The sequence below is a fragment of the Burkholderia sp. FW306-1C-G01B genome, from assembly GCF_058781685.1.
Map to the genome: position 1 here is coordinate 1 of NZ_JBYSWZ010000015.1, position 55666 is coordinate 55666.

At 65.8% G+C, this 55666-nt stretch carries 56 protein-coding genes, 1 tRNA gene and 1 pseudogene (1 of these 58 cut by a window edge); 35 read left to right on the forward strand and 23 right to left on the reverse strand.

What is annotated here, in order from left to right; all coding sequences use genetic code 11:
- Positions 1-286 precede the first annotated feature (286 nt).
- From cueR to AC3WLY_RS26560, 3 genes are all read left to right on the forward strand, one after another.
- Positions 287-691 (forward strand): Cu(I)-responsive transcriptional regulator, encoded by a 405-nt coding sequence (gene cueR, locus AC3WLY_RS26550; RefSeq protein ID WP_072445469.1) that lies wholly within the window; start codon positions 287-289, stop codon positions 689-691.
- A 216-nt stretch (positions 692-907) separates the two neighbouring features.
- A complete protein-coding gene (locus AC3WLY_RS26555) occupies positions 908-1054 on the forward strand; it encodes a DUF3563 family protein (RefSeq protein WP_072445473.1) in 147 nt (48 codons plus the stop codon).
- Positions 1055-1167: 113 nt separating this feature from the next.
- Complete coding sequence (locus tag AC3WLY_RS26560) at positions 1168-1530, forward strand: hypothetical protein (protein ID WP_310141455.1); 363 nt, start codon at positions 1168-1170, stop codon at positions 1528-1530.
- A 21-nt stretch (positions 1531-1551) separates the two neighbouring features.
- Here the strand turns inward: AC3WLY_RS26560 and AC3WLY_RS26565 are convergent, their stop codons facing one another.
- Together AC3WLY_RS26565 and AC3WLY_RS26570 are read right to left on the reverse strand one after the other, a co-directional pair.
- The gene (locus AC3WLY_RS26565; protein ID WP_175964542.1) at positions 1552-2397 is read right to left on the reverse strand and encodes a 23S rRNA (adenine(2030)-N(6))-methyltransferase RlmJ; all 846 of its coding nucleotides are present in this window, start codon (positions 2395-2397) and stop codon (positions 1552-1554) included.
- 111 nt (positions 2398-2508) lie between these two features.
- Entirely contained in the window at positions 2509-3480 is a 972-nt protein-coding gene (locus AC3WLY_RS26570; RefSeq protein WP_492310540.1) for a potassium channel beta subunit family protein, read from the reverse strand.
- Positions 3481-3643: 163 nt separating this feature from the next.
- On the opposite strand from AC3WLY_RS26570, the gene AC3WLY_RS26575 reads away from it, so the two are divergent.
- A complete protein-coding gene (locus AC3WLY_RS26575; protein ID WP_492310539.1) occupies positions 3644-4432 on the forward strand; it encodes a 3-hydroxybutyrate dehydrogenase in 789 nt (262 codons plus the stop codon).
- Positions 4433-4570: 138 nt separating this feature from the next.
- On the opposite strand, the gene AC3WLY_RS26580 is transcribed toward AC3WLY_RS26575, so the two are convergent.
- Complete coding sequence (locus AC3WLY_RS26580) at positions 4571-5770, reverse strand: amino acid aminotransferase (protein WP_175964183.1); 1200 nt, start codon at positions 5768-5770, stop codon at positions 4571-4573.
- A gap of 251 nt (positions 5771-6021) precedes the next feature.
- Between AC3WLY_RS26580 and uvrB the strand changes: the two genes are divergently transcribed.
- The 5 genes from uvrB to AC3WLY_RS26605 all read left to right on the forward strand — a co-directional run bounded on the left by uvrB (position 6022) and on the right by AC3WLY_RS26605 (position 11574).
- Positions 6022-8112 carry an excinuclease ABC subunit UvrB gene (gene uvrB, locus AC3WLY_RS26585; RefSeq protein WP_175964182.1) on the forward strand — a complete coding sequence of 697 codons (2091 nt, stop codon included), beginning with the start codon at positions 6022-6024 and terminating at the stop codon, positions 8110-8112.
- A gap of 227 nt (positions 8113-8339) precedes the next feature.
- Complete coding sequence (locus AC3WLY_RS26590; RefSeq protein ID WP_175964181.1) at positions 8340-8891, forward strand: iron transporter; 552 nt, start codon at positions 8340-8342, stop codon at positions 8889-8891.
- A 55-nt stretch (positions 8892-8946) separates the two neighbouring features.
- Positions 8947-9279: a cupredoxin domain-containing protein gene (locus AC3WLY_RS26595; RefSeq protein WP_072445375.1), complete on the forward strand. Its 333-nt coding sequence runs from the start codon at positions 8947-8949 to the stop codon at positions 9277-9279.
- Positions 9280-9337: 58 nt separating this feature from the next.
- A complete protein-coding gene (locus AC3WLY_RS26600; protein WP_034190352.1) occupies positions 9338-10180 on the forward strand; it encodes an FTR1 family iron permease in 843 nt (280 codons plus the stop codon).
- Positions 10177-11574: a 4Fe-4S binding protein gene (locus tag AC3WLY_RS26605; RefSeq protein ID WP_310141472.1), complete on the forward strand. Its 1398-nt coding sequence runs from the start codon at positions 10177-10179 to the stop codon at positions 11572-11574. The genes AC3WLY_RS26600 and AC3WLY_RS26605 overlap by 4 nt, the downstream gene beginning before the upstream one ends.
- A gap of 312 nt (positions 11575-11886) precedes the next feature.
- Here AC3WLY_RS26605 and hemP read toward each other — a convergent pair whose 3' ends face one another.
- From hemP to AC3WLY_RS26620, 3 genes are all read right to left on the reverse strand, one after another.
- Positions 11887-12132 (reverse strand): hemin uptake protein HemP, encoded by a 246-nt coding sequence (gene hemP, locus AC3WLY_RS26610; protein ID WP_034183487.1) that lies wholly within the window; start codon positions 12130-12132, stop codon positions 11887-11889.
- A gap of 137 nt (positions 12133-12269) precedes the next feature.
- Positions 12270-12752, reverse strand: a complete 483-nt coding sequence (locus tag AC3WLY_RS26615; protein WP_034183488.1) for an SRPBCC family protein — start codon at positions 12750-12752, stop codon at positions 12270-12272.
- Positions 12753-12852: 100 nt separating this feature from the next.
- A complete protein-coding gene (locus tag AC3WLY_RS26620; protein WP_175964178.1) occupies positions 12853-13725 on the reverse strand; it encodes a pirin family protein in 873 nt (290 codons plus the stop codon).
- Between the two features lie 122 nt (positions 13726-13847).
- Between AC3WLY_RS26620 and AC3WLY_RS26625 the strand changes: the two genes are divergently transcribed.
- Positions 13848-14822 (forward strand): LysR family transcriptional regulator, encoded by a 975-nt coding sequence (locus AC3WLY_RS26625; RefSeq protein ID WP_492310538.1) that lies wholly within the window; start codon positions 13848-13850, stop codon positions 14820-14822.
- Between the two features lie 444 nt (positions 14823-15266).
- On the opposite strand, the gene AC3WLY_RS26630 is transcribed toward AC3WLY_RS26625, so the two are convergent.
- The 9 genes from AC3WLY_RS26630 to AC3WLY_RS26670 form a co-directional block, all read right to left on the reverse strand.
- Positions 15267-15695, reverse strand: coding sequence for an ExbD/TolR family protein (locus AC3WLY_RS26630; RefSeq protein WP_006478310.1), 429 nt, complete (start codon positions 15693-15695; stop codon positions 15267-15269).
- Positions 15696-15708: 13 nt separating this feature from the next.
- Entirely contained in the window at positions 15709-16440 is a 732-nt protein-coding gene (locus AC3WLY_RS26635) for a MotA/TolQ/ExbB proton channel family protein (protein WP_131945917.1), read from the reverse strand.
- Positions 16441-16476: 36 nt separating this feature from the next.
- Positions 16477-17211 (reverse strand): energy transducer TonB, encoded by a 735-nt coding sequence (locus tag AC3WLY_RS26640; protein WP_492310537.1) that lies wholly within the window; start codon positions 17209-17211, stop codon positions 16477-16479.
- A 218-nt stretch (positions 17212-17429) separates the two neighbouring features.
- Complete coding sequence (locus AC3WLY_RS26645) at positions 17430-17666, reverse strand: (2Fe-2S)-binding protein (protein ID WP_034183493.1); 237 nt, start codon at positions 17664-17666, stop codon at positions 17430-17432.
- A 150-nt stretch (positions 17667-17816) separates the two neighbouring features.
- On the reverse strand, positions 17817-18677 hold the full coding sequence (gene murI, locus AC3WLY_RS26650) for a glutamate racemase (RefSeq protein ID WP_492310536.1): 861 nt from the start codon (positions 18675-18677) through the stop codon (positions 17817-17819).
- 27 nt (positions 18678-18704) lie between these two features.
- On the reverse strand, positions 18705-19181 hold the full coding sequence (bfr, locus tag AC3WLY_RS26655; RefSeq protein ID WP_174382342.1) for a bacterioferritin: 477 nt from the start codon (positions 19179-19181) through the stop codon (positions 18705-18707).
- A 193-nt stretch (positions 19182-19374) separates the two neighbouring features.
- Complete coding sequence (locus AC3WLY_RS26660) at positions 19375-20898, reverse strand: fumarate hydratase (protein WP_034183495.1); 1524 nt, start codon at positions 20896-20898, stop codon at positions 19375-19377.
- 35 nt (positions 20899-20933) lie between these two features.
- Complete coding sequence (locus tag AC3WLY_RS26665) at positions 20934-21542, reverse strand: TIGR00645 family protein (protein ID WP_492310535.1); 609 nt, start codon at positions 21540-21542, stop codon at positions 20934-20936.
- A 113-nt stretch (positions 21543-21655) separates the two neighbouring features.
- The gene (locus AC3WLY_RS26670) at positions 21656-22564 is read right to left on the reverse strand and encodes a DMT family transporter (protein ID WP_492310534.1); all 909 of its coding nucleotides are present in this window, start codon (positions 22562-22564) and stop codon (positions 21656-21658) included.
- Between the two features lie 303 nt (positions 22565-22867).
- On the opposite strand from AC3WLY_RS26670, the gene acs reads away from it, so the two are divergent.
- The 3 genes from acs to AC3WLY_RS26685 all read left to right on the forward strand — a co-directional run bounded on the left by acs (position 22868) and on the right by AC3WLY_RS26685 (position 27299).
- Complete coding sequence (gene acs / locus AC3WLY_RS26675; protein WP_310141501.1) at positions 22868-24850, forward strand: acetate--CoA ligase; 1983 nt, start codon at positions 22868-22870, stop codon at positions 24848-24850.
- 85 nt (positions 24851-24935) lie between these two features.
- The gene (locus tag AC3WLY_RS26680; RefSeq protein ID WP_175964170.1) at positions 24936-25280 is read left to right on the forward strand and encodes a DUF4212 domain-containing protein; all 345 of its coding nucleotides are present in this window, start codon (positions 24936-24938) and stop codon (positions 25278-25280) included.
- Between the two features lie 3 nt (positions 25281-25283).
- Positions 25284-27299: a sodium:solute symporter family protein gene (locus AC3WLY_RS26685; protein WP_492310533.1), complete on the forward strand. Its 2016-nt coding sequence runs from the start codon at positions 25284-25286 to the stop codon at positions 27297-27299.
- Between the two features lie 97 nt (positions 27300-27396).
- Here the strand turns inward: AC3WLY_RS26685 and AC3WLY_RS26690 are convergent.
- Positions 27397-27487 (reverse strand) — tRNA-Ser (locus AC3WLY_RS26690).
- 301 nt (positions 27488-27788) lie between these two features.
- On the opposite strand from AC3WLY_RS26690, the gene AC3WLY_RS26695 reads away from it, so the two are divergent.
- From AC3WLY_RS26695 to AC3WLY_RS26750, 12 genes and pseudogenes are all read left to right on the forward strand, one after another.
- Positions 27789-28418: a LysE family translocator gene (locus tag AC3WLY_RS26695; protein ID WP_492310532.1), complete on the forward strand. Its 630-nt coding sequence runs from the start codon at positions 27789-27791 to the stop codon at positions 28416-28418.
- A gap of 45 nt (positions 28419-28463) precedes the next feature.
- A complete protein-coding gene (locus AC3WLY_RS26700; protein ID WP_492310531.1) occupies positions 28464-28655 on the forward strand; it encodes a hypothetical protein in 192 nt (63 codons plus the stop codon).
- A gap of 169 nt (positions 28656-28824) precedes the next feature.
- Positions 28825-29154 (forward strand): hypothetical protein, encoded by a 330-nt coding sequence (locus tag AC3WLY_RS26705; protein WP_492310530.1) that lies wholly within the window; start codon positions 28825-28827, stop codon positions 29152-29154.
- Positions 29151-30632, forward strand: coding sequence for a virulence factor (locus tag AC3WLY_RS26710; RefSeq protein WP_492310529.1), 1482 nt, complete (start codon positions 29151-29153; stop codon positions 30630-30632). Before AC3WLY_RS26705 ends, AC3WLY_RS26710 begins: the two co-directional genes overlap by 4 nt.
- A gap of 9 nt (positions 30633-30641) precedes the next feature.
- On the forward strand, positions 30642-30905 hold the full coding sequence (locus AC3WLY_RS26715; protein ID WP_011352637.1) for a PAAR domain-containing protein: 264 nt from the start codon (positions 30642-30644) through the stop codon (positions 30903-30905).
- A gap of 199 nt (positions 30906-31104) precedes the next feature.
- Positions 31105-31386: pseudogene (locus AC3WLY_RS26720) on the forward strand (virulence factor); the annotation flags it as partial.
- A gap of 311 nt (positions 31387-31697) precedes the next feature.
- On the forward strand, positions 31698-32783 hold the full coding sequence (locus tag AC3WLY_RS26725; protein WP_492310528.1) for a toxic anion resistance protein: 1086 nt from the start codon (positions 31698-31700) through the stop codon (positions 32781-32783).
- A 10-nt stretch (positions 32784-32793) separates the two neighbouring features.
- Complete coding sequence (locus AC3WLY_RS26730) at positions 32794-33534, forward strand: VWA domain-containing protein (protein WP_034183503.1); 741 nt, start codon at positions 32794-32796, stop codon at positions 33532-33534.
- 43 nt (positions 33535-33577) lie between these two features.
- Complete coding sequence (locus AC3WLY_RS26735) at positions 33578-34594, forward strand: DUF475 domain-containing protein (RefSeq protein ID WP_072436946.1); 1017 nt, start codon at positions 33578-33580, stop codon at positions 34592-34594.
- Positions 34595-34686: 92 nt separating this feature from the next.
- Positions 34687-35343: a TerD family protein gene (locus AC3WLY_RS26740; protein ID WP_175964164.1), complete on the forward strand. Its 657-nt coding sequence runs from the start codon at positions 34687-34689 to the stop codon at positions 35341-35343.
- 51 nt (positions 35344-35394) lie between these two features.
- Positions 35395-36261 (forward strand): hypothetical protein, encoded by an 867-nt coding sequence (locus AC3WLY_RS26745; protein WP_175964163.1) that lies wholly within the window; start codon positions 35395-35397, stop codon positions 36259-36261.
- Between the two features lie 136 nt (positions 36262-36397).
- Positions 36398-37018, forward strand: a complete 621-nt coding sequence (locus AC3WLY_RS26750; protein ID WP_175964162.1) for an HAD family hydrolase — start codon at positions 36398-36400, stop codon at positions 37016-37018.
- Positions 37019-37042: 24 nt separating this feature from the next.
- On the opposite strand, the gene AC3WLY_RS26755 is transcribed toward AC3WLY_RS26750, so the two are convergent.
- Positions 37043-38152, reverse strand: a complete 1110-nt coding sequence (locus tag AC3WLY_RS26755; protein WP_492310527.1) for a fatty acid desaturase — start codon at positions 38150-38152, stop codon at positions 37043-37045.
- A 226-nt stretch (positions 38153-38378) separates the two neighbouring features.
- Here AC3WLY_RS26755 and AC3WLY_RS26760 point away from each other — a divergent pair, with 226 nt between their 5' ends.
- Positions 38379-39416, forward strand: a complete 1038-nt coding sequence (locus tag AC3WLY_RS26760; RefSeq protein ID WP_425131881.1) for an AraC family transcriptional regulator — start codon at positions 38379-38381, stop codon at positions 39414-39416.
- A 65-nt stretch (positions 39417-39481) separates the two neighbouring features.
- On the opposite strand, the gene AC3WLY_RS26765 is transcribed toward AC3WLY_RS26760, so the two are convergent.
- Positions 39482-40531 (reverse strand): lactonase family protein, encoded by a 1050-nt coding sequence (locus tag AC3WLY_RS26765; protein WP_425131882.1) that lies wholly within the window; start codon positions 40529-40531, stop codon positions 39482-39484.
- On the reverse strand, positions 40518-41885 hold the full coding sequence (locus AC3WLY_RS26770; RefSeq protein WP_175964158.1) for an MFS transporter: 1368 nt from the start codon (positions 41883-41885) through the stop codon (positions 40518-40520). Before AC3WLY_RS26770 ends, AC3WLY_RS26765 begins: the two co-directional genes overlap by 14 nt.
- Positions 41886-42240: 355 nt before the next feature.
- On the opposite strand from AC3WLY_RS26770, the gene AC3WLY_RS26775 reads away from it, so the two are divergent.
- On the forward strand, positions 42241-43221 hold the full coding sequence (locus AC3WLY_RS26775) for an acetyltransferase (protein ID WP_310141536.1): 981 nt from the start codon (positions 42241-42243) through the stop codon (positions 43219-43221).
- Positions 43222-43534: 313 nt separating this feature from the next.
- A complete protein-coding gene (locus AC3WLY_RS26780) occupies positions 43535-45013 on the forward strand; it encodes a cryptochrome/photolyase family protein (protein ID WP_492310526.1) in 1479 nt (492 codons plus the stop codon).
- A gap of 30 nt (positions 45014-45043) precedes the next feature.
- On the opposite strand, the gene AC3WLY_RS26785 is transcribed toward AC3WLY_RS26780, so the two are convergent.
- The 3 genes from AC3WLY_RS26785 to AC3WLY_RS26795 all read right to left on the reverse strand — a co-directional run bounded on the left by AC3WLY_RS26785 (position 45044) and on the right by AC3WLY_RS26795 (position 47509).
- On the reverse strand, positions 45044-45166 hold the full coding sequence (locus AC3WLY_RS26785; RefSeq protein ID WP_275557394.1) for a hypothetical protein: 123 nt from the start codon (positions 45164-45166) through the stop codon (positions 45044-45046).
- On the reverse strand, positions 45157-46389 hold the full coding sequence (locus tag AC3WLY_RS26790; protein ID WP_492310525.1) for an MFS transporter: 1233 nt from the start codon (positions 46387-46389) through the stop codon (positions 45157-45159). Before AC3WLY_RS26790 ends, AC3WLY_RS26785 begins: the two co-directional genes overlap by 10 nt.
- Before the next feature lie 178 nt (positions 46390-46567).
- On the reverse strand, positions 46568-47509 hold the full coding sequence (locus AC3WLY_RS26795; RefSeq protein WP_175964156.1) for a LysR substrate-binding domain-containing protein: 942 nt from the start codon (positions 47507-47509) through the stop codon (positions 46568-46570).
- Positions 47510-47717: 208 nt separating this feature from the next.
- Between AC3WLY_RS26795 and AC3WLY_RS26800 the strand changes: the two genes are divergently transcribed.
- A complete protein-coding gene (locus AC3WLY_RS26800) occupies positions 47718-48758 on the forward strand; it encodes an alpha/beta hydrolase family protein (RefSeq protein ID WP_175964155.1) in 1041 nt (346 codons plus the stop codon).
- A gap of 183 nt (positions 48759-48941) precedes the next feature.
- Complete coding sequence (locus tag AC3WLY_RS26805; protein WP_492310524.1) at positions 48942-49697, forward strand: 4'-phosphopantetheinyl transferase family protein; 756 nt, start codon at positions 48942-48944, stop codon at positions 49695-49697.
- A gap of 21 nt (positions 49698-49718) precedes the next feature.
- Here the strand turns inward: AC3WLY_RS26805 and AC3WLY_RS26810 are convergent, their stop codons facing one another.
- Positions 49719-50639, reverse strand: coding sequence for a glutamate/aspartate ABC transporter substrate-binding protein (locus tag AC3WLY_RS26810; protein WP_492310523.1), 921 nt, complete (start codon positions 50637-50639; stop codon positions 49719-49721).
- Positions 50640-50853: 214 nt separating this feature from the next.
- Between AC3WLY_RS26810 and hutH the strand changes: the two genes are divergently transcribed.
- The 5 genes in view from hutH to hutI are tightly spaced (at most 39 nt apart) and all read left to right on the forward strand, a layout consistent with a single transcriptional unit that may run on beyond the window.
- Positions 50854-52377, forward strand: a complete 1524-nt coding sequence (gene hutH, locus AC3WLY_RS26815) for a histidine ammonia-lyase (protein WP_175964152.1) — start codon at positions 50854-50856, stop codon at positions 52375-52377.
- 4 nt (positions 52378-52381) lie between these two features.
- A complete protein-coding gene (gene hutC, locus AC3WLY_RS26820; protein ID WP_072436960.1) occupies positions 52382-53077 on the forward strand; it encodes a histidine utilization transcriptional repressor HutC in 696 nt (231 codons plus the stop codon).
- Positions 53078-53116: 39 nt separating this feature from the next.
- A complete protein-coding gene (gene hutU / locus AC3WLY_RS26825; RefSeq protein ID WP_492310522.1) occupies positions 53117-54805 on the forward strand; it encodes a urocanate hydratase in 1689 nt (562 codons plus the stop codon).
- Positions 54806-54807: 2 nt separating this feature from the next.
- Positions 54808-55431: a HutD/Ves family protein gene (locus tag AC3WLY_RS26830; RefSeq protein ID WP_492310521.1), complete on the forward strand. Its 624-nt coding sequence runs from the start codon at positions 54808-54810 to the stop codon at positions 55429-55431.
- A 4-nt stretch (positions 55432-55435) separates the two neighbouring features.
- A protein-coding gene (gene hutI / locus AC3WLY_RS26835; protein ID WP_492310520.1) for an imidazolonepropionase crosses the window boundary here: on the forward strand, positions 55436-55666 show its 5' portion. It continues 993 nt past the right edge of the window; only the first 231 of its 1224 coding nucleotides appear in the window; its start codon is at positions 55436-55438; its stop codon lies off the right edge, out of view.

The window sequence follows — 55666 nt, forward strand, 5'->3', positions numbered from 1 at the left end:
TCCCGTGTGAAAGTAGGTAATCGTCAGGCTTCCTCAAGCCAGAAACCCCCGCCCGACAAGGCGGGGGTTTTTGCATTTCGGCGACGGAAATGTGGGCCGCGCCGGGCAAGGGGTAGCGTGCTCCATCATCGCATCCCGTCGGCATCCGCCGGAGATCAGCCGTCTTCCATCTACCTGCGCCCACCGCGGAACGAAGCCGCGTGATTTGGTACGATCGAAATGTCGTCGACGATTGCATACGTCGACGTTCACGTTCGAAACCGGGGCTTGATGGAGAGGGCGGGGAATGAATATCGGTGACGCGTCGCGCGCATCCGGAGTCAGCGCAAAAATGATCCGGTACTACGAGCAGGTCGGCCTTCTTGCGCCGAGCAAGCGTACCGACGCCGGCTACCGGATCTACGGCGCGGACGAAATCCACGTCCTGCGCTTCATCCGTCAGGCGCGACGGCTTGGTTTTCTCGTCGAGGACATCCGCAAGCTGCTGATGCTCTGGCAAGACCGCTCCCGCGCCAGCGCCGAGGTGAAGTCGATCGCCCTCGAGCACGTGGCCGAACTCGACAGGCGCATCGCGGAGCTGAGCGACATGCGCGATACGCTGGCCGACCTGGCCGCGCACTGCCATGGTGACGGACGGCCCGAATGCCCGATTTTGGCGCGCCTGGCCGATCCCGTCAGCGAACCAGATTAGTGCGTGTGCTCAGGGCCCGAAATGGGCACCCGACTCAACCCATATAAAAATCAATGAGTTAGCTTGGGTGGGTGCGCACCCATTCCGAACTGGAATGGTTTCCATGCAAGTATTTCATTAGCATCTTGGTGCGGCGTCGCTATAATTCGGGAATACCCTATACGGGAAATCCCTGAATCTCGATTCGCCAGGGGTCCCCCTTCCTTGGAGAACATCATGATCGCCTACATCGTCGAAAAGCTGAGCAACTGGTTCGAATCCGCAGAACGTGAGCGCCGTGAGGCTTACCTCGCCACGTCGTCGGACATCGTCCAGCTCGAGCACCGCATCCGCTCGCTCGAAACCAATGGCTACTCGCTGTAATCCGAGTCACCGCCAGGTGCCGTACGGCACCGACCGATAAGCGGGCCCCGTGTTGACGGGGCTTTGTTTTTTGTGCGCCGGATCTGGCGCAATCGACGATGCGGCGCTATGGTATGGACCTGCTTTTCACCGTGAAGGACACGATCATGCGTTTGCGTCTCGATGTGCGTCGCAGTGCCCGCGCGCGTCTCGTTCTGGGCGCGGCCATGCTTGTCCATGGCTTCGCGGCCGGTGCCGCGACTTCGTCCAAACCGCTGATTCTCGATACGCAGCGCGGTATCCAGGACGGCAAGGGCGGGCTGGTGCTGCAGACAGCGCCGTTGTCTTCCGAGCCGATCGTCGAGCCGGCGGGCATGCGGGCTCCGGCCGGGCAAGTGCCGAACACGTCGGTGCCGCTGTTCGTCGCACCCTATATCAATGTGCCAGGCTGGGGCGTACCGCCGGCCAACCAACCGAGACTCGCACCGAGGCCGTAGCCGTAACGGCCGGTCGCCCGGTCAGTTTCCGCGGTGCTCGATCTGACAACGGGCGCCGCTATCCTGTCCCAGCACCTCGACCAGATAGGGCAGTGCCTCGTTCATGCTTTGCGCAAGCGTATACGGCGGATTCAGGATGAACATCCCGCTGCCGTAGAGGCCTAGTCCATCGGCAGGCGGATTCGATACCGTCAGCGTCAGATGCAGCCAGTTGTTCGGTTGCAGGCGCTTCAACTGCTCGGGAAAGCGCTGCGATTCCGTCCGCATGACCTGCGGATACCAGATCGCGTAGCAGCCCGTCGCGAAACGCTTCAGGCATTCCGCCACACAGCTTACCGTGCGCGCGTAATCCTTCTTGTCCTCGTACGACGGGTCGATCAGCACGAGTGCGCGTCGCGGCGGCGGCGGCAGCAGCGCCTTGATGCCTTCGAAGCCGTCGCCGGCGAAGATCATCGCGCGTCGCCCGGCGTCGCGGAAGTTGTGGCGCAGCACGTCGATTTCCGTCGTGTGCATTTCAAACAGGCGCATCCGGTCCTGTTCGCGCATCGATCGCCATGCGATATACGGGGAACCAGGGTAGAAGCGCAGTTCACCGTCGTCGTTCAGTGCGCGTACTTCGTCCACATAATCGCCCAGCGCTTCCGGCAGGTTCTTGTCGTTCCACAGCCTGCCGATGCCGGTGTCGAATTCCGCCGTCTTTGCCGCGTAGCCGTCGCGCAGCGAGTACACGCCGGCACCGGCATGCGTGTCGATGTACCAGTACGACTTGTCTTTCTTGTTCAGGTAGCGCAGCAGTTGGACGACGACGGCGTGCTTGAGCACGTCCGCGTGATTGCCTGCGTGAAAACCGTGACGATAACTGAGCATGGCGGGCTGCCTGAAACAGAAGGTGAATCGATGAAAGCGGTCGATCGGGCGCGGCTGTCAGGCCGGGCGCCGATGCGGCCGCGTATTGTACGCGAGTGGCCGTGAGTCGCCTTACTCGTATGCGTTGCCGACCACCTCCTCGATGCGTTGCTTCACATCCGGCGTCAACTTCGCGACGACGTCGAGCGCGCGCATGTTCTCGCCGATCTGCTCGATTCGCGATGCGCCGGTGATCACCGAGCTCACGCGCGGATTCGCGAGCACCCACGCGATCGCGAGCTGGCCCGTGCTGCAGCCGAGGTCGGCCGCGATCCCGCCGAGCCGTTCGACGATGTCGTTGCTGGCCTGATCGGTCAGGCGGTCGCGCATCCAGTCGTAACCCTGCAGCTGCGCGCGGCTGCCCGGCGGCACGCCGTTGCGATACTTGCCGGTGAGCAGGCCCGATGCCAGCGGGCTCCAGGTCGTGAGGCCGAGGCCGTAGTCGTCGTAGAGCCGCGCATATTCCTGTTCGACCCGCGTGCGGTGGAACAGGTTGTACTGGGGTTGCTCGACGACCGGCTTGTGCAGGTGATGCCGTTCGGCGATCTCGCACGCGGCGCGGATCTCGTCGGCGCTCCATTCCGACGTGCCCCAGTACAACGCCTTGCCGCGCACGATCATGTCGCTCATCGCCCAGACGGTTTCCTCGATCGGGGTGTTCGGATCGGGCCGATGGCAATAGACGAGGTCGACATAATCGAGCTGCAGCCGGCGCAGCGAGCCGTCGATCGCGTTCAGCAGGTATTTCCGGTTCAGCGTGTGATACTGGTTCGGTGCTTCCGCGAGCCCCCAGAAGAACTTCGTGGACACGATATAGCTGATGCGCGGCCAGTCGAGCGATTTGAGCGCGTGGCCCATGATTTCCTCGGATTTGCCGCCGGCGTAAACCTCGGCGTTGTCGAAGAAATTGACACCCGCGTCGTGGGCCGCGGCGAGGCATTCCCGCGCGACCCGCTGGTCGACCTGGTTGCCGTACGTGACCCACGAGCCGAGCGAGAGCGCGCTGATCTGCAGGCCGGAACGGCCTAGCCGTCGATAGTGCATGCGAACCTCCTGCGTGACAGAACCGACCTTAAGCTTAGACGTTTTGCACGCGAACGGCGGGGCCGATCGTGCACAATGACGGCTGGCCCGCCGGTACTTCGCGCGATGAAAGCGGATGCGGCCGGCGCGTGTTTTATCGATCCGATAACGGGAGGAGACGGACATGGCAGCAGATCTGAATGGCAAGACCGCAGTCGTCACGGGCGCCGCAAGCGGCATCGGCAAGGAAATTGCGCTGGAACTCGCGAAAGCGGGCGCGGCTGTCGCGATCGCCGACCTGAACCAGGACGGCGCCAATGCGGTCGCCGACGAGATCAACAAGGCAGGCGGCAAGGCGATCGGCATTGCGATGGACGTGACGAACGAGGAAGCCGTGAACAGCGGCATCGACAAGGTCGCTGAAACGTTCGGCTCGGTCGACATCCTCGTGTCGAACGCGGGCATCCAGATCGTCAACCCGATCGAGAACTATGCGTTCTCCGACTGGAAGAAGATGCAGGCGATCCACGTCGACGGCGCATTCCTGACGACGAAGGCCGCGCTCAAGCACATGTACAAGGACGATCGCGGCGGCGTCGTGATCTACATGGGTTCGGTGCACTCGCACGAAGCGTCGCCGCTGAAGTCGGCGTACGTGACGGCCAAGCACGGCCTGCTCGGCCTCGCACGCGTGCTCGCGAAGGAAGGCGCGAAGCACAACGTGCGCTCGCACGTCGTGTGCCCGGGCTTCGTGCGCACGCCGCTGGTCGACAAGCAGATTCCGGAGCAGGCGAAGGAGCTCGGGATCAGCGAAGAGGAAGTGGTGAAGAAGGTGATGCTCGGCAACACGGTAGACGGCGTGTTCACGACGGTGCAGGACGTCGCGCAGACGGTGCTGTTCCTGTCGGCGTTCCCGAGCGCCGCGCTCACCGGCCAGTCGTTCATCGTCAGCCACGGCTGGTTCATGCAGTAACGCACAGTAACGCGGGCGCGAGCGGCGTAGCCGCCCGCTGCGTCGAACGGTACAAAAAAAACGCGCTCCGGGGAGCGCGTTTTTCATTTCGGCGGGGCAGGGCGGGGCCGGCGACGGCTGCCGCCTGCCGGTGCCGGGTTACTTCAGCACGGCTGCGATTGCATTGGCGACCACGTCGAGGTTGCGCGTGTTCAGCGCTGCGACGCAGATCCGGCCCGTGCCGACCGCATAGATGCCGAACTCGTCGCGCAGGCGATCGACTTGCGCCGAGGTCAGGCCCGAATACGAGAACATCCCGCGCTGCGCGTTGATGAAGCTGAAGTCGCGATCGACGCCGCTCGCCTTCAGGCGCTCGACGAGGCCGTTGCGCATCGCGCGGATGCGATCGCGCATTTCACCGAGCTCCTGCACCCACGAAGCGTGCAGTTCCGGCGATGCGAGCACCGCTGCGACGACCGCACCGCCATGGGTCGGCGGGTTCGAGTAGTTCGTGCGGATCACGCGCTTCAGTTGCGACAGCACGCGCGTGGCTTCTTCCTTGCTCGACGTGATGATCGACAGCGCGCCGACGCGCTCGCCGTACAGCGAGAACGACTTCGAGAACGACGACGACACGAACGCGTTCAGGTCGGCCGCAGCAAACAGGCGCACGGCGGCCGCATCGGCCTCGATGTTCTCGCCGAAGCCCTGGTACGCCATGTCGAGGAACGGCACGAGGTTGCGCGCCTTCACGACGTCGACGATCTGTTGCCATTGCGCTTCGGTCAGGTCCACGCCGGTCGGGTTGTGGCAGCACGCGTGCAGCACGACGACCGTGCCTGCCGCATAGCCGTTCAGCGCCGACAGCATGCCTTCGAAGTTCACGCCGTTGGTGGCGGCGTCGTAATACGGGTACGCGATGACTTCGAAGCCGGCCGCTTCGAACAGTGCGCGGTGGTTTTCCCAGCTCGGATCGCTGATTGCGACCTTCACGTTCGGGTTCACGGTGCGCAGGAAATCGGCGCCGATCTTCAGTGCGCCCGTGCCGCCTAGTGCCTGGGCCGTGACCACGCGGCCCGCTGCGATCAGCGGCGAATCGTTGCCGAGCAGCAGCTTCTGCACGGCCGCATCGTAGGCGGCGATCCCGTCGATCGGCAGGTAGCCGCGCGGCAGGCCGGCCTCGACACGCACCTTCTCTGCTTCGCGAACCGCGCGCAGCAGCGGAATCTTGCCTTCTTCGTTCGTGTACACGCCGACGCCGAGGTTGACCTTGGTCGGACGCGCATCGGCGTTGAAGGCTTCGTTCAGGCCCAGGATCGGGTCGCGGGGAGCAAGCTGGACAGCGGAGAAGAGCGACATGATGATTCGGCAGTAGTGAAAAGAGGGTCAGGCTTTCAGCCGGCGGGGCGGGCGCAGCGAACCGCGCGCCAACGGGCGCGGCGCCGGAAAGCGCAGCAGCCTGCCATTGTAGCGAATTCGCGCTGGCGGGGGCGGGCGATTCGGCGGTGAATCGCGATTTCGGGCGGCCGTCGCGCGTCAGGAGCCGACAGCAGTTCGCGCGGCCGCGAAGCGCTAGAATGCTTTCTTTGCCCTCGCTCCGGCCGCATTCCATGTCCGAACATCATGCCGAAGTCGGCGACGCGCTCGACGAATCCAAATTCGTCACCTTCGAAGGGTCGCCGTTCCAGCTGTATCAACCGTATCCGCCCGCAGGCGACCAGCCGACCGCGATCGACACGCTCGTCGAAGGCATCGGCGACGGCCTTGCCTTCCAGACGCTGCTCGGCGTGACGGGTTCGGGCAAGACCTTCACGATGGCGAACACGATCGCGCGGCTCGGCCGCCCGGCGATCGTGTTCGCGCCGAACAAGACGCTCGCGGCACAGCTCTATGCCGAGTTCCGCGAGTTCTTCCCGCGCAACGCGGTCGAGTACTTCGTCTCGTACTACGACTACTATCAGCCTGAGGCCTACGTGCCGCAGCGCGACCTGTTCATCGAGAAGGATTCGTCGATCAACGAGCACATCGAGCAGATGCGGCTGTCGGCGACGAAGAGCCTGATGGAGCGCCGCGACGTGGTGATCGTCGCGACGGTGTCGGCGATCTACGGTATCGGCAACCCGTCCGAATATCACCAGATGATCCTGACGCTGCGCACCGGCGACAAGCTCGGCCAGCGCGACGTGATCGCGCGGCTGATCGCGATGCAATACACGCGCAACGAGCAGGATTTCCAGCGCGGCACATTCCGCGTGCGCGGCGACACGATCGACATCTTCCCGGCCGAACATGCGGAAATGGCCGTGCGCGTCGAGCTGTTCGACGACGAGGTCGAGACACTGCATCTGTTCGACCCGCTGACCGGGCGCGTGCGGCAGAAGATTCCGCGCTTCACCGTGTATCCGTCGTCGCACTACGTGACGCCGCGCGATACCGTGATGCGCGCGGTCGAGACGATCAAGGACGAATTGCGCGAACGCCTCGAATTCTTCCACCGCGACGGCAAGCTCGTCGAGGCGCAGCGCCTCGAGCAGCGCACGCGCTTCGATCTCGAGATGCTGCAGGAGCTCGGCTTCTGCAAGGGCATCGAGAACTACTCGCGGCATTTCTCGGGCGCGGCGCCCGGCGAGCCGCCGCCGACGCTCGTCGACTACCTGCCGCCCGATGCGCTGATGCTGCTCGACGAATCGCACGTGCTGATCGGCCAGTTGAACGGCATGTACAACGGCGACCGCGCGCGCAAGGAAAACCTCGTCAATTACGGGTTTCGCCTGCCGTCGGCGCTCGACAATCGGCCGCTCAAGTTCCCCGAGTTCGAACGCAAGATGCGCCAGGTCGTGTTCGTGTCGGCCACGCCGGCCGACTACGAGAAGCGCGTGACGGGGCAGGTCGCCGAACAGGTCGTGCGGCCGACGGGGCTTGTCGATCCGGAAATCGAAGTGCGGCCGGCGAGCTCGCAGGTCGACGACGTGCTGACCGAGATCAACGCGCGCGTGAAGGCCGGCGAGCGCGTGCTGATCACCGTGCTGACGAAGCGCATGGCCGAACAGCTCACCGAATTTCTGGCCGACCATGGCGTCAAGGTGCGCTACCTGCACAGCGACATCGACACGGTCGAGCGTGTCGAGATCATCCGCGACCTGCGGCTCGGTACGTTCGACGTGCTGGTCGGGATCAACCTGCTGCGCGAGGGCCTCGACATTCCGGAAGTGTCGCTTGTCGCGATCCTCGATGCGGACAAGGAGGGCTTCCTGCGCGCCGAACGCTCGCTGATCCAGACGATCGGCCGCGCCGCGCGGAACGTGAACGGCAAGGCGATTCTCTATGCCGACACGATGACCGAGTCGATGAAGCGCGCAATCGGCGAAACCGAGCGGCGCCGCGCGAAGCAGATCGCGCACAACGAGAAAATGGGCATCACGCCGCGCGGCGTCGTGAAGCGCATCAAGGACATCATCGACGGCGTCTACAACGCGGACGAGGCGCGCGCGGAGCTGAAGGAAGCGCAGCAACGCGCGAAATTCGAGGACATGTCGGAAAAGCAGCTCGCGAAGGAAATCAAGCGTCTCGAGAAGCAGATGGCCGACTACGCGAAGAACCTCGAGTTCGAGAAGGCCGCCGCGACCCGCGACCAGCTTGCGCTGCTGCGCGAGCGCGTGTTCGGCGCAAACGTCGGCGACCACGTCAACGGCGGCCGGTAAGTCTTTCCAAACGTCACCGAAACCTGTCAGTAACAGGTCTGTAAGCCTTGTCGGATCAGGGTTTTACACGGTATCCGGTTTGTTCCGGAACAGGTTCGGTGCTAAACTTCGCAATTATTGAGAATAGTTCGCATTAACGTTCTTCATTGCGTTAGTGTTTCCAGCGAGCCGCCCCGGCGGCAGCTCGCATGTCGTCAAGATAGTCAGACAAATAACAAGGAGTGTCCATGTTGGGTTCTTCGTTCATCCGCACGACGGTTGCGGTGGTAGCGGCGCTTGCCGCGATGTCGGCCTCGGCGGCCGAATATCCGATCGGCAAGCAGCAGATCCAGGGCGGCATGGAAATCGGCGCGGTGTACCTGCAGCCGATCACGATGGACCCGGAAGGGATGATGCGCAAGGCATCGGATTCCGATATCCACCTCGAGGCCGACATCCATGCGGTCAAGAACAACCCGACGGGTTTCGCGGAAGGCGACTGGATGCCGTACCTGCAGGTCGCGTACAAGCTGACGAAGCAGGGCGACACGAAGTGGAAGGCTGAAGGCGACCTGATGGGCATGGTCGCGAGCGACGGTCCGCACTATGGCGACAACGTGAAGCTGAACGGCCCGGGCAAGTACCACCTGACGATGGTCGTCAAGCCGCCGATGCAGTCGGGCCACATGGCGTTCGGCCGTCACGTCGACAAGGAAACGGGCGTGGGCGCATGGTTCAAGCCCATTACGCTCGAGTACGACTTCCCGTTCGCCGGTATCGGCAAGAAGGGCGGATACTGATCGGCGGCATCACGAACGGCGCGCTTCGGCGCGCCGTCGGCGTAGAGAACCCAGAATGAAAATTCCCCAGAAAATCATCGCCGCAGCCGCTGCGTTGTGGCTTGCCGGCGCAGCGCACGCTGCCGATCTGCCGACGTTCAAGCTCGAGATGGCGGACGGCAAGCTGAATCCTGCCCGCATCGAAGTGCCGGCCGGCCAGCGCTTCAAGATCGAGATCAAGAACACCGGCAAGGGCGCGGCCGAATTCGAGAGCGTGCAACTGCGCAAGGAGAAGGTGCTCGCGCCGGGCGCCGATTCGTTCGTGGTCGTCGCTCCGCTGTCGCCGGGCGAATACAAGTTTTTCGACGATTTCCACCAGCAGGCACAGGGCGTGATCGTCGCGAAGTAACGCGTTTTATCTGCGCGCGGGCATGGCAGTCCGTTGCTCCGCGCGTCAGGAGGTATCGATGGGTCAGATCTTGTTCATCGTCTGGCGGGAGAGCGTCGAAGCGCTGCTCGTCGTCGGCATTCTCTATGCATGGCTGAAAAACGGCGACGACGACGCGCGCCGCGGCCTGCCTTTTCTCTGGGCCGGCGTCGGTGTCGGCTTGCTGATGGCGGTCGGCCTTGGTGCCGCGCTGGTCGGTTTCACCGAAGTGCTGTCCGGCGACGCGCAGGACTACTTCCAGACTGCGATGGTGCTGATCGCATGCGTGCTGATCGTGCAGATGGTGCTGTGGATGCGCCGACACGGCCGCACGCTGAAGCGCGACATGGAGCAATCGCTGCAGCAGAGCACGCGCGATTCGAACTGGTGGGGCGTCGCCGTGCTGGTCGCGCTCGCGATCGCACGCGAAGGCAGCGAGACGGTGATCTTCCTGTACGGTCTCGGGTTCGGCCAGTCGGGCCACGTCGACGGCAACCAGATGCTCGCGGTGCTGATCGGCCTCGGTCTCGCGTTCTTCACGTTCTATCTGCTGCAGCTCGGCGGCAAATACTTCTCGTGGCGGCATTTCTTCCGCGTCACCGAAGTGATGCTGCTGTTCCTCGGCGCGGGCCTGTTCCAGACCGGCGTCGACAAGCTGATCGACAAGGAAATCCTGCCGCTCGGCATCTCGCAGGTGTGGGACACGTCCGCGATCCTCGATGATTCGGGCACGTTCGGCTCGCTCGTCGCGACGCTGACCGGTTATCGCGCGCACCCGGCACTGACCAACCTGGTCGCCTATGCGGTGTACTGGGCGGTTGTCTGGCTGCTGATGAAGCGCGCGAGCCGTCGCCCGGCCGTTGCAGCAGGCCGCGCGGCATGAGCGTTGTCGCCGCAGCCAAGCCGGGCTGGCTCGCGCAGGCCGGCCAGTGGATGCAGCGCCACGGTGCGCTGATCCGCGGCATCCAGTGGGGCGTCGTCGCCGTCTACGCGTTCCTGATCATCGTGCCGGCGGTGTTGCCGCTGCCGGACGATTCCGCGCATCTATGGAACAACCTCACGCTGATCGCGCAATTCACGTTCTGGGGCATCTGGTGGCCGTTCGTGCTGCTGTCGATGGTGATGCTCGGCCGCGTCTGGTGCGGCGTGCTGTGCCCGGAAGGTGCACTCACCGAATACGCGAGCAAGTTCGGCCGCGGCGGCCCGATTCCGCGCTGGATACGGTGGGGCGGCTGGCCGTTCGTCGCGTTCGGGATCACGACGATCTACGGGCAGATGGTGAGCGTGTACCAGTACCCGCTCGCGGTGTTGTTCGTGCTCGGCGGTTCGACCGTCGGCGCGATCGTGATCGGCGTGCTGTACGGCCGCGAGAAGCGCGTGTGGTGCAAGTACCTGTGTCCGGTCAACGGCGTATTCGGGCTGCTCGCGCGGCTCGCGCCGATGCGCTACAAGGTCGACGAGGATGCGTGGCGCCGTTCGTACAAGAATGGCGAGCATGGCCATCGCGTGATTCCGATCAACTGCGCACCGCTCGTGCCGTTGCGCAGCATGAAGGGCGCCGCGGCGTGCCATATGTGCGGCCGCTGCAGCGGGCACCGCGATGCGATCTCGCTGTCGTCGCGCTCGCCGTCCGACGAGGTCGTGAACCTTGGCGCGCAGCAGGCGAACCCGTGGGATACCGCGCTGATCCTGTACGGCCTGCTCGGCGTCGCGATCGGCGCGTTCCACTGGACCGTCAGTCCGTGGTTCGTGCAGATCAAGCAATGGCTCGCGGGCTGGCTGATCGACCGTGACATCACCTGGCCGCTCGAAACCAATGCGCCTTGGTTCCTGCTCACGCATTATCCGGATCGCAACGACGTGTTCTCCTGGCTCGACGGCGGACTGATCGTCAGCTATATCGTCGGCACGGGGCTCGTGTACGGCACGGCGCTGCTGGTGCTGCTGGCCGGCGCTACGCTGATGCTCGGCCGCTTCGATCGCGTGCGGCTGCATCACCTCGCGCAGGCGCTGATCCCGATCGCGGGCGCGGGCGTGTTCCTCGGGCTGTCGGCAACGACGTTGTCGTTGCTGCGCGCCGAACACGTGCCGCTCGGCTGGGCGACCGACGTGCGCATCGCGATCCTGGTCGGCGCCAACGCGTGGAGTGCGTGGCTCGCGTGGAAAGTGACCGGGCGTTATGCGGCCTGGCCGCGCCGGCTCGCGGCATTCGCGTGGTTCGCCGTCGGGCTTGCGGTCGTCGACAGCGCATGGTGGTTGATGTTCTGGGGTTTCTGAAGCGGCTTGTGTGCAGCTTCGGCTGCGGTGCGAAGCCGCGAGGAAACAAGCGCGGTTCAGCTTTCAGCATGCATTGAGCGACAACGAACGCGGGCGACCTGCTTCACGCATTGGCTGCTCAAAAAAAAAAGCGACACGTCGAAGGACGTGTCGCTTTTTTCTTCCTTGTGCGAGAACCAAAAAAGTGGCTTGGCTTGCTGCAACGGCTGCTTGAGTGTGTTTGCACGAAGGGGTCTAGATCTCGCGTGCAAGCCGTTACGCTGGCTAATGCCCAACACCTCTCAGGGAGGTGGTCCCCACAATACTCGGTCGCTACTTCGTCAGGATCAGTTTGCCGAGCCGTGTGGCACGCAACTGATAGGTCTCTCCGTTATGCGCGATGCTGATGTGGCTGTGGCCTTGCAGCAGCGCATCGCTGCTGACGACCCGCGTGCCTGCATCGCGGTTGCCGGCGGGCTTCGCCGGCGTTGTGACCGCTGCCGTCTTTTGACGGCTGCTGCCTGCAGTGCCGGTCGTGCGGCGCAAGGTCAGCGTGGTCGGGCGCATGGTGTCGGTCATTCGGTTGATCGGTGACTGTCGATACGATGGAATGAATTCTAAATGATAACTATTCCCATTTACAAAAACTCTTTATCGATCGAAGCGGTGAACTTGATAGCTTGAATCAAAGGGCGGCCCGCAGGCCGCCACCGGGTTCAGTGCAGCGGATCGGGGTCCTTGCGGCCCTGTGCGTATTCACGGATCAGGCGGACCGTGTCGATATCCGACGTGCGGTACGCTTCCTTGACGATTCCGTGCGTCTGCCGAGCTTCTTCGCTGTCGTCCGAGACGGTCAGCGTCGTGCGGTATTCGAAACGCAGGAACAGCTCGTGGTCTTCGCGCTCCTCGATCGTCATCGTCAGCGAGCCGCCGATCTCGCCATCGGCCGCGCGGATGTCGTAGCGGACCTGCTGGTTCGGCGTGAACGTGACGTGGTCGCGTACGGTCGCGTGGCCGTAGTGCAGTTCACGTTCGAGCGTCGTTTCCGTCCGTTCGTGGACGACGCAGCTATCGAGGCCGAGCACGAACAGCTGCGGCTGTTCGGCGCGCAGCACGAGGCCTTCCCAGAGCTGGTCGCGGGTGAGGGTCGGCACGGCCGGATCGTCGGAGTTGATCTGGATCAGGTGTTCGAAGTTCAAGGGTACGAATTCCTTCTGGTGGTGGGCGGCCACATGGTTCAAGAAGTTATTGTGACGCAAAACCATCCGTTTCGCGGCACCTGCCGCCCCCGATCGGGCGTCAGGCTTCGATGCGGCCCATGCGGCCGGTCTGGTAGTCGACGACGGCCTGCCGGATCTCTTCCTCGGTATTCATCACGAACGGGCCGTAGCGGACGATCGGCTCGTTGAGCGGCACGCCGCCGATCAGCAGCAGGTCGAGCGGCGTACCGCCGGCGGCGAACGTGACCGTGTCGCCGTCGTCGCCGTACACGATCATGTGCCGCGCATCGACAGCCTGCCTGTCGGGCCCGTAGAGGCCCGTTCCGTCGATTGGATAGGCAAACACGCGATAGCCGGCCGGCACGGGCTGCGTGACCGTCGCACCCGGTTCCAGCGTGAAATGCTGGTAGAGGATCGGCGTGCGCGTCTCGATCGCGGCCCGGACGCCGAACGCTTCGCCGGCGATGACGCGCACGCACGCGCGGCCGTCCGGCGACGTCGCGCTCGGAATGCGGTCGGCCGGAATCTCCTGATAGCGCGGCGCGATCATCTTGTCGCGGCGCGGCAGGTTGACCCATAGCTGGAAGCCGTGGGAGCGGCCGCCCGCCTGCGCGAACGCCGGATCGGGCATCTCGCTGTGCACGACGCCCGAGCCGGCCGTCATCCACTGCACGTCGCCGGGGCCGAGCGTGCCGGCATGGCCGGACGAGTCGCGATGGCGGAAGCGCCCGTCGAGTGCGTAGGTCACGGTTTCGAAGCCGCGATGCGGATGGTCGGGCGCGCCCACGGCTTCGCCGGGGGCGTAGTCGACGGGGCCCATTTCGTCGAGCAGCAGGAACGGATCGAAATCCATCAGCAGCCGGGTCGGGAACGGGCGGTGAACCACGAAGCCGCCGCCTTCGGTCGTGCGAAGCGCGGGGTATGTGCGGTCAAGCGAGCGAGCGGTCGTCATACGGAAGCCCTCGAAATCATCGGAATAGCGTTATTTTTGAAACATAGCGCTATTATATTGGGCGTTTAACCGTTCGATTTGCGGCGGTTCGCAATGGATTGTTCTGAAATTGGAACGATGACATGAATATCGATGCGCATAACCTGAACGACCTGATGTACTTTTCGCAGGTCGTCGAACATGGCGGTTTTTCGGCTGCGGAGCGCGTGCTGGGCATCTCGAAATCGCGCCTGTCGCGGCGCCTAACCGAGCTCGAGGCGGCGCTCGGCGTGCGCCTGCTGCAGCGCTCGACGCGCAAGCTCGCGCTGACCGAGGCGGGAGAGCTGTTCTACCAGCATTGCCAGGCGATGCTCGCCGAAGCGCAGGCCGCGATGAACGCAGTGCAGCAGTTGCGCTCGTCGCCGCGCGGCTCGGTGCGGGTCAGCGTGCCCGTCACGCTGTCGCAGACGATGTTGTCGCGCATCCTGCCCGAATTCCTGCGTCGTTATCCGGAGGTGAAGGTGCACGTCCGCGTGACAAACCGCGTGATCGACCTGTTCGAGGATTCGGTCGACGTCGCGCTGCGAGTTCGCTCGGAACCGCCGCAGAACGCCAACATCGTCGTGCGGCCGCTGTGGCGCACCGAGCAGATGCTGGTCGGCGCGCCGAGCCTGCTGAGCCAGAATGCGCCGCCGCTGGTGCCGGACGATCTGACTTACTTCGAGACGCTCGATACGCCGAGCGTCGACGGGCGGCATGTGTTCAACCTGATCGCGCCGGACGGTACGCGTCATGTGCACGAGCACGACCCGCGGCTCGTGACGGCCGACCTGATGACGATTCGCGAGGCCGTGCTCGACGGTCTCGGCATCGCGGCGCTGCCGGAGATGATGTACGGCAACGCGCTGCGCGCGGGCCAACTGTCGCCCGTGATGCCGGGCTGGACGCTGCCGGTGCCGCAACTGTACGCGGTGTTCGTGTCGCGGCAGGGGATGCCGCCCGCAGTGCGTGCGTTTGTCGACTACCTGGTCGAGAAGCTCGATCACGGCGCCTACAAGGAGCCGGGTTGCCCCGAGCGCGCAAAGAACGAAGCGGCGGCCGATGCTTCGGCGACCTGAACACGACGCGCACGACGAGGCAAATTTGTTTTGTCATTGAAGCGTCGCCGGCAATCGCAAGTTTCAATCGCCGGAACCTTGAATGCGCGGGCGGGCGGGCCTATATTGAAATCCCATTTCGTGAAGGAAGTTGCTGAGCGAAATCAGGTGGCCGCATATATTGCGAGCCAGATAGGGCAGAACGCGCAGTCCGTGCAGACCACGGTAGCCGCATTTGCGTTGCTCGAGGCGCAACCGATACCGCCGAAGAGCCCGCCGCCCGAAGGCGCCCGCGTGCGCATGAAAAAAGGCCTTCATCTGGCGATGAAGGCCTTTTACTTTTGGGGGCGGCCGGCCAGGTACGCCCGGTTAGGTACGCCCGGTTAGGGACGCCCGGTTAGGGACGCCCGGTTAGGGGCGGCCGGCTAACTAGGTGCACCCCGCGAGGTGCGAAACGCGCGTGCGTTACTTCGCTTTCGCGCCCGGCTCCGTCACGAAGCCGAGCTTCGTCAGGCCGCCGGCCTGCGCATCCGACATCACCTCGGCTACATGCTCGTATGCAACCTTGCGGTCCGCACGCAGGTGCAACTCTGGCTGCGGCGTGCGTTTCGCCGCTTCCGCGATGCGTGCCTGCAACTGTTCGCGCGTGACCGTGTGGTCGTCCCACAGGATCGTGCCGTCGCCCTGGATCGCGACGTCGACCGTCTGCGGCTTTTCGTCGACGGGCTGGCTGCTGGCGTGCGGCAGGTCGATCTTCACCGCATGCTGCATCGCCGGGATCGTCACGAGAAAAATGATAAGGAGTACGAGCATCACGTCGACGAGCGGCGTCATGTTGATCTCGCTCATCACGGCATCGTCGTCATCGTCGCTGAAACCGGTGTTCATCGCCATGGTTCACCTCGCCTCAGCTGGCGCGCGTCGCGAGACGCAGGCCGTCGCGCGTCGACGACGATGCGAGGCTCGCGCCCGTCACGAAGTACGCGTGCAGACCGTGCGCGAAGCGGCGCAGCTTGCTGACGACACCCTTGTTCGCGCGGGTCAGTGCGTTGTAGCCGAGCACGGCCGGGATCGCGACGAACAGGCCGAAGGCGGTCATGATCAGCGATTCGCCGACCGGGCCCGCGACCTGGTCGATCGACGTCTGGCCGGTTGCGCCGATCGCGAGCAGTGCGTGGTAGATCCCCCAGACCGTGCCGAACAGGCCGACGAACGGTGCCGTGCTGCCGATCGACGCGAGGATCGCGAGACCGCTCTGCATGCGCGAGATGCCTTCGTCCATCGTGTCCTTCAGGCAGCGCGTGACCCAGTCCGACACGTCCATACGGTCGTGCAGGTGCGGTTGCGTCTGGTGGTGGTGATCGGCGGCTTCCTTGCCCGACAGCGCGAGTGCGAGGAACGGGTTGTCGTTCGGCGTCGATGCGGCGAGGCCGAGCTTCTTGACGCCGTCGTCGAAATTGTCCGAATGCCAGAACGCCTGTTCGGCGTTCTTCGTGAGGCGGTTCAGGCGAATCACGTTCCAGCCCTTGATGACGATCACGATCCACGACAGGACCGACATCACGAGCAGCGTGATCGCGATGGCGCGCGTGACGAAATCACCTTGCGCCCAGACGTGCGCGATACCGTAGCTTTGCATTTTTTTGTTTCCTTTGAATCTTCCGGATGAGGCAGGTTAGTCGGTGAGCCCGAAGCTGTAGGGCTGTGTACGGGCGGCGCGGATCGCCTGGCCGTTCTCGATGTACGGACGGCAGGTGGTCGAACGCATCGCGTCGAGTGCGGCATCGTCGAGGCGCGGGTAGCCGCTGCTCTTCTGCAGATCGATGCTTTCGATCTTGCCGGTCACGCCGACGACGAAGTGAACGTAGGCTGTACCCGATTCGCCGCGGCGGCGCGACATCGACGGATAGTCAGGCTTCACGAAGTTGCATTGGAGCGTCGGCACGTTCTTCGGCGCGCTGACCTGCATCGTCTCGCGAGCCGGGCCAGGCGCGGCGGCCGGTGCTGCGGGAGCGGGCGCGGCCGGAGCGGGCGTCGGATCGGCGGCCGCCGGCGCAGGTGTCGGCGACGGGGTCGGCGATTGCGTAACCGGCTGAGGTGTCGGTTTTGCCGCTTTCGGCACCGGCTTCGGCTCGACCTTCGGCTTCACGCGCGGCACCGGCTTCGGCGGTGCCGGTTGCGGAATCGATTCGGCCGCGACCTGCTGGGCGATCGGTGCGGGCGTGATGAGTTGCGCGGTGATCGCCTGGACCTCGACCGATTTCGGCGGCGGCGCGTTGCGATGCAGCCAGGCGGCCGTCAGCATGACCGCGTGTGCGGCAAGCACACCGACCGCGACGACGATCACTCGGGGATTCATACGTGGTGCAGCCGGCAAGACGCCGGCAGGAGCGGAATGCGAAGCCTGCATGTTAGCTTGAAAGAACGATGTCGCACCCGGGGCGCGGCGGGTGAATCGGCATCACTTGCGGAAGATCAGCAGCGAGATGCAAACGGTGGTCACGAATCCGATCAGCAATTCCATCACAGGCTCCTTGGCAGGTAAGCCGCTGGCTCGCGCAGACGGTGGCTTGCTGACGGTCAAAACAAAAAATGCGGCCGGGGCCGCATGCACACATTCGGCGCCGGTCAGGCGGCCTTGCGTTCGTAGAACGTGACCGGGATCGGGTGAGCGTGATGCTCGACACCGCACCGGCTCGCGCAGACGCCTTGCTCGGCCATGAGGTCGCGTACGGACTCCTCGCACTTGCCGCAGCACGTGGCCACGCCGAGCTCGAACTGGAGTTCATCGAAAGAGTTTGCGCCCTCAGCGAGGGACGCGCGAATCTTGCGATCGGAAACAGACTTGCACACGCAGACGATCATGATGAGTTGCGATAGCTAACGTTAATGCGAATTATTATCATTAATTTTGCTGGCGTTGACAAGTCCGGGTCGGGCTTTTTTTAAGGTCATCGGACCCTTGAAACGGCGGGGGCGGCGCAGCCGCGTCGGGAGAGGGCGTGCCGGCCCGCGTCAGGCGGTCGCGCAGGCGCGCGCGTTCGGAGAGGAAATGGTGACGGATTCGACCGGCGCATCGAGACCGAGCAGCGTCGACGCGAGCGCCTGCAATTGCCGGCCGTCGCCGGTCGAGCAGAAGCGGGGCGAGGCGACGGGCGTGCCGGCGGGTGCACGCAGGCCGTGCTGGTCGAGCACGCGCGCGAGCTGGAGCGCGATCGCGTCGCTCGTGTCGATGATCGCCATGCGGTCGCCGACAATGTCACGAATCGTTGCGGTGAGAAACGGGTAGTGCGTGCAGCCGAGGACAACCGTATCGGCGCCGTCGTCCAGCATCGGTTGCAGATAACTGTCGAGCAGCGCGCGCAGCGCGGGCGAACCCGTGTCGCCGTTCTCGATTGCCTGCACGAGCCCGTGGCCCGGCTGACAGATGAAGCGGCAGCCGGCGCCGTGACGTTCGAGCAGCGCCTGGAAGCGCGCGCTGCGCAGCGTCGCCTGGGTGGCGAGCACGCCGGCGACGCCGCTCGCGGACTGCTGGACGGCCGGCTTGATGCCCGGCTCGACGCCGACGAGCGGGATTGCGAGATGCTCGCGTACCGCCGAGATCGACTGGGCGGTCGCCGTATTGCAGGCGACGACGAGCGCCTTCGCGCCCTGACGGACAAACCATTCGCCGATCGCGAGCGTGCGCTCGGTGATGAATGCGTCGTCGCGTTCGCCGTACGGGATGTAGCGCGTATCGGCCGTATAGACGAACGATTCGCCGGGCAGGTGCGCGCGCACGGCGCGCAGCACCGACAGGCCGCCGAGCCCCGAATCGAAGATTCCGACAGGGGCGGCGTGCATCGCGGGAGCGGCTGGCTGGTTCGTCATCGTCATGCGGGCGGCGCGGTGGCGGGCGGGCGATTACTCGGCCGAACCCATCATCGATTGCTGGTAGTTCTGCAGGCCGACCTTGCCGATCAGGTCGATCTGCGTTTCCAGCCAGTCGATGTGCTCTTCGGTGTCGTCGAGGATCTTTTCGAAGATCTCGCGCGACACATAGTCGCGAACCGATTCGCAGTAGGCGATCGCTTCCTTGCACGTGGCCTGCGAGATCTGCTCGAGCTTCAGGTCGCACTTCAGGATTTCTTCGGTTTCCTCGCCGACGAGCAGCTTGTGCAGGTCCTGCAGGTTCGGCAGGCCGTCGAGCATGAACACGCGCTCGATCAGCCAGTCGGCGTGCTTCATTTCGCCGATCGACTCGTCGTACTCGTGCTTGCCGAGCTTGTCGAGGCCCCAGTGCTTGTACATGCGCGCATGCAGGAAGTACTGGTTGATCGCCGTGAGTTCGTTCTTCAGTTGGGCGTTCAGATATTCGATGACTTTCTTGTCGCCTTGCATGGCTGTTCCTTGTTCAGTGGGGCTTCAGAAACCGAACGATAATCGCTCGAACGAGAAAAGCCAAGCCTCGAAGCCTTGTCGGGCCTGCCTTTTGCGTGTAATGAGAATCAGCCTTGAATAACCGGCTGCATACAATAATGAGAACGGGAAGCAAAAAGGCCGGACTTCCGTCCGGCCTTTCGTGCGATCGCGCTTAAGCGGCTGCGACCGGGATCTTGCCGATCTTCGCCTGCCACTCCTTCGGACCGGTCTGGTGCACCGACGTGCCCGACGAATCGACGGCGACCGTCACCGGCATGTCCTGCACGTCGAACTCGTAGATCGCTTCCATGCCGAGGTCTTCGAATGCGAGCACCTTCGCGCCGCGGATCGCCTTCGACACGAGGTAGGCCGCGCCGCCGACCGCCATCAGGTAGGCCGCCTTGTGCTTCTTGATCGCGTCGATCGCGACCGGGCCGCGCTCGGCCTTGCCGACCATAGAGATCAGGCCCGTTTGCGCGAGCATCGTCTCGGTGAACTTGTCCATGCGCGTGGCCGTCGTCGGGCCGGCCGGGCCGACCACTTCGTCGCGCACCGGATCGACCGGGCCGACGTAGTAGATCACACGGTTCGTGAAGTCGACCGGCAGCTTCTCACCCTTCGCGAGCATGTCGGCGATGCGCTTGTGCGCGGCGTCGCGGCCGGTGAGCATCTTGCCCGACAGCAGCAGCGTCTGGCCCGGCGTCCAGCTCGCGACTTCTTCCGGCGTCAGCGTGTTCAGGTCGACGCGCTTGCTGGTTTCCGTGTTCGGTTCCCACTGGACCTTCGGCCAGGCGTCGAGCGACGGCGCTTCGAGCTTGGCCGGGCCCGAGCCGTCGAGCACGAAGTGCGCGTGGCGCGTGGCCGCGCAGTTCGGGATCAGCGCGACCGGCTTCGACGCGGCGTGCGTCGGTGCGGCCATGATCTTCACGTCGAGCACGGTCGCCAGGCCACCGAGGCCCTGCGCGCCGATGCCGAGCGCGTTGACCTTCTCGTGCAGCTCGACGCGCAGCTCCTCGACCCAGTCCTTCGGGCCGCGCGCGATGATTTCCTGGATGTCGATCGGCTCCATCAGCGATTCCTTCGCCATCAGCATCGCCTTCTCGGCGGTGCCGCCGATGCCGATCCCGAGCATGCCGGGCGGGCACCAGCCCGCGCCCATCGTCGGGACCGTCTTCAGCACCCAGTCGACGATCGAGTCGGACGGGTTCAGCATCACGAACTTCGACTTGTTCTCCGAGCCGCCGCCCTTCGCCGCGACCTGCACGTCGACCTTGTCGCCCGGCACGATCTCGTAGTGGATCACGGCCGGCGTGTTGTCCTTCGTGTTCTTGCGGGCGCCTTCCGGCGGGTTGACGATCGACGCGCGCAGCACGTTGTCCGGGTGCGTGTAACCACGACGCACGCCTTCGTTGATCATGTCGGTGAGGCCCATCGTCGCGCCGTCCCAGCGCACGTCCATGCCGACCTTCACGAAGATCGTGACGATGCCGGTGTCCTGGCAGATCGGGCGCTTGCCTTCCGCGCACATGCGGCTGTTCGTGAGGATCTGCGCGATCGCGTCCTTCGCGGCCGGGCTCTCTTCCAGCTCGTACGCGCGGCCGAGTGCCTGGATGTAGTCGAGCGGGTGGTAGTAGCTGATGTACTGCAGCGAATCCGCGATGCTCTGGATCAGGTCTTCCTGTTTGATGACGGTCATGGCTGAGACTCTGTGAGGACAGTGGGGAATGCGTTTTATGCGTTGACGGCTGCTTCGGCCGGCTGGCGGGACGCGGCCGCGGCGGGCGCATGCGTCTCGTGGAAATGGGCCGGGTGCGTGTGGGTCGTCAGGCGGTCGACCCACGCCATCACGAGCGCCGACACGAGGAACGACACGTGGATGATCACCTGCCACATGATCGCGTGCGTCGTGTGCTGGTCGGGGTTGATGAAGGTCTTCAGCAGGTGGATCGACGAAATGCTGATCAGCGCCATCGACAGCTTGACCTTCAGCACGCCCGCGTTCACGTGGTCGAGCCATTCGGGCTCGTCGGGGTGGCCTTCGATGCCGAGGCGCGACACGAACGTTTCGTAACCGCCGACGATCACCATGATCAGCAGGTTCGAGATCATCACCACGTCGATCAGGCCGAGCACCGCGAGCATCACGCTGACTTCGTCGAGGCCGGCCGCATGCGACAGCAGGTGCCAGACTTCCTTCAGGAACAGGAACACGTAGACGGCCTGCGCGACGATCAGGCCCAGGTAAAGTGGAACCTGGAGCCAGCGGCTCATGAAAATCAGCGCGGGAAGCGGGCGAAGCGGGCGACGGGCGGGGCGGCCGGGCGAATGCGGGGCGGACATGATGGCGGTGCGGGCGCGGTGCGCAGGTATCGGGGGTAATCTTGAAAAGGCGCGCTATTGTAACGCGTCGGCCGGCGCGACTGCAGCGCCGCGCCGGCACTGGCGGGGACCGATCAGGATGCGGCCGCCGGCACGCGTTTTGCGCGCAGGCTCGCGAGCACGATGCCGGCGACGACGCACGCGAGCGCGATGCCGCGCGCGAGCGTCGGGCGCTCGCCGAGGAATGCGATCCCATACGCGGCCGCGGCGACCGGCAGTACCGCGCTGAACACGCCGGCGAGGCTGTCCGGCACGTGCCGGATGCCTTTCATCCACAACCAGAACGAGAAGATGCTGGCCGACAGGCCATACCAGACGACGAGCGCCCACGTGCCGGCCGGCACGCTTGCGTAATCGAAATGCCACAGCGCCGTCGCGCCGAGCGGCAGCATCAGGAACAGGCCGAACAGGTGCGTGTACGCGCAGATGTCGATCGGCGCGAGCGTCTGCGTGAGCCGGCGCGACAGGATCACGTAGATCGATTCGCAGCACACGGCGCCTAGGATCAGCAGGTTGCCGGTCAGCGAGCCGGATGCGTCGCCGGGGGCGCCGTGCGCGGCCGCGCTGCCGTTAGCGAGGTTGATCGTCACGACGCCGGCGATCGCGAGCGCGATCGACACGAGCGCACGGCCGTTCGGTTTCTCGCGCAGGATCAGCCATGCGAACAGTGCGACGATCGCCGGGATCGTGCTGGTGATGACGCCGGCCGCCACCGCGCTCGTGCGCTGCACGCCGTTGAGCATCAGCAGCGTAAACATGAAGGTGCCGAAGAACGCCTGCAGGAACAGGTTCAGCCATTCGCCGCGCTTGACCGCGCGCATCTTCACGGGGCTGAACAGCGGCCACAGCACGGCGATCGCGATCACGAAGCGCAGCGTGGCGAGGATGGCGACGGGGACGAATGCAACGATGGATTTACCGATACCGACGTTACTGCCGACGAACAGCATCGACAGGATGAGGAAGAGGGCGTAGCGATTCAAGCTGGAATCCGGGGGGCGAGTTCAGTTAGGATTGTAGGGTCGCGGTCGTTACAGCGTAAAGCGCCGCCCGGCGTGCGAAACGGCCATGCCGCGTAAGTGACGGGTAAGTTGGAGCGCTTATCGTGGAAATTGCCGCGCCGCACGTTCATCGTCGTGTGACGTGGTGCGGTGCAGCATCGCGCGCAGCCTTCGCGGCCGCGTGCGGGTGGGTGGGAGACAGCGGCGCACATGCGCCGGCCAAGACGCGCGGCGCGCACGATCGCGCCGCCATGCAGAGGATTCATGTTCACCAAGGGGTTGTCGATGTCTGCGATTGAATCGGTTCTTCACGAAACCCGCCAGTTTGCGCCGCCCGCGGCGCTCGAGCAGGCGGCGGCCATTTCTGGCATGCCGGCCTATCGCGCGCTCGTCGCCGAGGCCGAGCGCGATTACGAAGGCTTCTGGGCGCGTCTCGCGCGCGAGGGCCTCGCGTGGCACAAGCCGTTCACGAAGGTGCTCGACGAGAGCAACGCGCCGTTATACAAGTGGTTCGACGACGGCGAGCTCAACGCGTCGTACAACTGCCTCGACCGCCACGTCGAAGCCGGCAACGGCGAGCGTGTCGCGGTGATCTTCGAAGCCGACGACGGCACCGTCACGCGCGTCACTTATGCCGATCTGCTGGCACGCGTGTCGCGCTTCGCGAACGCGCTGAAGAAACGCGGGATCGGCAAGGGCGATCGTGTCGTCATCTACATCCCGATGTCGATCGAAGGCATCGTCGCGATGCAGGCCTGCGCGCGCATCGGCGCGACGCACTCGGTCGTGTTCGGCGGCTTCTCCGCGAAATCGCTGAACGAGCGCCTCGTCGACGTCGGCGCGGTCGCGCTCGTCACGGCCGACGAGCAGGCGCGCGGCGGCAAGACGCTGCCGCTCAAGAGCATCGCCGACGAGGCGATCGCGATGGGCGGCTGCGAAGCGGTGAAGAGCGTGATCGTCTATCGCCGCACCGGCGGCAAGATCGACTGGCATGCGGGCCGCGACCTGTGGATGCATGAGATCGTGGACGGCGAAGCCGACCGCTGCGAGCCGGAATGGGTCGGCGCCGAGCATCCGCTGTTCATCCTGTATACGTCGGGCTCGACCGGCAAGCCGAAGGGCGTGCAGCACAGCACCGGCGGCTACCTGCTGTGGGCCGCGCAGACGATGAAGTGGACCTTCGACTGGAAGCCGACCGACGTGTTCTGGTGCACGGCCGACATCGGCTGGGTCACCGGTCATACGTACATCACGTACGGCCCGCTCGCGTGCGGCGGCACGCAGGTCGTGTTCGAAGGCGTGCCGACCTACCCGGACGCCGGCCGTTTCTGGAAGATGATCGGCGACCACAAGGTCAGCGTGTTCTACACCGCGCCGACCGCGATCCGTTCGCTGATCAAGGCGGCCGACGCCGACGACAAGGTGCATCCGAAGAGCTATGACCTGTCGAGCCTGCGCATCATCGGTACGGTCGGCGAGCCGATCAATCCGGAAGCGTGGATGTGGTATCACAAGCACGTCGGCCAGGAGCGCTGCCCGATCGTCGATACGTGGTGGCAGACCGAGACGGGCGGCCACATGATCACGCCGCTGCCGGGCGCGACGCCGACGGTGCCCGGTTCGTGCACGCTGCCGCTGCCGGGCATCATGGCCGCGGTGGTCGACGAGACGGGCCAGGACGTGCCGAACGGTCAGGGCGGCATCCTCGTCGTCAAGCGCCCGTGGCCCGCGATGATCCGCACGATCTGGGGCGACCCGGAGCGTTTCAAGAAGAGTTACTACCCGGAAGAACTCGGCGGCACGCTCTATCTCGCCGGCGACGGCACCGTGCGCGACAAGGACACCGGGTACTTCACGATCATGGGCCGCATCGACGACGTGCTGAACGTGTCGGGCCACCGGCTCGGCACGATGGAGATCGAGTCGGCGCTGGTGTCGCACGAGCTGGTTGCCGAGGCGGCCGTGGTCGGCCGGCCGGACGACACGACGGGCGAGGCAGTGGTCGCGTTCGTGGTGCTGAAGCGTTCGCGTCCGGAGGGCGAGGAAGCGGCGGCGCTCGCGAAGACGCTGCGCGACTGGGTCGGCAAGCAGATCGGGCCGATCGCGAAGCCGAAGGACATCCGCTTCGGCGACAACCTGCCGAAGACGCGCTCGGGCAAGATCATGCGGCGCCTGCTACGCTCGCTCGCGAAGGGCGAGGCGATCACGCAGGACACGTCCACGCTCGAGAATCCGGCCATCCTCGATCAGCTCGCCGAAGTGCGCTGATCTCACCTGTCGTGCGCCACGCGCGCATGAGCCCCTGCGCGGCAATCCCGATTGTCCGCGCAGGGGCTTTTTGCTAAACAACGGCATGACCGTTCCGACTCGTCCGGCGCCTGTCGCGCCGCCGCCCGTTCCCGAACCGCTCGCGCGTGCCCACGCGCGCTACTGGCGCTTCAATGTCGCGTTGATCGCGGTGCTGATGGCGATCGGTTTCTCGGTGTCGTTCATCGTGCCGTTCTTCGGGCCCGCGCTCGCCGGGGTCCGGCTCGCCGGCTTCAGCCTACCGTTCTATGTCGGCGCGCAGGGCGCGATTCTCGTGTACCTCGTGCTGATCGTCGTCTACATCGGGCTGATGCAACGCGCGGACCGTACGCTGCGCCGCGCGTACGACGACCATGCGGCGCGCACCGGCAATGCGCACGGCGGGCGCTGATTCATGCTGACGCATCGACTGATACGCGCATACGCGCTCTACACGCTGGGTTTTCTCGGGTTCGTGCTGCTGATGTGGCGGATCGAGCGCGCGACCGGCTCCGGTGTCTGGATCGGCTACGTGTTCCTGTTCGTGCCGATCGCCGTGTATGCGGTGATCGGGCTGCTGTCGCGCACGTCCGATCTCGTCGAGTACTACGTGGCCGGGCGGCGCGTGCCGTCCGCGTTCAACGGGATGGCGACGGCGGCCGACTGGCTGTCGGCCGCGTCGTTCATCGGCCTGGCCGGATCGCTGTACTCGACTGGCTACGACGCGCTGGCGTACGTGATGGGCTGGACGGGCGGGTTCTGCCTCGTCGCCTTCCTGCTCGCGCCTTATGTGCGCAAGCTCGCGCGCTACACGATTCCCGACTTTCTCGGCACGCGCTTCTCGAGCACGGCCGTGCGCGCGCTGGCGGCCGGCGCGGCGATCCTGTGTTCGTTCGTGTACCTGGTCGCGCAGATCCAGGGGATCGGGTTGATCGCGACGCGCTTCATCGGCGTCGATTTCGCGATCGGGATCTTTTGCGGGCTCGCGGGCATTCTCGTGTGCTCGTTTCTCGGCGGGATGCGCGCGGTCACGTGGACGCAGGTCGCGCAGTACATCATCCTGATCAGCGCGATCCTGATTCCGGTGTCGCTGATCGCGATGAAGAGCGGGCTCGGCCCCGTGCCGCAGTTCAATTACGGCAAGCTGATGGAGCGCGTCGCGGCGCGCGAGGCGCAGGTGCGCGATGCGGCCGACGAGCAGCAGGTGCGCGACGCGTATCGGCGGCAAGCCGCGGACATCCAGACGCGGCTCGACCGGTTGCCGGCGTCCTATGCGGACGCGCGCAGGCATCTCGTCGACCAGCTCGCCGACTTGCGGCGCCACAACGGGCCGCTGCGCGAGATCAGCCAGCGCGAGCGCGAGCTGGCCGACTTCCCGCGCGATCCGGCGGCGGCGCGCGTCGCGTGGACGCAGGCGCGCGACGATCTGCTGGCCCGTGCCGAGCCGCCCGTGCCGATGCACGAGCCGTTTCCCGCCGCGAGCGACGACGAACGCAAGCCGCGCGAGCGGAATTTCCTCGCGCTGCTGATGTGCCTGTCGCTCGGCACCGCGAGCCTGCCGCATATCCTGACGCGCTACAACACGACCACGTCGGTCGCGTCGGCGCGCCGCTCGGTCGGCTGGACGCTGTTCTTCATCGCGCTGTTCTACCTGAGCGTGCCGGTGCTCGCGGTGCTGATCAAGTACGAGATCCTTGCGAACCTCGTCGGGCGGCCGTTCGCCGAATTACCGGCGTGGGTCACGCAATGGCATCACTTCGAACCCGACCTGATCAGCGTCGTCGAGGTGATTCGCGACGGCATCGTGCACTGGTCGGAAATCCAGATGCAGCCGGACATGGTCGTGCTGGCCGCGCCGGAGATCGCGGGGCTGCCGTATGTCGTGTCGGGGCTGATTGCGGCCGGCGCGCTTGCCGCGGCGCTGTCGACCGCGGACGGGCTGCTGCTGACGATCGCGAACGCGCTATCGCACGATGTCTATTACTGCATGGTGGCACCCGACGCATCGAGCCAGCGGCGCGTGACGATCTCGAAGGTGCTGCTGCTCGGCGTCGCGCTGTTCGCATCGTATGTCGCGTCGCTCAATACGGGGAAGATCCTGTTTCTCGTCGGCGCGGCGTTCTCGCTGGCGGCATCGAGCTTCTTTCCGGTGCTCGTGCTCGGCGTGTTCTGGAAGCGCACGACGACGCGCGGCGCGATCGCCGGGATGGTGACGGGGCTCGCGGTGTGCGTGTACTACATCGTGTCGACCTATCCGTACTTCACGCAGTTGACGGGGTTCGTGGGGCGCACGTGGTTCGGGATCGAGCCGATCAGTTCGGGCGTGTTCGGCGTGCCGGCGGGGTTTGCGGTGGCGATTGCGGTGAGTTTGTGCGATCGGCGGCCGGATGAGTATACGCGGGCGTTGGTGGATTACATCAGGCATCCGTGACGCGGGAGGCGGGTGGATGGGGAGGGTGTCGGCGCCCCAAACGCCCAAAACGAAAAGCCCCTTGATTTATCGGGAAATCAAGGGGCTTCTTGCATTCTGGCGGAGAGAGGGGGATTCGAACCCCCGATAGGCGATTAACCTATACACGCTTTCCAGGCGTGCGACTTAAACCACTCATCCATCTCTCCGGAAGACCGAGAGTATAGCAAACTCTGGCGGCGGCCCGCCACTCCCTTGCACGCACGTCAGAAATCCGTCGTCATCGACAGCCACACCGACCGCGGATCGCCCTGCGTCAGATAGCTGCCGATCGTCGACGACCAGTACGACTTGTTTACGGCGTCCACGTACTGCCGTATAGGGGCGAACGTGCGATCATTGGCCGTCCGTATTCGTCGCATCAAATCGGGCCTGCCGGTTGCGCCCCGCGTGGCCGACCAGGACGATGCAATCCGCTCGCACGGCTCCCATCAGAAGGAACGCCACATCATGTCGCTCTCCGCCTTGCTCGCTTTTGCCCTGATCCTGTCCGTCGGCGTCGCGACGCCCGGCCCGACGGTGTTGCTTGCGATGAGCAACGGCTCGCGATACGGATTGCGTCACGCGATGATCGGCATGCTCGGCGCCGTCACCGCCGACGTCGTGCTCGTCGCGCTTGTCGGGCTCGGCCTTGGCGTGCTGCTCGACGCGTCGGAAACGGCGTTCGTGACGCTGAAGCTGCTCGGCGCGGCATGGCTCGCGTATGTCGGCATCCGGATGCTGATGTCGAGCGGCCATTCCACCGCGGCGCAGGAGCCCGAGCACCCGACGCCCGATCGCCGGACCGCGTTCCTGAAGAGCTTTTTCGTCGCGATGAGCAACCCGAAGTACTACCTGTTCATGTCCGCGCTGCTGCCGCAGTTCGTCGACCGGTCGCACGCGATCGCGCCGCAATACGCGATCCTCGCGGCGACGATCGTCGCGATCGACGTCATCGGGATGACCGGTTACGCGCTGCTCGGCGTGCATTCGGTGCGCGTATGGAAAGCGGCCGGGGAGAAGTGGCTGAACCGGGTCAGCGGGTCGCTGCTGCTGATGCTCGCGGGGTATGTCGCGCTGTATCGCAAGACCGCGGACTGACGCGGCGATGCATCGGGAAAGCGGCGCGCTGAAGTCGGCGCGGCAATGAAGCCGGTTGATCGCTTTACGCTCGAAACGCACGACCATCCGTACGAATCGTGGCCGTCACGCACGCATGTGCTCGTGGATGGCGTGCGCTGCGGTCTCGCCATTTCCGGCTATGTGCTGCTTCGCCAGTTCGAGATGCCGGCCGCATATCTGCTCGTCACCGACTGCGACTGCTTTGAAAGACTGTGAATTTTAAAACCCTGTCAGACAGTTTGTCTCAAGGGATTATAAAATCCTTCAAAAGTTCGTCATCGCTCTGGCAATTTGATATGCACGCCGAAAACGAGACGGGCGACACTCCCAGGGCGGACCAGCGGGCGTGGTTGTCCGATGAATAACGAAGTAAAAAAATCCTGAGATGGATAAGAATAATCCAACCAATCATTCAACAATCATGACAAGTCGAGGCCATGAAGAAAAAGCTTTAGCTTACGATGTTGCAATTGGTCTTTGCTATCTGACGGAAAGTGATTTTTCTAACCTCAAAAAAGAGGCTGATTGGCGATTTCTGAGTGGATTGGTGAGGAATGGTCAAAATGAATATTTTGCGGAATACATAAAGAAGGGGGAATATAAGGACATGTTCCTGCAAAAATGGGTTAAGGCCGATCCGATTGCAAGCATGCCAAAAAAAATCTACGATGAACGGGATGGCGGATTCTTCATGCGGGTTGGGAGTGTGCTATGAAGGTCATTGTTGCCACCCGGCAGCGGCGATTGGGGTTGGCGATTCTCGTTATGCTTTTGGCGGCGATCGCGTTGGCTGCTACGATGACATTGCCGAGCAATGTATCTGCCGGAAATTCAAGTGCAGGAGATCTGATGAAGAGAATGGTGCTGGTTCCCGGATTGCTGGCTGTTTTGGTTTTCGTGTTTTCTACCGTGCTGGCGACGTCGAGTGCGGTTGCGGCGACACCGCGATCGAAAGATGCGTCTGAGCCAAAAATCGACTCGGCGAAACCTTTCGTGGCACAAGTTGTTGGCCTTGAATGGCTCAATCCGTTGCAGCGCCGTGATTATCCGACGGAATGGCAATTGTTATGGGCATTGGGTCTGGTTTCCGCGAACAAGAATGATGATATGGTGCGGGCCAATCCCAAAAAATACTCTACCGTTCAGGCGATATCGATCGTCGCGGACGGTAGTGCTGGGCAAGAGTCATTTGGTGGATTTTATGAGAAATATATCGATGAGCTGCTGGTATTGTTCCGCACTCGATATGTGACCAACTCTAATTATTTTTATACCGTAAAGTCTAATGATAGAGGTAGGTGGCGCGAGTTGGCTGGGGTGCATGTTGAATTGGCAATTCCTGCTGGTCGTCTTGATCCAATCGAGGCAAAGGCATATTTGCGTGACCAAATGGTCAGCGCGTTTGAGATTGGAAATTCGTCTGCAAAAGACCTGTGGAGCCAGGATACACCGCCTGATGTGCACGTGACGTCGGGTCAGGGGAATGCCGGCTTTACATCGCTGAACGCAGCGCTGGACTATCTGGCTGTCCACCCCGACAAAAGCGTGTGGGTGATGAACTGGGATGCACCCAGCTTCCCGCCGAAGGACGAACAGATCAACGAGAACATGGTGGTGCTGTTCCTCGCCGGCCCCGACCTGAAGACCGAACGTGAGCCGCTGGCATGGATCGGCAAGGCTGCACGAAGCAACGTCAAGGACTTCGAGGCGAAACAAGGCGCGAGCCGCGCGGTACAGGCATGGAAGTCGACGATCGATACGGCGGCGAGTAATGCAGGCGTGCCGGTCTCGTCAGTGAATTACATCGTGCATGACGCGGGCAAGGGAAGCGATGCCGCATCGACACGGATTGCCTCACTGTCGCAGACGTTGACGGAAGTGCTGCCGGAATACGATTTCCGTACGCAGACTTTCAATACGTCGGCGTTGCTCGGCGACATGGGCGCCGGCGCGGCATTGACCGACGTGGCGCTAGCAATCGGCCGCGCGAATCACCTCGGTGGAAATGTGCTCGTAGCCGGAACGACCGACGCGGAGCATCCGACGGCAGTGGTAGTCGTCGCGCCTTCGAAGCTGACGCCGATCGACGCAAGCAAGGACTGGTTCCGCGCACGCGGTGGAAACAACGCGTACTTGCCGTGGTGGGGGCGCCGTCACGACGCGCGTCCGGCGTCGCAAGGTTATTCGGAATAAGGAGCGCGTATGCGCGGAATCATTCGAGTCGGCGATGCGACGAGCCACGGCGGCCAGGTCGTGACCGGCAGCGCGGTCAGTGAAGTGATGGGGCGGCCGGTCGCCCGGCTCGGTGATACGTGCGTCTGCCCGATTTCGGGGCATCAGGCGTGCTTCATCGCCGAAGGCGATCCGCAGGTCATCGTCGACGGAAAACCCGCCGCTTTCGACGGTCACAAGACATCGTGCGGCGCGACGCTGATTTCGAGTCTGGCGTCGTCCGGGCGGGAGTGAGTCGTCGGAACCATTCGCTTCAAGAAACGCACTACATGGCGCGATACCACAGCTCCGGATCGACGGATTGCTGGTGTCGGGCTGGTCCTCATGATTGGCCGGTTCGGTCAGGAACAGCGATGGGCCGCTTTATTCCTGTCAGACGCGTTGGGTGTGTCTTGATCGTCATGGCGACACTCTTGGCAGGTTCGATGTTGCGGAGACCTTCAATACGTCGGCATTGCTCGGTGACATGCGAGCCGGCGTGGCATTGACCGACGTGGCATTGGCGATCGGCCGCGCGAATCACCTTGGCGGAAACGCGCTCGTGGCGGGCACGACCGACGCGGAGCATCCGACGGCAGTGGTGGTCGTACCGTCAAAACGGACGCCGATCGACGCCAGCAAGAACTGGTTCCGCTTACGTGACGGGAACAACGCGTACTTGCCTTGGTGGGACCGTCGTCATGACGCGGGCCCGATGGCGTTAAGCAATCTGTAACAGTCGGAAGAATAGATCGCGGCAAATTCTTTCACGTTACCTTCAATTTTGCGTCTGCTCGGTCACCCGTCAAATCTGGATTCTTGCTCCATAAGGCATATGTCCGCACCTCCGAAGCACGCGTCGAGGCTGCCATCATCTACATTACAGTGCGTAATTAAAATGAAAGAAATGATGCCCTTGACGCACCGCACCGTCGCCATTTATTGTCCGTCTGCCGCCCGTGAGAGAGCACGGCGGTTATCGCGGATGTGCGCGTCGCGCGCACGACAACACGTAGCAAAAAGCAGAAAAGGAAACGTGGTAGCCACATGAAGCCGCTATTCGATGACAAGAAATCCGATGCGGTCAGCGATCGTCCTTCCACCCCGTCTTTGTCACCCGTCGCAGTGCCCGCCGCCGTCGTGCCGGCAGCGCAGCCGACGGAGCACGCGCGCCTGATCACCGTCGACGAGATCGACCAGCTCGGCGCGACGCAGGGTACGCGGATCGCCGCCTTCTCCCAGCAGATACTCGCGAGCGTCCGTGCGTCCGACGCCGACCAGTTCGGCGACAAGCTCAACGAACTGATCTCGACCGCGAAAGGACTCGACCCGCGCGGCGCCGACAAGGGCGGGCTGCTCACGCAGGTCACGCGGCTGTTCCGCTCGACCAAGGAGAAGCTGCTGTCGCAGTACGAGTCGGCGAGCAAGCGGATGGATACGCTCGTCGCCGAACTCGAAAACCATGCGCAGCGCCAGAAGGCCGGCATCGACGAGCTCGAGCGGATGTACAACGACAACTATGCGCTGCACCAGGAGCTCGCGCAGTCGAAGGCGCACGGCGAATCGGCGCTCGCGACGCTGCGCGCGCATCTCGCGGCCGGCCAGCAGCCGGCGGACGACGCGTTCGCCGCGCAACGCCTGCTCGACGTGAAGCGCAAGGTCGACGCGCTCGAAAGCAAGCTCGACGACCTCGACCGCGCGATGCTGATGTCGAAGCAGCTCGCGCCGCAGATCCGGATGGAGCAGGACCAGAAACGCACGCTGACGTCGAAGTTCATGACGATCAAGACCGTGCTGATCCCCGCGTGGACCAACGCGTTCGCGCTCTACCTCGAGCAGCTCGGCACGAAGCGCGCGGCGGCGCTCGCGAACGCGACATATGACGCAGCCGACGAGGCGATCCGCGCGCAGGCCGACCTGAATCGCCAGAACGCGCAGGAAGTCGCGAAGCTCGGTCAGCGCCCGGTGATCTCGACCGACACGTTCGAATACGCGCAGCAGCAGCTGTTCGGCGCATTCGACGACGTCACGCAGATCATCGCCGACGGCAAGCGCCAGCGTGAGCAGGACGCGCCGCGCCTGCGCCAGCTCGAACAGGACCTGATCACCCGATTCGCTCCGAAGCATAACTAAGGAACACCGCATGATTACGCTTGAGAAACGCGCGGCGAAGGTCGCGATCGTCCTCGAAAAACGCCAGATCCTGAAGCCGCCCGTCGTGCGTGTCGGCGCGGCGCTCGACATCTCGGGCTCCGCGAAGCCGCTTTACCAGTCGGGCGTGATCCAGGAGACGCACGACCGGATCCTCGGCATCGCACTGAAGTTCGACGACAACGGCGAAGTCGATACGTGGACCTTCACCGAAGGCTACGACCGCCTGCCGACCGCGACGCCGGACAACTACGGCTCGTACATCTCCGATCACGTGCTCGAAGCCCGGATCGACAAGTGGGGCGGCACGCAGTACGCGCCGGTGATGAACGACATCGTCGACTTCTTCTTCCGCGCGCCGGAGCCGAAGCGCGAAGAAAAGCGCGGCTTCCTGAGCCGGCTGTTCGGCGGCGCGGACGAAGCGCCCGCGCCGGCCGCCTCCGCACCGGTGAACGGCCACCTGCCCGCATGGGTGCTGTTCGTCACCGACGGGCAGAACCCGAAGAACGACCGCAAGCGCGTGCGCCAGTTGATGGCCGAGTCTCAGCACTTTCCGCTGTACTGGTCGCTCGTCGGCGTCGGCGATCCGAACGAATTCGGCTTCCTCGCGGAAGTCGCGGACGAAATGCCGAACGTCGGCTTCCTGCATCTCGAGTCGCTCGATCTCAGCGACGAACAGATCTATGAACAGTTGATCACGCAGGAATTCTGCGACTGGGTGCGCGCGAAGTAAGCGCGGCCCGCATCCCCCTTTTTCAAAACTCGATTACCCCATCATGTTGAAAGACTTCAAGATCCCGCTGTCGCTCACCGTGCTCGCGCTGGTCGCGGCCTATCTCCTCGGCGGCGTAAAGGACATGCTGATCGTCGCGGTCCTGTGCGTGCTCGAAATTTCGCTGTCGCTCGACAACGCGGTCGTCAACGCATCGGTGCTCAAGAACTGGTCGGAGAAGTGGCGCAACCGCTTCATGGTGTTCGGCCTGCCGGTTGCCGTGTTCGGCATGCGGCTCGTGTTCCCGCTGCTGATCGTCGCGGTGATCGGCCACATCGGAATGTGGGACGCGCTGACGCTCGCGATCGAATCGCCGGAGAAGTACGCGGCGATTCTGACCTCCGCGCATCACCAGGTGTCGGCGTTCGGCGGCGCGTTCCTGCTGATGGTGTTCTTCAAGTTCATGCTCGACACCGAGAAGGACGAGCACTGGATCGGTTTCCTCGAAGGCCCGATGCGCCATCTCGGCCGCATCACGGCGCTGGAAGTGGCGCTGACGCTCGCGATCGTGATCGTCGCGTCGTTCTATGTGCCGGCGGCCGAGCAGGTCAGCTTCCTGCTCGCGGGCGCGTTCGGCGTGATCAGCTTCGTGATTGCGCACGGCATCGGCGACCTGATCGGCGGCGAGGACACCGGCACGCGCGTGGTGCGCGAAGGCGTCGCGGGCTTCATGTATCTCGAAGTGCTCGATTCGTCGTTCAGCTTCGACGGCGTGATCGGCGCGTTCGCGCTGTCGAACAACATCTTCCTGATCGCGCTCGGCCTCGGCGTCGGCGCGGCCTACATCCGGGAGATGACGCTCGTGCTGCTGAAGAAGGGCACGCTCGCGCAGTATCGCTTTCTCGAGCACGGTGCGTTCTGGGCGATCGGTGCGCTCGCAACGATCATGTTCCTCGGTGTGAAGTTCGAGGTGCCCGAGGTTGTCACGGGCCTGATCGGTGCGGCGATGATCGCCGCGGCCGTGTGGTCGTCGATCGTCGTGCAACGCAAGGAAGACCGGACCGCGGTGGCGGGCAAGTAATACACGCGGCCCGGACACCATCAACGAGGGGCCGCGCACGGCGCCCCGGCATTGCCGCCGGCGCAACGGCGGTTCCAGCAGAAGAGGTTCAGATGATCAATTTGTCGAAAGGCGGTCGCGTCAACCTGTCGAAGGAAGCGCCCGGCACGCAGAAATTCCGCATCGGTCTCGGTTGGGACGCGAACGCGACGGACACGGGCACGGATTTCGATCTCGACGTGTCGGTGTTCCTGTGCAAGTACGATGCGCAGACCAATCCGAAGCTGATCTCGGATCAGCACTTCGTGTTCTACAACAGCGAAGTGCGCACGATGGACCGCGAGGAAACCTTCATCCAGCCGGGCGACGATTTCCCGAAGCGCGGGATGCCGGCGTCGAAGTGCATGGGCGTCGTGCATAGCGGCGACAACCGCACGGGCAGCGGCGGCGGCGACGACGAAGTGATCTTCATCGACATGACGAAGCTTGCTGCCGACGTCGAGGAAATCTCGGTGGTCGTGACGATCGACCAGGCCGAAGCGCGTCGCCAGAATTTCGGACAGGTTCGCAACAGCTACATCCAGATCGCCGACGAGGTGTCGGGTGCGGTGATCGCGAAGTATGCGCTCGAGGAAGACTTCTCGATGGAGACGTCGGTGCAGGTCGGCAGCTTCTATCGTCGCGACGGCCACTTCATGTTCAAGGCGGTCGGCGCCGGTTACAACCGTGGCCTCGGCGATTTCGTGCGCGCGTACGGTGTCGCGGTCTGACTGGCGGCAGCCCGGCGTGCGGGAGACCGCCGCGCCGGGCAGGATGCAGCGATGACGAATCCGTCCGACGAGCCGAAGCGGCTCGAGTTCGATACGACGCCCGAGCGCACGCCCGGGCGTCTTGCGTTCGACGCGCCGTCCACGGCCGGTGTGCCGGCCGCGCGTGTGCCCGACCGGCCGGCGCCGCAGGCGCTCGACTTCGGGCCGGCGTCCGACAAGGCCGTGCGCGCGGCGAGCGCCGATGCGATTGGCCGCGCGCTGTTCGGCGAGTCGAACCATCCGCTGCTCGAAGCGTGCTTCCGCGCCGCGCAGGCCAGCTTCCCGAATCTCTATCCCGACTTCGCGCCGCGCATCGAGCGGCACATCCGGCAACTGGTGCCGCTCAAGCTTGCGACAGTCGCGACGATCGGCGACAGCGCGCTGGAGACGGCGGGCAACCTCGTCGAAGCCGTCGCGGCGACGACGCGCGAATTCAACGAACTTGGCGCGGCCGACATGATGGCCGGCCTGCTCGCGCAGGCGACGCGCAAGGCCGGCAGGTTCGAACGCTGGTTCGGCGCGGCGTCGAGCCATGTCGACTACCGCGCGGCGCTCGGCGCGCTCAAGCAATCGCTCGGCTTCTTCCCGCGTCGCACCGAGGAGCTTGCCGCGAAGGTCCGCCATGCGGAAGAAAACCTCGTGATCGTGCTCGCGGCGCTGAGCGCGGTGGCGGACGTCGTGCGCGTGCCGGACGACGCGGGCGTCGAGCGCACGCTGTTCGACCGCCGCAACATCGTCGGGCAGGCCGTCCAGCAGATCCGGATGCAGCCCGCGCAACTGCGCGGGCTCGACGAGCGCGTGACCGACCTGCTGTCGCGCGCCGATCACCTGATGAACGTCGTGCTGCCCGCGGCACTGGCGGCGCGGCCGCAGCGCTGAGCGAACGGCACGACGGCCACGTGCGCTTCGGCGCGCGTGGTCGCCGCCCGGGCCACGCTTCGTCACGCCGTTTCGCGCGCACTGGCGCGAGTCTGCTATCTTCCCGGGCATCTCATCGCTTTTCCGCCGATTCTCCATGACTGACCGCATCGTCGCCGCATTCGATTTCGACGGCACCATCACGACCACCGACAGCTTCCGCCACTTTGTCCGCTACGCAATCGGCACGCCGCGCTTCGCGTGGGCCGGGCTGCGCGCGCTGCCGTGGATCGTCGCGATGAAGGCCGGGTTGCTGTCGCGCGGCGACGCGAAGGCGAAGTTCGCGTCGTTTGCGTTCGGGCCGGTTCGCGAGGACGCGCTCGATGCGCTGGCAAGCACTTTCGTCGGTACGACCCTGCCGCGCTTCGTGCGGCCGGAAATGCTCGAACGGATTCGCGAGCATCGGGCGCGCGGGCATGAAGTCGTGCTGGTCAGCGCGTCGCCATCGCTGTATCTGGAGAAGTGGGCGAAGACGGCCGGTTTCGACGCCGTGCTCGCGACGCGGCTTGCGTTCGAGCGCGGCGCATTCGCCGGGCGGCTCGACGGCGAGAATTGCTGGGGGCCGCAGAAGGTCGTGCGGCTGCGCGGGTGGTGGGGCAACCGGCCGCCGACGCAACTGTTCGCGTACGGCGACAGTCGCGGCGACAAGGAAATGGCCGAACTCGCGAACTGGTCGTGGATCCGCGGGCAGGGAGCGATGCCTCCGATCGGCGATTGATACGGCGCGCTGCCGACGCCGGTATTACGCGTCGACCTGCACGTGACGCGTGCCGCGCGAAGGACGATAAGCACCCCAGCGATTTGCACGCGCGAACGTGCCGACGTCGTTGAAGCGCACGCCCACTTCGCGCAGCGCCGCATGCGCGGTTCGCGCGGTCAGTTGCCGGATGTAGAACGGGTCGCGCACGACGAAGTGATGGATCGCGTGCGTGCTGCCGAAGTTGAAGCAGAACAACTGGAACGGCAGCATCCACCACGGGTTGAGTACCTGCGTCTGCTGGATCACGTTGCGCGAATCGATGTCGCCGAAGTAATGCATGTTCGAGCTGACGAAGTTGATGCAGAAGCTGCGCACGAAGTTCGGCCCGAGCCACACGACCGCCAGGAAATCGACGATATCCATCACACGCTCGACCAGGGCCGGCACCGTCACCGCATAGCCGAACGTGTGCAGTGCGAACAGGCCGATGTGATAGACGATGAACGCGTGCCACAGCGCGTAGTACACGTGACCGACCGGCATGTACGACGACACCTGCTCGACACGCAACTGCGTGCGCTCGGCCGGATCCTGCACCGGCTGTGCGGCAACGTACTGCTTCACCTTGCGGCGCATCGCGGCCGGCCGCAGCACGACGGCGAGCATCCCGTCCGCGATCATCAGCAGGCGCTTCACGCCCCAGCGCTCGCCGTTGGTGATGCCGAATTCCTCGAGATCCGATTCGCCGCCCGACACCTTGTGGTGATGCAGGTGCATGCGCCGCCGCGTCCACGGGTTGATCGTGCCCGGCCGCGTGAGCCAGCACAGCGCCATCATCAGGTGATAGGCCCACGGCGTCTTTTTGAAGTACATCAAGTGGATCAGGTCGTGCTCGAGTTCGTGGATCAGCGACGTGACGAACGCGGCGAGGGGCAGCGCGACGTACCACGCGATCGTGCCGCATGCATACAGCCACGCGATCGCGAGCATCGCGGCGACCGACACGGCCATCACGGTCGCGCCGACGAGGTTCTGGTTGTCGAGCAGCGGAAAGCGCGCGCGGATCGCATCGCTCGCGGCGTTGACCTCGCGGCGGACGTACGCGACCTTGTCTGCGTCGTGGCGAAAGACGGTTCGTGCGGGTTGGCTCATCGACCGGAATCCGTGCGGAAAGAGTGGGGCGTTATGCCGATGTGACAAGCATAGGCGGGCGCCGCACCGCACGCGAGGGCCGCCGGTGCCAATGGGGGTGTCATTTCGGGCCACGATGGCCGGCGAGCGGGCGCCCGTTTGCGCGCCGCGAGGCTAGAGTGCCGCCGCGGTGTCATTGCGGGCCAGCGGCGCTACAATCCGCCGAAATCGCTCCGGAGTCCGCCGCATGGCCCTGTCCGTCCCGGATGCCGCGCGCCAGTTGAACAAGGCGACGGTGTCGTCCGCGTATGCGCTGTTCATGCTGATGCTGGCCGAGGAGCGCGGGATCGATAACGATCGCATTCTCGCCGGCTCGGGTGTCGAGCGCGAACGGCTCGCGCAGCCCGATGCGCGCATCACGCCGCTGCAGCAGGCGGCGATCGTGTTCAACCTGCTCGATGCGACCGACGACCCGACGATCGCGATCGAGATCGGCTTGCGCAGCAGCCTGACGAAAGCGGGGCTGATCGGTTTCGGGCTGATGAGCTGCGCGACGCTTGGAGAGGCGATCGCGCTCGGCATCCGCTATCTGCCGACGCGCGTGCCGTTCTTCTCGGTGCGGCTCGCGCAACTCGACGGGATCGTCGACATCGACGTGCTCGAAGCGTTTCCGCTCGGCCGGCTGCGCCAGTTTGCAGTGGAGAACTTCCTGGTCGAGACCGCGATCCTGTTCAATTCGCTGCTGTATCCGGCGCCGGGGCGCACGCTGCAGTCGCGTGCCGAACTGCACTTCGAATGGCCCGAGCCGCCATGGTTCGAGCGTTATCGCGCGCGGCTGCCGCGTTGTCATTTCGATGCAAGCGCGAACCGCATCCGCTGCGACGCCGCACTGCTCGACGAGCCGATCGGTACCGCGAACGCACACACAGCGCAGATGATCGTCCAGCAGTGCGAGGCCGAACTCGCGCGGCTCGGTTATGCGGAGAGCATCGTCGAGCGCGTGCGCAACCTGCTGATCTGCGGCGATGGCGGTTATCCGTCGGTCGACGACGTCGCGCGCGAGCTGCACGTATCGGCGCGCACGCTCAAGCGCAAGCTCGCCGAGTACGGCGCGACCTATTCGGCGCTGCTCGACGAGATCAGGCTGCGCGATGCACTGCGGCTGCTGGAGGGCACGCGGTTGCCGGTCGACGAGATTGCGGCGCGCGTCGGTTATACGGACCGCGCCAATTTCACGCGTGCGTTCAAGCGCTGGACGGGTGTTGCGCCGAGCGAGCGGCGCTGAGCGAGGGCACGGGGGGGAACAGCGTTCGCAGTGGACCTGCCGGATCGTGCCCGGGCGTTGCTTGGTCAGACGATCTCGACCCAGTTTGCACCGCGCCCGCCTGCTGCACGCGCGTGCAGCGACAGCGCGCCGTCGTCCGGCGCGATCGCATATACCGACACGTATTCCGACTGCTCGCCGCACGCGACGAGCCAGCGCCCCGACGGATCGATCGCGAACCCACGCGGCTGCGTTTCGGTGGTCGTCGCGTGCGCGGGCTCGAACGTGCCGTCGGCGGTGCGGCGATAGCAGAGCAGTTGGCTCGACGTGCGTTCGCTGACATACACGAAACGCTCGTCGGGCGTCAGATGCAGGTCGGCGGCCCACACCGAAGGTTCGGCGGGCGCGGGCGGTCGCGCATGGCCTTGCGCGAGTTCGGCGATGGCCGGGTGGCGCGCGCTCACGTGCGCATCGCCGAGCCGGCCGCTGTCGGGATCGCGCGCGAAGGTGGCGAGCGTGCCCTGGAATTCACTGACGACGACGAGCGCGCGGCCGTCGCGCGCGAATCGCAGGTGACGCGGGCCGAAGCCGGCCGGCACGCGCGTTTCGCCGTGTTCGGCCAAACGCAGGCCGGCTGCGTCCTCGACGAGCGCGAAGCTGAACACGCGATCCGAGCCGAGCGAACTGACGTACGCGAAACGATTGTCCGGCGACACGATCACCGCGTGCGCGTTCGCGATGCCGCCGGCCACCTGCAGCGGCGCGCCGTCGCCGTCGCGCACGCGCGCGGCGTCGTAGAGGCTCAGCGAATTCCCGCCGTACGACGCACCGAGCAGCCAGCGGCCGCTGCGGTCGAGCGACAGGTACGCGTGGCTCGCATCGATCGCGGTCGCGCCGATGCGCGCGAGCGCGCCCGTGGCCGCGGCGACGCGGAACGCGACGAGCGTCGGCTGCTCACCGCGCGTCGCGACGTAGAGCCGCGCGCGGTCGGCCTGCACGACGATCGGCATCGCGACGTCGGCGGCCGGATAGCGGGCGAGCGGCGCGAGCGTGCCGTCGCTCGCGAGGGAGAACGTGGCGAGGTCGCCGTCGGCGGCATTCGAGACGACGACGGTCAGGCGGTCAGTGTTCGGCATGGCGGAGCATCGTAGCGTTCGTGAAGGATTCGTCGACCGACGGGCCGCGCGGCGGATCGCTGCGCCGGTGCGTGCGCGCGAACAGCGCGGCGACCGCGGCGACGAGGGACGCGATCGCGAGCGCATACAGCCCGCCCGTGATCGAACCCGTATGTTGCTTCAGATAGCCGAATGCCGTCGGCGCGACGAATCCGCCGAGATTGCCGACCGAGTTGATCAGCGCGATCACGGCCGCGGCCACGCGCGTGTCGAGGTAACCCTGCGGGATCGGCCAGAACAGCGACGCCGCAGCCTTGAAACCGAGCGCGGCGAAGCAGATCGACGCGAACGACCACACGGGATCGTGCGACGTCGACGCGAACAGCCCGCACGCGGCGAGCACGAGCGCGAACGCGAGCCAGCGCTGCGGATGCTTCCATTTCGCGGACAACACCGCGAAACCGTACATCGCGCCGATCGCGATCATCCACGGAATCGTGTTGTACAGGCCGACCTGGAAATCGCTGAGGCCGCCCATCTTGCGAATGATCGTCGGCAGCCAGAACGTGGCCGCGTAGATCGTCAGCTGGATCGAGAAGTACAGGAAGCAGAACAGCATGATCTGCGGATCGCGCAGCAGCGCGGTGGCGCGCACGGGCACGTTCGAGCGTACGTCGCGCGTCGCGCGCTCCGCGTCGAGCGCCGTTTCGAGCGCCGCGCGTTCGTCGGTGGTGAGCCACGTCGCGTCGCGGATGTGCGATTTCAGCAGCAGCCAGCTCGCGCCGCACAGCGCGACCGAGAACAGCCCTTCGATCAGGAACATCCATTGCCAGCCTTCGAGGCCGAAGCCGCGGATCGACAGCAGCGCGCCGGTGACGGGCCCGGACAGCACCGACGCGAACGCGGAGCCGCCGAGGAAGATCGCCATCGCCTTGCCGCGCTCCTGCGGCGGCAGCCATTGCGACAGGTACAGCACGACGCCGGGGAAGAAGCCGGCCTCGGCCGCGCCGAGCAGGAAGCGCAGCACGTAGAACGACGTGTCGTTCCACACGAACGCCATCGCGGCCGCGACGATGCCCCACGTCGCCATGATCCGCGCGAGCCACACGCGTGCGCCGTAGCGCTGCATCAGCAGGTTCGACGGCACTTCGAACAGCGCATAGCCGACGAAGAACAGCCCGGCGCCGAGCCCGTACGCGGCCGCGCCGATGCCGATCGACGCTTCGAGGTGGCGATCGACGAAACCGACGTTCACGCGGTCGATGTAGTTCGCGATGAACATGATCAGCACGAGCGGCAGCACGTGCCACTTCACTTTCGAGACGGCGGACGCGAGCGGGTCGCGGCCGGGTAGCGCGGGCGAGGGCGGGTTCAACGGTGTCTCCGGTTGGGCGGCGGACGGGGCGGCAGCCCGCGTCGGCGTCTGGGTGGTGGCTTATGTAGTATGTCGTCGTATGACATGGTACGCCTGAGTGTTAATGGAGACGTCACGGGTTTACCCGGAAATTTTCCGGATATTGGGGAATGTCATGAGATCGATTGGATATTCGATCATGTCTGATGACGTATGACTATCGTGGGCGTGTGCGCTGCAAGCCATTTGCAGGTGAATCCGGCTACGCTGTATCGAGGAGCGCGCGCGGTTGCGGCAAAATACCGGGCTCGCGCTCGGTGTGCATGGCATGTGCGCGAGCGGCGGCGATTTCATGCTGAAGACGGAGCGACGGAACATGCAGGACAACCACCAAGGACGGCACTTCTTCGCGTTCAACGGCGATGCGGACGGCCTGTGCGCGCTTCAGCAACTGCGGCTCGCGGAAGGCGCACACGGCCTGCTCGTGACAGGCGTGAAGCGCGACATCCGGCTGCTCGAGCGGATCGATGCGCGGGCCGGCGATCGTGTCACCGTGCTCGACGTGTCGCACGATCAGAACCGCGACGCGTGCGCGCGACTGCTGCGCGAAGGGGCGACAGTCCGCTATTTCGATCATCACTTCGCAGGCGAGCTACCCGCCGATCCGGGCTTCCACGCGCATATCGACACGGCGGCAGATGTCTGCACGAGCGCGCTCGTGAACCGCCATCTCGGCGGCCGGCATGTGCGCTGGGCGATCGTCGCGGCATTCGGCGACGAACTGCCGGCGCTCGGCGGCGCGCTTGCGCGCGAGCAAGGGATCGACGACGCCGAACGTTGCACGCTCGCCGAACTCGGGCTCTACCTGAACTACAACGCGTACGGCGATTGCATCGGCGATCTGCACTTCGATCCGGCGGCGCTCGCCGACGCGATGTTGCCGTGCGTCGATCCGCTCGATTTCGTGCGCGGGACCGCCGTGTTCGCCGCACTGCGCGACGGCTACCGCGACGACATGGCGCGCGCATGCGCGCTTGCGCCGCTGCGCGAGGTGCCGGGCGCGACGCTGGTACGGATGCCTGATCAACCGTGGGCGCGGCGCGCGACCGGGATGCTCGCGAACGAACGAATGCGCAACGCGCCGCATGCGGCGCTTGCGGTGCTGTCGCCGCGCGCCGAAGGCGGGCTCGTCGTCAGCGTGCGCGTGCCCGACGGCCGGCCGCTCGGCGCCGACGAGTTCTGCCGCGGCTTTGCGACCGGCGGCGGGCGCAAGCGCGCGGGCGGCATCAACCATCTGCCGGAAACCGAGTTCGACGCATTCGCCGCGCGTTTCGAGGCAGCGTTCCGGCTCGATTGACGAAGCGATCGGCGACGCGCGCCGTGCAGCCGTTGCGCGGCGCGCGTCGTGGCCAGGTCAGCCGAATCGGCCGGTCGCACCCGCGAGCACGGCCGGCACGTACCGCGCATCGCGGTGCACATGCACCCGACATCGAGCGTAGGCCGGCGGACGCGGCGAAGAATCGTCGGAATGGACCAAGGCGTTTCACCGGGCGCGCGACGCGGTGCGATGGCCGTGGCCGTCATCGGCACGTTGGCACGTCGAACGTCGACACCGTGTGGCGCAGCCGCGACAATACGCATCCTGTTCCGCGTTCCGCATCGAGGTGCCCGTGCCCGCCAAGTCGTCCGTTGCTCCCGCGATCGTCTGGTTTCGCGACGATCTGCGCGTGACCGACCAGCCCGCGCTGACGCGCGCGGTCGAGTCAGGCCGGCCGCTCGTGTGCGTGTTCGTCGACGATACGGGCGCCGGTTCGGGGCGCCCGCCGGGCGGCGCAGCGCGCTGGTGGCTGCACGGGTCGCTGGCCGGGCTCGACGCCGCGCTCGCGCGTCACGGCGGGCGCTTGCTGCTGTTGCGCGGTGACGCGCAGCGCGAGATCGAGCGCGTCGTACGCGACACGGGCGCGGCGGCTGTGTACTGGAACCGCCGCTACGCGCAGCCGCAGCGCGACGCCGACGCGGCGCTGAAAGCGTCGCTCAAGGCGCGCGGCGTCAAGGTCGAGAGCAGCAACGGCAGCCTGCTGAACGAGCCATGGGAGGTGCTGACGGGCAGCGGTGCGCCATACCAGGTGTTCACCGCGTACTGGCGCGCGGCGCGCCGCGACCGCACGGTCGCCGCGCCGCTGCCGGAACCGGAACGGATCGTGTTTCAACCATGGCCGGAAACGGTGCTTGACCGTGCGCTGGCGCTCGCCGCGCTCGCGTTGCGATCGCCCGTGCCGGATTGGGCTGGCGGCCTGCGCGACGCATGGCCCGCGCCCGACGAGGCCGGTGCGCACGAACGGCTCGACGCGTTCCTGACGGCGTCGCTTGCCGGTTATGCGGATGCGCGCGATCGTCCCGACCGGCCCGCGACGAGCCGGCTGTCGCCGTTCCTGCGCTTCGGCAATGTATCGCCGCGACAGGTGTGGCACGCTGTGCAGGGCGCCGCGAATGCAGGCGGCGCGGCGTACGTTGCGGGCGCCGACAAGTTCCTGAGCGAACTCGGCTGGCGCGAATTCAGCTACGCGCTGCTGTATCACTTCCCGGCGCTCGCGACCGACAACTTCCGCGCGCGGTTCGACGCGATGCCGTGGCGTGACGATTCCGCGGCGCTGCGCGCGTGGCAGCGCGGCCGGACCGGCTATCCGCTCGTCGATGCGGGCCTGCGCGAGCTGTGGACGACCGGCTGGATGCACAACCGTGTGCGGATGGTCGTCGCGTCGTTCCTGGTCAAGCATCTGCTGATCGACTGGCGCGCGGGCGAAGCGTGGTTCTGGGACACGCTGGTCGACGCCGATCCCGCGAACAACGCGGCGAGCTGGCAGTGGGTGGCCGGCTGCGGCGCCGATGCCGCGCCGTATTTCCGCATCTTCAATCCGGTCGCGCAGGGCGAGAAGTTCGACCCGGACGGCGCGTACGTGCGGCGCTGGGTGCCCGAACTCGCGGGCCTCGACACCGCGTCGATCCACGCGCCGTGGGAAGCGTCGCCGCTGCAGCTCGACGCGGCCGGCATACGGCCTGGCATCGACTATCCGGCGCCGCTCGTCGATCACGCCGCCGCGCGCACTCGCGCGCTCGATGCGCTGGCCGCATTGCCGAAACGTCGCTGACTGCCTGCCCGCGCGACACGGTTCGCCGCGTCAGTTGCAGAACGCGACGTGTTCGAGCAGTGCGTACGCGACCCCCGAATCGAAGTAGGCCGAGCCGCACCACGCGACGAACGCGAGCGTGCCGGCCGCCAGCGCCGCGCGGATCATGCCCATGCCGCGTTGCCCGATGCCGGGCGCGCGACACGCGCGTCGTCGATCGGCAGGTGCAGAAGCGCCGCGAGCACGCCGAGCGCGATCGAACCGATCCACAGCGGCAGGTACGAATGCATCGCGTCGAACACGATCGCACCGAGCCAGACGCCGAAGAAGCTGCCGAGCTGGTGCCCGAAGAACACGAAGCCGAACAGCGTCGCGATGTAGCGCACGCCGAACACCTGCGAGATCACGCCGTTCGTCAGCGGCACCGTGCCGAGCCACGTGAACCCCATCACCGCCGCGAACACATAGACGCTCGCGGGCGACAGCGGCGCGGCGACGAACGCGGCCATCGCGAGCGCGCGCACGAGGTACAGCACCGACAGCACGTACTTGCGTCGCAGCAGCCCGCCGAGATGCCCGCACGCATAGGTGCCGGCCACGTTGGTCAGCGCGATCAGCGCGAGCGCGACGCTTGCGTGGCGCGCCGGCAGCCCGTGGTCGAGCAGGTAAGCGGGCAGGTGCGTCGCGATGAACGCAAGCTGGAAGCCGCACGCGAAGAAGCCCGCGTTCAGCAGCCAGAAGCCGCGATGCGCGAACGCCTCGCGCACCGCTTCGCCGATCGACTGGTCGGGGCCGGCGGCGGCGCCGGACGCTTGCGCGGGCCGGTCGCGCAGCAGCACGGCGAGCGGCGCGAGCAGCGCGGCGACGAGCGCCAGCGCGACGAACGCGTGCCGCCAGCCGATGCCGCCGATCAGTTCCTGCGCGACGGGCACCATGCAGAACTGGCCGAGCCCGCCGATCGCGCCGGCGACGCCGAGCGCCCAGCCGCGCCGGTCGGGCGGAAACAGGCGGCTCAGCGCGCCGTAGATCGATGCGAATGCCGATCCCGACAGTGCGATGCCGATCACGAGCCCGGCGCCGACCGTGAACATGCCGGTCGACGCCGCGTGCGCCATCGTGACGAGCCCGGCCGCATACAGCAGCATCCCGGCGACGATCACGCGCACCGACCCGAAGCGGTCGGCGACCATCCCCGTGAACGGCTGCGCGACACCCCAGATCAGGTTCTGCAGCGCCAGTGCGAGCCCGAATGCTTCGCGCGACCAGCCATGGTCGAGCGATACGGGCGCGAGGAACAGGCCCTGCACATGGCGGATGCCGAGCGCGGCGCCCATGATCAGGCCGCCCGCCAGCACGGGCAGCCAGCGGCGTCGGACTTCCTGCTCGATCGGGGTCATGCGTGTCTCCGGATGTAGGCGCGCGGCGAAACGGCCGCGCTCGATTCGATTAGACGATCGGGCCCGGCGTCGCTCAAGCGATCATTCGGTCAGGTTGGCATGCGTGCGGGGAATGTGACGGAGTGCGGGGTGGCGGCGGCCGGCCGTGGTCACGGTCATTCGGAAAGCCTGCGCCGGCTTACGTCGACGCCATGTCGTGCGCGCGCATCGCGGTATCGCATTCGGCCGCTTCGGCGAGCATCCAGTCGCGCACGTCGGCGACTTCGCGGCGCGGTGCCGGATCGTGCTGGAACAGCCAGTAGCCGTACGCATCCGACGGCGCCTGCGTGTGCGGCCCGAGCACCGCGAGCCGCCCGTCCGCGAGCATCGGCGAGACCAGCGCGAGCCGGCCGAGCGCAACGCCCTGGCCCGCGATCGCGGCCTGGATCACCTGGTCGTACTGGTTGAAGCGCAGCACGCCTTTGGGGCGCGCGTCGCCGAGCCCGGCCGCGTGCAGGTGCGTGCGCCACTGCAATTGCGGTTGCGGCGGTCCGTCGAATTCGAGCAGCACGTGGTCGGCGATCGCGGCCGCGCTCGTGACCGGCCGCGCGGCGAGCGCGGGATGCGCGACCGGCATGACGATCTCGTCGAACAGGCGCAGCGCGCCGGCCGGCGCACGGTCACGCGGGCAATAGCGGATGCCGAGGTCGATGCCTTCGGTACGCAAATCGAGTACCTTGTCGTTCGCGGCGACGCGCAGGTCGATCTCCGGCAGGCGCGCCTGCAGCCGCCCGAGCCGCGGCAGCAGCCACAGCGCGGTGACGCCGATGCTCGCGGTGATCGTGACGGGCTGGCGTTCGCGTGCGGCGGCGAGCGACGCGACGGTGTCCTGCAGGCTGTGCAGCGCCGCATCCGCGACGCGGAACAGCCGTTCGCCTTCCGGCGTGAACGCGATCTTCCGGTAGCCGCGCTGCAGCAACGCGACGCCGAGATGCGCTTCGAGCGCATGCACCTGGCGGCTGACCGCCGACTGCGTGACGCACAGGTCCTGCGCGGCGAGCGTGATGCTCATGCGGCGGCCGACGGCGACGAAACCGCGGACCAGGTCGAGCGACGGGAGACGGACGAGAGGCGTTGACATGCGCGTGACTCATGCGAACGGAGCAGGAAGATTGGTTGAGAACGAGGCACGCGTCAAGTTCAATGGACGCTGACCGATGGGCGCGGGCGGTGGCTCGGAGCGTGAAGCACGGGGCCGGAGCGGGCGCTGAAGCGCTGACTCTGGCCGACCGCAAAGCATGGGGCTCGAGTAAGCGCCAAAGCGCTAACTGCGATCGACAGGAGGCAGGATGACGATTTCGAGCGAAGGGGACGGAGCGGCACCGGGCAGTCGCGCGGCGGGCGCGTTGCCACCCGAGCCCGTGACGCTGCGTGCGGCCGACGGCTTTGAATTGCGCGGCCATGTGTGGCGCCATCGCGGCGGCGGTGCGGCGCGGCCCGTGACGGTCGTCAATTGCGCGACGTCGGTGCGCTGCGACTATTACTTCCGTTTCGCGGCCTGGTTGTTCGCGCAGGGGCGCGACGTGCTCGTCTACGACTATCGCGGCATCGGCGGGTCGCGCCCGGCGCGGCTCGCGAAGCTGCGCGCGAACTGGCTCGACTGGGGGCAGCTCGATTGCGAGGCCGCGCTGCAACACGCACGCGACGCGTTTCCGGGCCAGCCGATCGACGTCGTCGCGCACAGCATCGGCGGCTGCGTGCTCGGGCTCGCGGCGTCGAACGTGCACGTGCGGCATGCGGTGACCGTCGGCGCGCAGTATGCGTACTGGCGCGATTACCTGCCGGCCGAACGGCGGCGCATGTGGTGGAAGTGGCATGTCGCGATGCCGGCGCTCGCGGCCGTGTTCGGCTACGTGCCCGCGAAGCGGCTCGGCTGGATGGAGGACACGCCGCGCGGCATCGCGCTGTCGTGGGCGCGTTCGCGGCCGCGTTTCGAGGACGGCTACGTCGGCGGCCTGTTCGAGGACGGTGCCGTGAGCCGTGCGGCGCTGCCCGCGCGCTTCGCGGAACTGTCGGCACCGATGCTCGCGATCGGCGTCGACGACGACGCGTTCGGCACGATCGACGCGATCGAGCGGCTGGTCGGTTACTACACGGGCAGCGATGTCACGCACCTGCGGATTGCGCCGGCCGACATCGGCGTCGACGCGATCGGCCATTTCGCGTTTTTCCACAGCCGCTTCACCGACACGCTGTGGCCCGTCACGCTGCACTGGCTGCAACACGGCGTGCTGCCGGCCGATGCGCCGGGCAGCGTGCACGCGCTGCATCCGGCGTCGCGTGCGCGGGTGACGGGTAGCGGCGTGCCGGGCGTTGCCGCGAACGGGTGAAGCGGGGCGGCCGCGCAATGAGGTGCCTACGCGGCACGTTGCCGCGCGCGGCCTTCGAATGTCGTTCGTGAAGCATCCGTCGTTCGATGCGGGCGCGGCAATCCGCGCACACGCCGGTTCGTGCGCCGGCGCGGTCGATTATCATCGGACGTTTCATTCCACAGCACAGGCTGCCGCGTGCCGATGTCCATTCCGTCCGATCCCGCTTCCCCGGTCGACACACCCCGTGCGTGGCGCATGCATGCGCTCGACGTGCCGGCCGCCGCGTCCCGCGCCGGCGTGCGGATCGCGCGCATCGATTTCGACTGGCGCGTGCCGCTGGCGTCGCCCGCGTATGCGGCGCTCAGCGATGACGAGCGTGCACGGGCCGCACGCTTCATGCGGCACGAGGATGCGGTGCGCAGCGCCGCGACGCGCGCCGCGCTGCGCGACGTGCTCGGCGCGGCCCTCGGTGTCGCGCCGCACGCGGTCGCGATCGTCGTCGACGAAGCGGGGCGGCCGTCGCCGGACCCCGCGCATGGCACGACGCTCGATTTCAACGTGTCGCACGCGGGCGATCATGCGTTGCTCGCGTGGGTGCCCGCGGGCCGTGTCGGCGTCGACATCGAATCCTGCAGCCGCACGACCGACTGGCGTGCGCTGACGAGCGAAGTCTGCGCGCCGGCCGAGGCCGCGTATCTCGACGGCCTGCCGCCCGACGCGCGCGCGGGCGAATTCATGCGAGTCTGGTCCGCGAAGGAGGCGCTGCTCAAGGCGCTCGGCACCGGCATCTCCGGCGGGCTGCGCGCGTTCGCGGTCATGCCGCCGCGCGATGCGGCGACACCGGCGACGACGATCGTCGAGCCGGCCGCGCCCGCCGCCGGCGTTGCGGCGTTCGACGCGGCGTGGGTTGACGCGGCGCCCGGCTACGCGGCATGCGTCGCGTGGACGCGCGCGTGAACCGGCGTCAACGAGCGGCGTTCATTCGAGCGGCGTGTCGTTCGGCGCCGCGTAGCGCGCCCTGATCACGTCGCTCATCGGGAAGTCGAACGACAGCCCCTTCGGCGGCACCGGCTTCATGAACCACTTGTCGGACAGCGCGTCGATCTCGCCGCGTTTCATCAGTTGCACGAGCACGCCGTCGACGAGCGCCTTGAACTGCGGATCGTCCTTGCGCAGCATGAACCCGTAGGCCTCCGACGACTGCGGCGTACCGACGATCTGCCAGTCGGCCGGCTTCGCGGCGAGCTGGCGCACGCCCGCGAGCAGCACGTCGTCCATCATGTACGCGGCCGCGCGGCCCGATTCGAGCGTGAGGCGTCCTTCGCCGTAGTCCTTCGCGCTGATGATCTGCATGTTCATCTTCTTTTCCTCGTTCATCTTGCGCAGCAGGCGTTCGGACGTCGTGCCCTGGTTCGTCACGACCGTCTTGCCGGCGAGGTCGGGGAAGTCGCGGATGCCCGAGTTCGTGCGCGTGAGCAGGCGCGTCGTCGCGACGAAGAACGTGGTCGAGAACGCGACCTGCGCGTGGCGCGCGGCCAGGTTCGTGGTCACGCCGCATTCGAGGTCGACGGTGCCGTTCTGCACGAGCGGGATGCGGTTCTGCGACGTGACCGGGATGAAGCGCACCTGCAGGTCGGGCTTGCCGGTGCGCGCCTTCACCGCGGTGATCACGCGGTCGCAAAGGTCCTGCGAGAAGCCGATTACCTTGCCGCCCGCGTCGACATAGGAGAACGGCACCGACGTTTCGCGATGGCCGATCGAGATCAGGTTGCTCTGCCGGATCTTATCGAGCGTGCCCGACAGCGGCTCGGCGGCGAGCGGCGCGCCGCTCGCGAGCGTGCACGCGGCGACGAGCAGGCTGCGGCCGAACAGGGCGGCGAACCGCGGCGGGATGTTCATGACGGGGCTCCTTGGCGAATGATGATCCGTATGTTGCCAAAGAAAAAATAATTGCAACATATGTTAATAGCCGGATCCCGCCGGCCGGTCCGGCGGGCCGCGCCGGACATCAGGGAAACTCCCAAGCCGAAATCGGTGAAAAACGGGTTGTCTAGACAAGTTTGGCTGGCTACACTTCAATCCATTCCGAACTTGTCTAGACAGGATTGCTCACATGATTACGTTGACCCCCGGCCACCTGACCCTTCCGCAACTGCGCCGGATCGCACGCGAATCCGTGCAACTGACGCTCGACCCGGCCAGCTTCGCGAAGATCGACGCCGGCGCGAAGGCCGTCGCCGACATCGCCGCGAAGGGCGAGCCGGCCTATGGCATCAACACGGGCTTCGGCCGCCTGGCCAGCACGCACATCCCGCACGACCAGCTCGAACTGCTGCAGAAGAACCTCGTGCTGTCGCACGCGGTCGGCGTCGGCGAGCCGATGGCGCGTTCGTCGGTGCGCCTGCTGATGGCGCTGAAGCTGTCGAGCCTCGGCCGCGGCCACTCGGGCATCCGCCGCGAAGTGATGGACGCGCTGATCAAGCTGTTCAACGCGGACGTGCTGCCGCTGATCCCGGTGAAGGGCTCGGTCGGTGCATCGGGCGACCTCGCGCCGCTCGCGCACATGTCGGCCGTGCTGCTCGGCGTCGGCGAAGTGTTCATCCGCGGCGAGCGTGCCAGCGCGCTCGACGGTCTGCGCGTCGCGGGCCTCGCGCCGCTGACGCTGCAGGCGAAAGAAGGCCTCGCGCTGCTGAACGGCACGCAGGCCTCAACGGCGCTGGCGCTCGACAACATGTTCTCGATCGAAGACCTGTATCGCACCGCGCTCGTCGCGGGCGCGCTGTCGGTCGACGCGGCAGCCGGCTCGGTGAAGCCGTTCGACGCGCGCATCCACGAACTGCGCGGCCATCAAGGCCAGATCGACGCAGCCGCGTCCTACCGCGACCTGCTCGAAGGCTCGCCGATCAACCAGTCGCACCGCGACTGCGACAAGGTGCAGGATCCGTACAGCCTGCGCTGCCAGCCGCAGGTGATGGGCGCGTGCCTGGACCAGATGCGCCATGCGGCCGACGTGCTGCTGATCGAAGCGAACGCCGTGTCGGACAACCCGCTGATCTTCCCGGACACCGGCGAAGTGCTGTCGGGCGGCAACTTCCACGCCGAGCCCGTCGCGTTCGCGGCCGACAACCTCGCGCTGGCCGCAGCGGAAATCGGTGCGCTGGCCGAACGCCGCATCGCGCTGCTGATCGACGCGACGCTGTCGGGCCTGCCCCCGTTCCTCGTGAGGGACGGCGGCGTGAACTCGGGCTTCATGATCGCGCACGTGACGGCCGCCGCGCTGGCGTCGGAAAACAAGACGCTTGCACACCCGGCGTCGGTCGACTCGCTGCCGACCTCGGCGAACCAGGAAGACCACGTGTCGATGGCGACGTTCGCCGCGCGCAAGCTCGCCGACATCGCGGACAACACGAAGCACATCCTCGCGATCGAACTGCTGGCCGCCGCCCAGGGCGTCGACCTGCGCGCGCCGTATCACACGAGCCCGAAGCTGGCACCGGTGATGGAAACGATTCGCGCGCACGTCGCGCACTACGAGCTGGACCACTACTTCGCGCCGGACATCGCGGCGATCGCGAAGCTGGTCGGCGAGCGCGCGTTCGCGAAGATCAGCCCGTTCTCGTTCGCATCGGAACAGTAAGCCGATGAGCGCGCCGGTCTACCAGGAGATCAAGGATTTCATCCTGGGCCGCATCCACGCCGGCGAGTGGGAGGAGGGCGACCAGGTGCCGTCCGAGAACGAGCTGGCGCGCGAGTTCAAGGTTGCGCGCATGACCGTCAACCGCGCGCTGCGCGAGTTGACGGCCGAGCAGGTGCTCACGCGCATGAAGGGCGCGGGCACCTACGTCGCGCGGCCGAAGTACGAGTCGACGCTGGTGGCGATCCGCAGCATCTCGGAGGAGGTCGGCGCGCGCGGGCATGCGTATCGCGCGAGCGTGCTCGGTCTCGAGACGATCCGCGCCGACGACGCGCTCGCCGACGAGATGCAGGTGGCCGTGCGCACGAAGCTGTTTCATTCGCAGGTGCTGCACTTCGAGAACGACGAGCCGGTGCAGCTCGAAGAACGATGGGTGAATCCGGCGGTCGCGCCGGATTACGCCGAGCAGGATTTCACGAACACGACGCCGAACCTGTACCTGATGCGCGCCGCTCCGCTGCAGCGCGTCGAGTACCGGATCGAAGCGGCGGCCCCGGCGCCGGAGCGGCGCGAGCAGCTGCGGATGGACGACGTCGAGCCGTGTCTGGTTTTACATCGGCGCACCTGGTCGCAGGGCGTCGTCGCCTCGGTGGCGAATCTGTGGCATCCCGGCAGCCGTTATCGCTTCACCGGGCATTTCTGATTCCTATTTGATATTCATTTTCCTTCGGGAGCAGTCGTCATGAACCATCCGAAACACATCGATCCCCGTCTCGATCCGACGCGCACGATCCGCGCGCCGCGCGGCAGCGAGAAGACCTGCAAGACCTGGCTGGCCGAAGCGGCCTACCGGATGATCCAGAACAACCTGGATCCGGAAGTCGCCGAGCACCCGCACGCGCTCGTCGTGTACGGCGGCATCGGCCGCGCGGCGCGCAACTGGGAATGCTACGACCAGATCCTCGCGTCGCTGAAGGATCTCGAAGAGAACGAGACGCTGCTGATTCAATCGGGCAAGCCGGTCGGCGTGTTCCGCACGCACAAGGATGCGCCGCGCGTGCTGCTCGCGAACTCGAACCTCGTGCCGCACTGGGCGACGTGGGATCACTTCCACGAGCTCGACCGCAAGGGCCTGATGATGTACGGCCAGATGACGGCCGGCAGCTGGATCTACATCGGCAGCCAGGGCATCGTGCAGGGCACCTATGAAACGTTCTTCTCGGTTGCGAACCAGCACTTCAACGGCGATCCGTCGGGCCGCTGGATCCTGACGGGCGGCCTCGGCGGGATGGGCGGCGCGCAGCCGCTCGCCGCGACGATGGCAGGCTTCTCGATGATCGCGGTCGAATGCGACGAGACGCGCATCGACTTCCGCCTGAAGACGCGCTACGTCGACAAGAAGGCGACGACGCTCGACGAGGCGCTCGGCATGATCGACGAAGCGAAGCGCACGGGCAAGCCCGTGTCGGTCGGCCTGCTCGGCAACGCGGCCGACGTGTTCGCGGAACTCGTCGAGCGCGGCATCACGCCGGACTGCGTGACCGACCAGACGAGCGCGCACGATCCGATCAACGGCTACCTGCCGCAGGGCTGGACCGTCGCGCAATGGCGCGAGGCGCAGAAGGTCGATCCGCAGAGCATCGTGAAGGTGGCGAAGCAGTCGATGGCCGTCCAGGTGCGCGCGATGCTGGCGTTGCAGGACCGCGGCGCGGCGACGCTCGACTACGGCAACAACATCCGCCAGATGGCGCTGGAAATGGGCGTCGAGAACGCGTTCGACTTTCCGGGCTTCGTGCCGGCGTATATCCGCCCGCTGTTCTGCGAAGGCAAGGGCCCGTTCCGCTGGGTCGCGCTGTCGGGCGATCCGGAAGACATCTACAAGACCGACCAGAAGGTGAAGGAGCTGATCCCCGACGATCCGCACCTGCACAACTGGCTCGACATGGCACGCGAGCGCATTGCGTTCCAGGGCCTGCCGGCACGGATCTGCTGGGTTGGCGTGAAGGATCGCTATCGCCTCGGCCAGGCGTTCAACGAGATGGTGAAGAACGGCGAACTGAAGGCGCCGATCGTGATCGGCCGCGACCACCTCGACACGGGTTCGGTCGCAAGCCCGAACCGCGAGACGGAATCGATGAAGGACGGTTCGGACGCGGTCAGCGACTGGCCGCTGCTGAACGCACTGCTGAACACGGCAGGCGGCGCATCGTGGGTGTCGCTGCACCATGGCGGCGGTGTCGGCATGGGCTTCTCGCAGCACTCGGGCGTCGTGATCGTCGCCGACGGTACGGCTGAAGCGCACGAGCGTCTCGGTCGCGTGCTGCTGAACGACCCGGCGACGGGCGTGATGCGCCATGCGGACGCCGGCTACGAACTCGCGCAGCAGACGGCCCGCGAAGCCGGCCTGAAGCTGCCGATGCTCGGCCGCTGAGCATGACGGCGCTCGACCAGGCGCCGGCAGACGCGACGCTGGCCGCCGCGATGATTCGCGCAGCGGATCTCGTCGCGTCGCCGTGGAAGAACGGCGGCGGCGTGACGCGCGAGATCGGCGCGTTTCCGCCGGGCGCCGCGCTCGACACGTTCGCGTGGCGCGTGAGCGTCGCGGACGTCGGCGCGGCCGGACCGTTCTCGCGTTTCGACGGGATCGACCGCACGCTGGTGCTGCTGTCCGGCGCGGGCATGACGCTCGCCGAAGCGGGCGGTGCACGCCACGTGCTCGATACGCCGCTGGCGCGCGCGGATTTCGCGGGCGAGACGGCGATCGACGCGACGCTGCACGACGGCGCGACGCGCGACTTCAACCTGATGACGCGCCGTTCGGCCGCGCGCGGCGCGCTCGACGCATGGCGCGCAGGCGCGCACCGCATCGAGCGTGCCGATACGGTGCTGCTGTTTTGCGCGGCCGGTGCGGTCGGTGTCGAAATCGACGGCACGCACTACGCACTGGAAGAAATGGACACGCTGAGGCTCGACGGGCTGCGGCGTGCGTTTGACGTCGTCGTGAGCGGGAGCGGCGCGCTGCTTGCCGTCTCGCTCGCCGTCGGCGAACGAGGCTGAACGCATGAAACCGACTGTCTGGCATCACCTGAGGCTGTGTCCGCACGGCCATCCCGACGAGACGATCGACGATGCGGCGATCGCCGTCGACGAAACCGGCACGATCGTCTGGCTCGGCGCGTTGTCCGCGCTGCCGCACGGTCATGCGCACTGGCAGCGCGAGGATCTGCACGGCGCGTGGGTGACGCCGGGCCTCGTCGACTGCCATACGCACCTCGTATACGGCGGCACGCGC

Bases quoted from the DNA above. Each gene is read 5' to 3' on its own strand.
- AC3WLY_RS26785 (WP_275557394.1), bottom strand. From the start codon at position 45,166: ATGGGCATGATCCGCGCGGCGCTGGCGGCCGGCACGCTCGCGTTCGTC.
- AC3WLY_RS26565 (WP_175964542.1), bottom strand. From the start codon at position 2,397: ATGCTCAGTTATCGTCACGGTTTTCACGCAGGCAATCACGCGGACGTG.
- AC3WLY_RS26555 (WP_072445473.1), top strand. From the start codon at position 908: ATGATCGCCTACATCGTCGAAAAGCTGAGCAACTGGTTCGAATCCGCA.
- AC3WLY_RS26755 (WP_492310527.1), bottom strand. From the start codon at position 38,152: ATGAGCCAACCCGCACGAACCGTCTTTCGCCACGACGCAGACAAGGTC.
- AC3WLY_RS26795 (WP_175964156.1), bottom strand. From the start codon at position 47,509: ATGTCAACGCCTCTCGTCCGTCTCCCGTCGCTCGACCTGGTCCGCGGT.
- AC3WLY_RS26760 (WP_425131881.1), top strand. From the start codon at position 38,379: ATGGCCCTGTCCGTCCCGGATGCCGCGCGCCAGTTGAACAAGGCGACG.
- AC3WLY_RS26665 (WP_492310535.1), bottom strand. From the start codon at position 21,542: ATGTCCGCCCCGCATTCGCCCGGCCGCCCCGCCCGTCGCCCGCTTCGC.
- AC3WLY_RS26630 (WP_006478310.1), bottom strand. From the start codon at position 15,695: ATGGCGATGAACACCGGTTTCAGCGACGATGACGACGATGCCGTGATG.
- AC3WLY_RS26725 (WP_492310528.1), top strand. From the start codon at position 31,698: ATGAAGCCGCTATTCGATGACAAGAAATCCGATGCGGTCAGCGATCGT.
- AC3WLY_RS26735 (WP_072436946.1), top strand. From the start codon at position 33,578: ATGTTGAAAGACTTCAAGATCCCGCTGTCGCTCACCGTGCTCGCGCTG.
- AC3WLY_RS26560 (WP_310141455.1), top strand. From the start codon at position 1,168: ATGGACCTGCTTTTCACCGTGAAGGACACGATCATGCGTTTGCGTCTC.
- AC3WLY_RS26750 (WP_175964162.1), top strand. From the start codon at position 36,398: ATGACTGACCGCATCGTCGCCGCATTCGATTTCGACGGCACCATCACG.
- AC3WLY_RS26695 (WP_492310532.1), top strand. From the start codon at position 27,789: ATGTCGCTCTCCGCCTTGCTCGCTTTTGCCCTGATCCTGTCCGTCGGC.
- AC3WLY_RS26605 (WP_310141472.1), top strand. From the start codon at position 10,177: ATGAGCGTTGTCGCCGCAGCCAAGCCGGGCTGGCTCGCGCAGGCCGGC.
- AC3WLY_RS26620 (WP_175964178.1), bottom strand. From the start codon at position 13,725: ATGACGACCGCTCGCTCGCTTGACCGCACATACCCCGCGCTTCGCACG.
- AC3WLY_RS26765 (WP_425131882.1), bottom strand. From the start codon at position 40,531: ATGCCGAACACTGACCGCCTGACCGTCGTCGTCTCGAATGCCGCCGAC.
- AC3WLY_RS26800 (WP_175964155.1), top strand. From the start codon at position 47,718: ATGACGATTTCGAGCGAAGGGGACGGAGCGGCACCGGGCAGTCGCGCG.
- AC3WLY_RS26635 (WP_131945917.1), bottom strand. From the start codon at position 16,440: ATGCAAAGCTACGGTATCGCGCACGTCTGGGCGCAAGGTGATTTCGTC.
- AC3WLY_RS26575 (WP_492310539.1), top strand. From the start codon at position 3,644: ATGGCAGCAGATCTGAATGGCAAGACCGCAGTCGTCACGGGCGCCGCA.
- murI (WP_492310536.1), bottom strand. From the start codon at position 18,677: ATGACGATGACGAACCAGCCAGCCGCTCCCGCGATGCACGCCGCCCCT.
- AC3WLY_RS26580 (WP_175964183.1), bottom strand. From the start codon at position 5,770: ATGTCGCTCTTCTCCGCTGTCCAGCTTGCTCCCCGCGACCCGATCCTG.
- AC3WLY_RS26570 (WP_492310540.1), bottom strand. From the start codon at position 3,480: ATGCACTATCGACGGCTAGGCCGTTCCGGCCTGCAGATCAGCGCGCTC.
- AC3WLY_RS26660 (WP_034183495.1), bottom strand. From the start codon at position 20,898: ATGACCGTCATCAAACAGGAAGACCTGATCCAGAGCATCGCGGATTCG.
- AC3WLY_RS26645 (WP_034183493.1), bottom strand. From the start codon at position 17,666: ATGATCGTCTGCGTGTGCAAGTCTGTTTCCGATCGCAAGATTCGCGCG.
- AC3WLY_RS26830 (WP_492310521.1), top strand. From the start codon at position 54,808: ATGACGGCGCTCGACCAGGCGCCGGCAGACGCGACGCTGGCCGCCGCG.
- AC3WLY_RS26595 (WP_072445375.1), top strand. From the start codon at position 8,947: ATGAAAATTCCCCAGAAAATCATCGCCGCAGCCGCTGCGTTGTGGCTT.
- AC3WLY_RS26790 (WP_492310525.1), bottom strand. From the start codon at position 46,389: ATGACCCCGATCGAGCAGGAAGTCCGACGCCGCTGGCTGCCCGTGCTG.
- AC3WLY_RS26810 (WP_492310523.1), bottom strand. From the start codon at position 50,639: ATGAACATCCCGCCGCGGTTCGCCGCCCTGTTCGGCCGCAGCCTGCTC.
- hemP (WP_034183487.1), bottom strand. From the start codon at position 12,132: ATGACCGACACCATGCGCCCGACCACGCTGACCTTGCGCCGCACGACC.
- AC3WLY_RS26705 (WP_492310530.1), top strand. From the start codon at position 28,825: ATGGATAAGAATAATCCAACCAATCATTCAACAATCATGACAAGTCGA.
- hutU (WP_492310522.1), top strand. From the start codon at position 53,117: ATGAACCATCCGAAACACATCGATCCCCGTCTCGATCCGACGCGCACG.
- AC3WLY_RS26730 (WP_034183503.1), top strand. From the start codon at position 32,794: ATGATTACGCTTGAGAAACGCGCGGCGAAGGTCGCGATCGTCCTCGAA.
- bfr (WP_174382342.1), bottom strand. From the start codon at position 19,181: ATGCAAGGCGACAAGAAAGTCATCGAATATCTGAACGCCCAACTGAAG.
- AC3WLY_RS26680 (WP_175964170.1), top strand. From the start codon at position 24,936: ATGACCGTTCCGACTCGTCCGGCGCCTGTCGCGCCGCCGCCCGTTCCC.
- AC3WLY_RS26775 (WP_310141536.1), top strand. From the start codon at position 42,241: ATGCAGGACAACCACCAAGGACGGCACTTCTTCGCGTTCAACGGCGAT.
- uvrB (WP_175964182.1), top strand. From the start codon at position 6,022: ATGTCCGAACATCATGCCGAAGTCGGCGACGCGCTCGACGAATCCAAA.
- AC3WLY_RS26715 (WP_011352637.1), top strand. From the start codon at position 30,642: ATGCGCGGAATCATTCGAGTCGGCGATGCGACGAGCCACGGCGGCCAG.
- AC3WLY_RS26625 (WP_492310538.1), top strand. From the start codon at position 13,848: ATGAATATCGATGCGCATAACCTGAACGACCTGATGTACTTTTCGCAG.
- AC3WLY_RS26640 (WP_492310537.1), bottom strand. From the start codon at position 17,211: ATGCAGGCTTCGCATTCCGCTCCTGCCGGCGTCTTGCCGGCTGCACCA.
- AC3WLY_RS26710 (WP_492310529.1), top strand. From the start codon at position 29,151: ATGAAGGTCATTGTTGCCACCCGGCAGCGGCGATTGGGGTTGGCGATT.
- AC3WLY_RS26805 (WP_492310524.1), top strand. From the start codon at position 48,942: ATGTCCATTCCGTCCGATCCCGCTTCCCCGGTCGACACACCCCGTGCG.
- AC3WLY_RS26590 (WP_175964181.1), top strand. From the start codon at position 8,340: ATGTTGGGTTCTTCGTTCATCCGCACGACGGTTGCGGTGGTAGCGGCG.
- AC3WLY_RS26745 (WP_175964163.1), top strand. From the start codon at position 35,395: ATGACGAATCCGTCCGACGAGCCGAAGCGGCTCGAGTTCGATACGACG.
- AC3WLY_RS26740 (WP_175964164.1), top strand. From the start codon at position 34,687: ATGATCAATTTGTCGAAAGGCGGTCGCGTCAACCTGTCGAAGGAAGCG.
- acs (WP_310141501.1), top strand. From the start codon at position 22,868: ATGTCTGCGATTGAATCGGTTCTTCACGAAACCCGCCAGTTTGCGCCG.
- hutC (WP_072436960.1), top strand. From the start codon at position 52,382: ATGAGCGCGCCGGTCTACCAGGAGATCAAGGATTTCATCCTGGGCCGC.
- AC3WLY_RS26685 (WP_492310533.1), top strand. From the start codon at position 25,284: ATGCTGACGCATCGACTGATACGCGCATACGCGCTCTACACGCTGGGT.
- AC3WLY_RS26600 (WP_034190352.1), top strand. From the start codon at position 9,338: ATGGGTCAGATCTTGTTCATCGTCTGGCGGGAGAGCGTCGAAGCGCTG.
- hutH (WP_175964152.1), top strand. From the start codon at position 50,854: ATGATTACGTTGACCCCCGGCCACCTGACCCTTCCGCAACTGCGCCGG.
- AC3WLY_RS26700 (WP_492310531.1), top strand. From the start codon at position 28,464: ATGAAGCCGGTTGATCGCTTTACGCTCGAAACGCACGACCATCCGTAC.
- cueR (WP_072445469.1), top strand. From the start codon at position 287: ATGAATATCGGTGACGCGTCGCGCGCATCCGGAGTCAGCGCAAAAATG.